52 protein-coding genes (2 of these 52 only partly in view) are annotated in these 55,927 nt (G+C 71.1%); 19 read left to right on the top strand and 33 right to left on the bottom strand.

Annotated features, from left to right (window positions below; genetic code table 11):
• From gcl to CFK38_RS15325, 7 genes are all read right to left on the bottom strand, one after another.
• Nucleotides 1-377, bottom strand: the 5' end (the start) of a protein-coding gene (gene gcl, locus CFK38_RS15355) for a glyoxylate carboligase (RefSeq protein WP_096803861.1). 1,435 nt of this gene lie to the left of the window's left edge; 377 of the gene's 1,812 nt are visible here — the first part of the coding sequence; its start codon is at nt 375-377; the stop codon falls past the left edge of the window.
• A 27-nt stretch (nt 378-404) separates the two neighbouring features.
• Nucleotides 405-1,301, bottom strand: a complete 897-nt coding sequence (locus CFK38_RS15350; RefSeq protein ID WP_096803860.1) for a 2-hydroxy-3-oxopropionate reductase — start codon at nt 1,299-1,301, stop codon at nt 405-407.
• A 51-nt stretch (nt 1,302-1,352) separates the two neighbouring features.
• Nucleotides 1,353-2,183 carry a hydroxypyruvate isomerase family protein gene (locus tag CFK38_RS15345; protein ID WP_096803859.1) on the bottom strand — a complete coding sequence of 277 codons (831 nt, stop codon included), beginning with the start codon at nt 2,181-2,183 and terminating at the stop codon, nt 1,353-1,355.
• A 207-nt stretch (nt 2,184-2,390) separates the two neighbouring features.
• Nucleotides 2,391-3,233, bottom strand: a complete 843-nt coding sequence (locus CFK38_RS15340; protein WP_096803858.1) for a bifunctional allantoicase/(S)-ureidoglycine aminohydrolase — start codon at nt 3,231-3,233, stop codon at nt 2,391-2,393.
• On the bottom strand, nt 3,230-4,615 hold the full coding sequence (locus CFK38_RS15335; protein ID WP_245851121.1) for a DUF6986 family protein: 1,386 nt from the start codon (nt 4,613-4,615) through the stop codon (nt 3,230-3,232). Before CFK38_RS15335 ends, CFK38_RS15340 begins: the two co-directional genes overlap by 4 nt.
• Nucleotides 4,612-6,243, bottom strand: a complete 1,632-nt coding sequence (gene aceB / locus CFK38_RS15330; protein WP_096803857.1) for a malate synthase A — start codon at nt 6,241-6,243, stop codon at nt 4,612-4,614. The genes CFK38_RS15335 and aceB overlap by 4 nt, the downstream gene beginning before the upstream one ends.
• Nucleotides 6,244-6,313: 70 nt before the next feature.
• A complete protein-coding gene (locus CFK38_RS15325; RefSeq protein WP_096803856.1) occupies nt 6,314-7,735 on the bottom strand; it encodes an NAD-dependent malic enzyme in 1,422 nt (473 codons plus the stop codon).
• Nucleotides 7,736-7,968: 233 nt separating this feature from the next.
• On the opposite strand from CFK38_RS15325, the gene CFK38_RS15320 reads away from it, so the two are divergent.
• Nucleotides 7,969-8,742 (top strand): IclR family transcriptional regulator, encoded by a 774-nt coding sequence (locus tag CFK38_RS15320; protein WP_096803855.1) that lies wholly within the window; start codon nt 7,969-7,971, stop codon nt 8,740-8,742.
• An 87-nt stretch (nt 8,743-8,829) separates the two neighbouring features.
• Here CFK38_RS15320 and aceE read toward each other — a convergent pair whose 3' ends face one another.
• The 14 genes from aceE to CFK38_RS15255 form a co-directional block, all read right to left on the bottom strand.
• Entirely contained in the window at nt 8,830-11,616 is a 2,787-nt protein-coding gene (gene aceE, locus CFK38_RS15315; protein WP_096803854.1) for a pyruvate dehydrogenase (acetyl-transferring), homodimeric type, read from the bottom strand.
• A gap of 93 nt (nt 11,617-11,709) precedes the next feature.
• A complete protein-coding gene (locus CFK38_RS15310) occupies nt 11,710-13,329 on the bottom strand; it encodes a nucleobase:cation symporter-2 family protein (RefSeq protein WP_096803853.1) in 1,620 nt (539 codons plus the stop codon).
• 75 nt (nt 13,330-13,404) lie between these two features.
• On the bottom strand, nt 13,405-14,331 hold the full coding sequence (gene pucL / locus CFK38_RS15305) for a factor-independent urate hydroxylase (RefSeq protein WP_096803852.1): 927 nt from the start codon (nt 14,329-14,331) through the stop codon (nt 13,405-13,407).
• 64 nt (nt 14,332-14,395) lie between these two features.
• Entirely contained in the window at nt 14,396-14,722 is a 327-nt protein-coding gene (gene uraH / locus CFK38_RS15300) for a hydroxyisourate hydrolase (RefSeq protein WP_096803851.1), read from the bottom strand.
• On the bottom strand, nt 14,719-15,216 hold the full coding sequence (uraD, locus tag CFK38_RS15295; RefSeq protein ID WP_096803850.1) for a 2-oxo-4-hydroxy-4-carboxy-5-ureidoimidazoline decarboxylase: 498 nt from the start codon (nt 15,214-15,216) through the stop codon (nt 14,719-14,721). Before uraD ends, uraH begins: the two co-directional genes overlap by 4 nt.
• Before the next feature lie 231 nt (nt 15,217-15,447).
• On the bottom strand, nt 15,448-15,915 hold the full coding sequence (locus CFK38_RS15290; RefSeq protein WP_096803849.1) for a peroxiredoxin: 468 nt from the start codon (nt 15,913-15,915) through the stop codon (nt 15,448-15,450).
• A 15-nt stretch (nt 15,916-15,930) separates the two neighbouring features.
• Nucleotides 15,931-16,101, bottom strand: a complete 171-nt coding sequence (locus tag CFK38_RS17225; protein WP_157773510.1) for a hypothetical protein — start codon at nt 16,099-16,101, stop codon at nt 15,931-15,933.
• Between the two features lie 347 nt (nt 16,102-16,448).
• Nucleotides 16,449-17,000, bottom strand: coding sequence for a hypothetical protein (locus CFK38_RS15285; protein ID WP_096803848.1), 552 nt, complete (start codon nt 16,998-17,000; stop codon nt 16,449-16,451).
• Nucleotides 17,000-18,337 (bottom strand): DUF58 domain-containing protein, encoded by a 1,338-nt coding sequence (locus CFK38_RS15280; protein WP_096803847.1) that lies wholly within the window; start codon nt 18,335-18,337, stop codon nt 17,000-17,002. The genes CFK38_RS15285 and CFK38_RS15280 overlap by 1 nt, the downstream gene beginning before the upstream one ends.
• Nucleotides 18,334-19,341 carry an AAA family ATPase gene (locus CFK38_RS15275; protein WP_096803846.1) on the bottom strand — a complete coding sequence of 336 codons (1,008 nt, stop codon included), beginning with the start codon at nt 19,339-19,341 and terminating at the stop codon, nt 18,334-18,336. Before CFK38_RS15275 ends, CFK38_RS15280 begins: the two co-directional genes overlap by 4 nt.
• Nucleotides 19,338-19,844 (bottom strand): hypothetical protein, encoded by a 507-nt coding sequence (locus CFK38_RS15270; protein ID WP_096803845.1) that lies wholly within the window; start codon nt 19,842-19,844, stop codon nt 19,338-19,340. Before CFK38_RS15270 ends, CFK38_RS15275 begins: the two co-directional genes overlap by 4 nt.
• Entirely contained in the window at nt 19,841-20,599 is a 759-nt protein-coding gene (locus tag CFK38_RS15265) for a DUF4129 domain-containing protein (RefSeq protein WP_096803844.1), read from the bottom strand. Before CFK38_RS15265 ends, CFK38_RS15270 begins: the two co-directional genes overlap by 4 nt.
• A complete protein-coding gene (locus tag CFK38_RS15260) occupies nt 20,596-21,879 on the bottom strand; it encodes a class I SAM-dependent methyltransferase (RefSeq protein WP_096803843.1) in 1,284 nt (427 codons plus the stop codon). Before CFK38_RS15260 ends, CFK38_RS15265 begins: the two co-directional genes overlap by 4 nt.
• Nucleotides 21,880-21,946: 67 nt before the next feature.
• Complete coding sequence (locus CFK38_RS15255) at nt 21,947-22,933, bottom strand: NADP-dependent oxidoreductase (RefSeq protein WP_096803842.1); 987 nt, start codon at nt 22,931-22,933, stop codon at nt 21,947-21,949.
• Nucleotides 22,934-23,075: 142 nt separating this feature from the next.
• Between CFK38_RS15255 and CFK38_RS15250 the strand changes: the two genes are divergently transcribed.
• Nucleotides 23,076-24,287, top strand: a complete 1,212-nt coding sequence (locus CFK38_RS15250) for a molybdopterin molybdotransferase MoeA (RefSeq protein ID WP_096803841.1) — start codon at nt 23,076-23,078, stop codon at nt 24,285-24,287.
• Between the two features lie 25 nt (nt 24,288-24,312).
• Nucleotides 24,313-24,960, top strand: a complete 648-nt coding sequence (locus tag CFK38_RS15245; protein ID WP_157773509.1) for a PH domain-containing protein — start codon at nt 24,313-24,315, stop codon at nt 24,958-24,960.
• A gap of 199 nt (nt 24,961-25,159) precedes the next feature.
• Here the strand turns inward: CFK38_RS15245 and CFK38_RS15240 are convergent, their stop codons facing one another.
• From CFK38_RS15240 to CFK38_RS15225, 4 genes are all read right to left on the bottom strand, one after another.
• On the bottom strand, nt 25,160-26,896 hold the full coding sequence (locus tag CFK38_RS15240) for an ABC transporter family substrate-binding protein (protein WP_096803839.1): 1,737 nt from the start codon (nt 26,894-26,896) through the stop codon (nt 25,160-25,162).
• Nucleotides 26,897-26,999: 103 nt separating this feature from the next.
• Nucleotides 27,000-29,096, bottom strand: a complete 2,097-nt coding sequence (locus CFK38_RS15235; protein ID WP_096803838.1) for an ABC transporter ATP-binding protein — start codon at nt 29,094-29,096, stop codon at nt 27,000-27,002.
• The gene (locus CFK38_RS15230) at nt 29,089-30,108 is read right to left on the bottom strand and encodes an ABC transporter permease (RefSeq protein ID WP_245851119.1); all 1,020 of its coding nucleotides are present in this window, start codon (nt 30,106-30,108) and stop codon (nt 29,089-29,091) included. Before CFK38_RS15230 ends, CFK38_RS15235 begins: the two co-directional genes overlap by 8 nt.
• Before the next feature lies 1 nt (nt 30,109).
• Nucleotides 30,110-31,099 carry an ABC transporter permease gene (locus tag CFK38_RS15225; protein WP_096803837.1) on the bottom strand — a complete coding sequence of 330 codons (990 nt, stop codon included), beginning with the start codon at nt 31,097-31,099 and terminating at the stop codon, nt 30,110-30,112.
• 321 nt (nt 31,100-31,420) lie between these two features.
• Here CFK38_RS15225 and CFK38_RS15220 point away from each other — a divergent pair, with 321 nt between their 5' ends.
• Entirely contained in the window at nt 31,421-32,713 is a 1,293-nt protein-coding gene (locus CFK38_RS15220) for a ThiF family adenylyltransferase (RefSeq protein ID WP_245851117.1), read from the top strand.
• Between the two features lie 67 nt (nt 32,714-32,780).
• On the opposite strand, the gene CFK38_RS15215 is transcribed toward CFK38_RS15220, so the two are convergent.
• Both CFK38_RS15215 and moaA read right to left on the bottom strand, forming a co-directional pair.
• Entirely contained in the window at nt 32,781-33,113 is a 333-nt protein-coding gene (locus tag CFK38_RS15215) for a MoaD/ThiS family protein (protein ID WP_096803835.1), read from the bottom strand.
• Nucleotides 33,114-33,124: 11 nt separating this feature from the next.
• Nucleotides 33,125-34,225: a GTP 3',8-cyclase MoaA gene (gene moaA / locus CFK38_RS15210; protein WP_096803834.1), complete on the bottom strand. Its 1,101-nt coding sequence runs from the start codon at nt 34,223-34,225 to the stop codon at nt 33,125-33,127.
• A gap of 180 nt (nt 34,226-34,405) precedes the next feature.
• Between moaA and CFK38_RS15205 the strand changes: the two genes are divergently transcribed.
• The 5 genes from CFK38_RS15205 to CFK38_RS15185 are packed head-to-tail and all read left to right on the top strand — an operon-like array spanning nt 34,406 to nt 38,175.
• Nucleotides 34,406-35,665, top strand: coding sequence for a molybdopterin molybdotransferase MoeA (locus CFK38_RS15205; RefSeq protein WP_096803833.1), 1,260 nt, complete (start codon nt 34,406-34,408; stop codon nt 35,663-35,665).
• Entirely contained in the window at nt 35,662-36,195 is a 534-nt protein-coding gene (moaC, locus tag CFK38_RS15200; protein ID WP_096803832.1) for a cyclic pyranopterin monophosphate synthase MoaC, read from the top strand. The genes CFK38_RS15205 and moaC overlap by 4 nt, the downstream gene beginning before the upstream one ends.
• Nucleotides 36,192-36,740, top strand: coding sequence for a MogA/MoaB family molybdenum cofactor biosynthesis protein (locus CFK38_RS15195; protein WP_096803831.1), 549 nt, complete (start codon nt 36,192-36,194; stop codon nt 36,738-36,740). Before moaC ends, CFK38_RS15195 begins: the two co-directional genes overlap by 4 nt.
• Nucleotides 36,737-37,300: a molybdenum cofactor biosynthesis protein MoaE gene (locus CFK38_RS15190; RefSeq protein ID WP_338025007.1), complete on the top strand. Its 564-nt coding sequence runs from the start codon at nt 36,737-36,739 to the stop codon at nt 37,298-37,300. The genes CFK38_RS15195 and CFK38_RS15190 overlap by 4 nt, the downstream gene beginning before the upstream one ends.
• The gene (locus tag CFK38_RS15185) at nt 37,300-38,175 is read left to right on the top strand and encodes a metallophosphoesterase family protein (protein WP_096803830.1); all 876 of its coding nucleotides are present in this window, start codon (nt 37,300-37,302) and stop codon (nt 38,173-38,175) included. The genes CFK38_RS15190 and CFK38_RS15185 overlap by 1 nt, the downstream gene beginning before the upstream one ends.
• Before the next feature lie 78 nt (nt 38,176-38,253).
• Here the strand turns inward: CFK38_RS15185 and CFK38_RS17220 are convergent, their stop codons facing one another.
• Nucleotides 38,254-38,424, bottom strand: coding sequence for a hypothetical protein (locus CFK38_RS17220; protein WP_157773508.1), 171 nt, complete (start codon nt 38,422-38,424; stop codon nt 38,254-38,256).
• A 453-nt stretch (nt 38,425-38,877) separates the two neighbouring features.
• On the opposite strand from CFK38_RS17220, the gene groES reads away from it, so the two are divergent.
• From groES to CFK38_RS15155, 5 genes are all read left to right on the top strand, one after another.
• Entirely contained in the window at nt 38,878-39,174 is a 297-nt protein-coding gene (gene groES / locus CFK38_RS15175; RefSeq protein ID WP_096803828.1) for a co-chaperone GroES, read from the top strand.
• A 14-nt stretch (nt 39,175-39,188) separates the two neighbouring features.
• Complete coding sequence (gene groL / locus CFK38_RS15170) at nt 39,189-40,775, top strand: chaperonin GroEL (RefSeq protein ID WP_096803827.1); 1,587 nt, start codon at nt 39,189-39,191, stop codon at nt 40,773-40,775.
• A gap of 230 nt (nt 40,776-41,005) precedes the next feature.
• Nucleotides 41,006-41,707, top strand: a complete 702-nt coding sequence (locus tag CFK38_RS15165; protein ID WP_245851114.1) for a hypothetical protein — start codon at nt 41,006-41,008, stop codon at nt 41,705-41,707.
• A complete protein-coding gene (locus tag CFK38_RS15160; RefSeq protein WP_245851112.1) occupies nt 41,695-42,741 on the top strand; it encodes a pseudouridine synthase in 1,047 nt (348 codons plus the stop codon). The genes CFK38_RS15165 and CFK38_RS15160 overlap by 13 nt, the downstream gene beginning before the upstream one ends.
• Nucleotides 42,738-43,520, top strand: a complete 783-nt coding sequence (locus CFK38_RS15155) for a hypothetical protein (protein WP_096803825.1) — start codon at nt 42,738-42,740, stop codon at nt 43,518-43,520. The genes CFK38_RS15160 and CFK38_RS15155 overlap by 4 nt, the downstream gene beginning before the upstream one ends.
• Before the next feature lie 70 nt (nt 43,521-43,590).
• Here the strand turns inward: CFK38_RS15155 and CFK38_RS15150 are convergent, their stop codons facing one another.
• Complete coding sequence (locus CFK38_RS15150) at nt 43,591-45,240, bottom strand: inorganic phosphate transporter (protein WP_096803824.1); 1,650 nt, start codon at nt 45,238-45,240, stop codon at nt 43,591-43,593.
• A gap of 345 nt (nt 45,241-45,585) precedes the next feature.
• Here CFK38_RS15150 and guaB point away from each other — a divergent pair, with 345 nt between their 5' ends.
• Nucleotides 45,586-47,085, top strand: a complete 1,500-nt coding sequence (gene guaB / locus CFK38_RS15145) for an IMP dehydrogenase (protein ID WP_096803823.1) — start codon at nt 45,586-45,588, stop codon at nt 47,083-47,085.
• Nucleotides 47,086-47,113: 28 nt separating this feature from the next.
• Here the strand turns inward: guaB and CFK38_RS15140 are convergent, their stop codons facing one another.
• On the bottom strand, nt 47,114-47,548 hold the full coding sequence (locus CFK38_RS15140; protein WP_096803822.1) for a VOC family protein: 435 nt from the start codon (nt 47,546-47,548) through the stop codon (nt 47,114-47,116).
• A gap of 133 nt (nt 47,549-47,681) precedes the next feature.
• Here CFK38_RS15140 and CFK38_RS15135 point away from each other — a divergent pair, with 133 nt between their 5' ends.
• Nucleotides 47,682-48,398, top strand: coding sequence for an exonuclease domain-containing protein (locus tag CFK38_RS15135; RefSeq protein WP_096803821.1), 717 nt, complete (start codon nt 47,682-47,684; stop codon nt 48,396-48,398).
• A 20-nt stretch (nt 48,399-48,418) separates the two neighbouring features.
• On the opposite strand, the gene CFK38_RS15130 is transcribed toward CFK38_RS15135, so the two are convergent.
• The gene (locus tag CFK38_RS15130) at nt 48,419-48,910 is read right to left on the bottom strand and encodes a hypothetical protein (RefSeq protein WP_096803820.1); all 492 of its coding nucleotides are present in this window, start codon (nt 48,908-48,910) and stop codon (nt 48,419-48,421) included.
• Between the two features lie 80 nt (nt 48,911-48,990).
• Between CFK38_RS15130 and CFK38_RS15125 the strand changes: the two genes are divergently transcribed.
• Entirely contained in the window at nt 48,991-50,100 is a 1,110-nt protein-coding gene (locus CFK38_RS15125) for a GuaB3 family IMP dehydrogenase-related protein (protein WP_096803819.1), read from the top strand.
• Nucleotides 50,101-50,144: 44 nt separating this feature from the next.
• Here the strand turns inward: CFK38_RS15125 and CFK38_RS15120 are convergent, their stop codons facing one another.
• Both CFK38_RS15120 and pta read right to left on the bottom strand, forming a co-directional pair.
• A complete protein-coding gene (locus CFK38_RS15120) occupies nt 50,145-51,362 on the bottom strand; it encodes an acetate kinase (RefSeq protein WP_096803818.1) in 1,218 nt (405 codons plus the stop codon).
• 36 nt (nt 51,363-51,398) lie between these two features.
• Nucleotides 51,399-53,498: a phosphate acetyltransferase gene (gene pta, locus CFK38_RS15115; protein WP_096803817.1), complete on the bottom strand. Its 2,100-nt coding sequence runs from the start codon at nt 53,496-53,498 to the stop codon at nt 51,399-51,401.
• Nucleotides 53,499-53,831: 333 nt separating this feature from the next.
• Between pta and CFK38_RS15110 the strand changes: the two genes are divergently transcribed.
• Nucleotides 53,832-55,160 carry an ABC transporter substrate-binding protein gene (locus CFK38_RS15110; RefSeq protein WP_096803816.1) on the top strand — a complete coding sequence of 443 codons (1,329 nt, stop codon included), beginning with the start codon at nt 53,832-53,834 and terminating at the stop codon, nt 55,158-55,160.
• A gap of 148 nt (nt 55,161-55,308) precedes the next feature.
• On the top strand, nt 55,309-55,927 hold the 5' portion of the coding sequence (locus tag CFK38_RS17425) for a carbohydrate ABC transporter permease (protein WP_157773506.1). It continues 374 nt past the right edge of the window; 619 of the gene's 993 nt are visible here — the first part of the coding sequence; its start codon is at nt 55,309-55,311; its stop codon lies off the right edge, out of view.

The raw sequence follows: 55,927 nt of genomic DNA, 5'->3' as shown, positions 1-55,927 counted from the left end.
GTGACGGGCTTGGCGATCGACTCGATGTCGACGGCCTGGAAGTCCTCCTTGTGCAGCACGGAGGTCGGTGCCTGGCCGGTGATGCACAGGATCGGGACGGAGTCCGCGGCGGCGGCGTACAGGCCGGTGATCATGTCGGTGCCGGCCGGGCCGGAGGTGCCGACGCAGATCCCGATGCCGCCCGTGGCGCGGGAGTAGCCGTCCGCGGCGTGCGAGGCACCCTCGACGTGGCGGTGCAGGGTGTGGCGGATCCCGCCGTGCTCGCGCATGGCCGAGTAGAAGGGGTTGATGGCGGCGCCGGGGAGACCGAAGGTCTCGGTGGCGCCCTCCTTCTCCAGGATCAGGGCGATGGCGTCCACAGTGCGCATGCGAGTCATGATGTTCTCCTTCGAAGCAACAGGGGGTCAGGCGCGGGCGTCGTCGCCCGGGCGGGTCGAGAGCGCCTCGACCAGGGTGAACAGACCGGAATGGTCCAGGCCGCCGTCGCCGCGGGCGACGGTGGCTCCGACCTGCTGGGCCACGAGGGAGCCGAGGGGGATGGTGACCCCCGCCTCACGGGCGGCCGAGGTCACGATGCCCATGTCCTTGTGGTGCAGCTCGAGACGGAAACCGGGGGCGAAGTCCCGGTCCAGGAGCTTCTGGCCCTTCTGCTCGAGCACCTTGGAGCCGGCCAGGCCGCCTCCCAGGACCTTGAGGGCGGCGGTCGTGTCCACGCCGTAGGCCTCGAGGAAGACGACTGCTTCGCTGACCGCCTGGATGTTGGCGGCGACGATGAGCTGGTTGGCCGCCTTGACGGTCTGCCCGGAGCCGGAGGGGCCCACGTGCACGATCGTCTTCCCGACGCCCTGGAGCACCTCGTCCACGGCCTCGACGTCCGCCGTCTCGCCACCGATCATGATGGACAGCGCACCGGAGATCGCGCCGGCCTCGCCGCCGGAGACCGGGGCATCCAGCGGGCGCAGCCCGGCCTCGCGGGCCTGCTCGGCGAGCGCCGCGGCGACATCGGGGCGGATCGTGGAGGCGTCGATCCACAGGGCGCCGGCGGAGGCGTTCGCGAAGACTCCCTCCTCGCCGCTGACGACGGCCTCGACGTCGGGGGAGTCCGGGAGCATCGTGATGATCACCTCGGCCTCGCGCACGGCGTCGGCGACGGAGTCAGCGCCCTTGCCGCCCGCCTCGACGAGGGCATCGATCTTCCCGCGGGAGCGGTTGAATCCGGTGACGTCGTGGCCGGCGGTGACGAGGTTCTTGGCCATGGGCAGTCCCATGATTCCGAGTCCGATGACAGCGATCTTGGTCATGTCGGGGTCCTTTCGCAGAGTGTTGCGCGTGGAGAGGGGGAGGAGCGGGGGTCAGCTGGTCGCGGCGGCGGGCTGGGAGAACCAGTCGAAGGCCGTGGCGCGGTCCTGCTTGTACTCGAGGGCGACGCCGCCCTCGTAGCCCAGGGCGCGCGAGCGCTGGATCCACTGGTCCAGGGGCAGGTCCCCGGTGCCCGGGGCACCGCGGCCGGGGGAGTCGGCGATCTGGATGTGCCCGAACTCGGCGGCGTGCGCCTCGATCACGGCGGCGACGTCCTCGCCGTTGACGGCGAGGTGGTAGAAGTCGGCGAGCAGAGCGATGTTCTCCACCCCTTCTGCGCGCACCCGGTCGATGATCGCGAGCGCTTCGGCCGCGGTCTTCAGGGGGTAGGCGTCGGCTCCGGAGACCGGCTCGAGCAGCACGGTGCCGCCGAAGGCGGCGACGGCGCGGGCCGCGAGCGCGAGGTTGGCCACGGCGGTCTCGTCCTGGGCGGCCGGGTCCTGACCCTCGATGCGCAGGCCGTACAGGGCGTTGAACGCGCGGCAGCCGAGACGTTCGCCGAGTGCGGCGACGACCTCGACGTTCGCGGCGAACTCCTCTTCGCGGCCGGGGGAGGAGACGATCCCGCGGTCGCCGCCGGGCATGTCGCCGGCGAAGAAGTTCAGCCCCACCAGCTGGACGCCGGCGGCTTCGATCGAGGCGACGAAGTCGTCGATCTCCTGCTGGGTCGGGGTGGCGCTGTCGAAGGGCCACCAGAACTCGACGCGCTCGAAGCCGGCGTCGCGGGCGGCCTGGGCCCGCTCGAGCACCGGCAGCTCGGACAGCAGCGTCGTGCAGTTGATGGTGAAGTCTCGGGGCGACGGCGTGGTGCTGGTGCTGGACATGGATTGCCCCCTCGGGTCGTCGATGGTGGATCACGGAACCGGCGGTTCTCGTACTGTGGAAGAATTATTCCTTGTGATGGAAACACTACGGGGTGGAGGTGGCGGCGTCAACCTCTTCGGGACGGCGATCGCCTGCCGTGGTGCCGACGATCCCCGGCCGCTGCAGCGCGTGACCGGGGATCGCAGGTGGGAGGGGCGGTGAGGTGATCAGCCCAGGAACGGCATGTGCCGGTGCATGTCCTTGTAGAGCAGGTAGCGGAAGCGACCGGGGCCTCCGGCGTAGCAGGCCTGCGGGCAGAAGGCGCGCAGCCACATGAAGTCGCCGGCCTCCACCTCGACCCAGTCCTGGTTCAGGCGGTACACGGCCTTGCCCTCGAGCACGTAGAGGCCGTGCTCCATGACATGGGTCTCCGCGAACGGGATGGTGCCGCCGGGCTCGAAGGAGACCACCGTGACGTGCATGTCGTGGCGGAGGTCATCGGGGTCCACGAAGCGGGTCGTGGCCCAGGCGCCGTCCGTGTCCGGCATCGGGGTGGGGGTGATGTCCTGCTCGTTCGTCACGAAGGCGGCCGGCAGCTCGATGCCCTCGACGCGCTGGTACCGCTTGCGGATCCAGTGCCAGGTGGCGGGCGCGGTGCCGGTGTTGCGCACCGTCCACGTCGTCTCCGGTGGGATGAAGGCGTAGCCGCCGGGGCCCATCGTGTGCGTGGTCCCGTCGATCACGACGGTCAGCTCGCCGTCCATGAGGAACAGGACGCTCTCCGCCTCGGGATCGGTCTCCGGGCTCTCGCTGCCGCCGCCGGGGGCGACCTCCATGAGGTACTGGGAGAAGGTCTCGGCGAAGCCGCTCAGCGGCCGTGCCAGCACCCAGAGCCGGGTCTGGTCCCAGAACGGGAGACGACTGGTGACGATGTCGCGCAGGGTCCCGTGCGGGATGACCGCGTAGGACTCGGTGAACATGGCCCGGTCCGTCAGCAGGTCGGTCTGCGGGGGCAGGCCGCCGGGCGGGATCTGGTAGGTGGGGGTGCGGGTGGATGTCGAGGGGGTCATGCGGGTGAACCTCCAGGGGCGGTGGGCGACGGCGACGGCGTGGTGCCTGCGGCGGCGCGCGGATGGGCCAGGGCGACCAGCTGCTGCGGATCCAGACCCGTCGCGCTGCGCAGCCGGTCCTCGGACACCGCACCGCACAGGAGGCCGCGGTGGACGAAGCGGGCCAGGGCGCGTGCCGTCGCCGGCTCGTCCATGACCGCGGACTCGATCTTCTCCACGTAGTTGCGCAGCCGCACGGCGGCCGCCGGGAAGCCCTCGGTGAAGAAGAAGTACGTCGCCAGGAAGCGCGTCGGCAGCTGCGCGGGATGCAGGTCCCATCCCTGGTAGTAGCCGTGCTCGAGGGAGCGCCGCACCAGACGGGCATGGTTCGCCCAGGCCGCCTGCCGGTGCGCCGGATCGCCAAGGGGCAGGATGTTGGTGGACCCGTCGGACAGGCGCACCCCCGTCCCCGCCACGGCCACCTGCATGATCGCCTTGGCATGATCGGCCGCAGGATGCTCCATGGACTGGTACTCCGCGGCGATCTGCAGGCTGTCGGAATAGTCGTAGGTGCCGTAGTGGAGCGCCTCGACCCGGCCCTCGGTGCGATGGATGACATCGCCCAGCGGCGAGCGGCCGTCGACCCCCAGGATCAGCGGCGCGGTCTCCATCTGCACCTCGAAACGCAGTCGGCCGGGCGCGAGGCCGAGCTCCTGCTCGAGGCGCTCGCAGGCGCGCACCATCACCTGCACCTGCGCGAAGGTGCTGACCTTGGGCAGGGTGAGCACCAGGCCGACGGGGAGTCCGTCGGGGCTGACCCCGGCCTCCCGCAGCCCGCCGCTGCGCACCAGGGTGCTCACGAACAGGTCCAGGGTGCGCAGTCCGCGCTCCCGGGTCGCGGCCTCGAAGCACTTGAAGCGGATGCCGATGAAGGGGGGAGCGGTCCCGGCCCGGACGGCCTCGGCGACGGCCCGCGCCGCGGCGACCGCCTGCGCGTCCTCCGCCTGGTCGCCCCGGTCCCCGAAGCCGTCCTCGAAGTCGATCCGCAGATCCTCGATGGGCTCGGTGCGGAGCTTGTGCTCCACCGCGGCGAGCACCGCGGCCAGAGCCTCCGAGGAGGTTCCCGCTGGTGCCACGGTGGTGGCCAGCTCCTGCAGACCGTCGTCCGCGACCGCGGCCAGAGCGCGCTCGCCCCAGGTGCGGGGGAGATCCGGGGTGAAGGTGTCCGCCGGCACGTAGACCGTGTGCACGGGCTGACGGGTCCCGGGATCCCCGGGGAAGCAGCGCTCCAGCAGCTCATCGGTGGCGGCGAGCTCCTGGTCCGCGCTGCGGTGGAATCCTGCTCCGAGCACGCCCTCGGCGGTGCCTGCGTGCGTCGCGTCCTGCATATCCGTCGCGCTCATCGATCCCCCAGGACCTCGTAGGCGGGCAGGGTGAGGAAGTCGAGGTACTCCGTCTCCAGCACCAGCTTGGTCACCAGCTCGATCGCCGGCTCCACGTACTGCGTGAAGACCTCGTCCCCGAACTCCTCGTGGAGCACCTCGCGCTGGGTGCCGATGGCGGCCTGCACGAGGTCGACGGTGGCCTGGTTGCCGGTGTCCTGGTAGACGATCCCGTTGTGGATCTGCTGCCAGATCTGCGAGCGGGAGATCTCGGCCGTGGCCGCATCCTCCATGAGGTTGTTGATCGCCACGGCGCCGTTGCCGGAGAGCCACACCGCGACGTAGCGGAAGGCCACGTAGAGGTTCTGGTGGAGCTCCTCCTCCGTGCGGACCGAGCCGGCGCTGGCCACGTCCAGCAGCTGGTCCGCGGTGACCTCCACGTCCTCCCGGGTGCGATCGATCTGGTTGGGGCGGTCCCCGAGCACTCCGTCGAACACCTCGCGGCAGGTGCTCACGAGGTCCGGATGGGCGACCCAGGAGCCGTCGAAGCCGTCATCGGCCTCACGGGTCTTGTCCTGTCGGACCTTGTCGAACGCCGCGGCGGTGACCTCCGGCTCGCGCCGGTTGGGGATGAACGCCGCCATGCCGCCCATCGCGACGGCGCCGCGACGGTGGCAGGTCTTGACCAGGAGGTCCGTGTACGCCCGCATGAGGGGGGCCGTCATGGTCACGGACGAGCGGTCGGCGAGGATGAAGCGCTCGCCGGCGTCGCGGAAGGTCTTGATGATGCTGAACAGGTAGTCCCAGCGCCCGGCGTTCAGCCCGGAGGCGTGATCGCGCAGCTCGTAGAGGATCTCCTCCATCTCGAAGGCCGCCGGGATGGTCTCGATCAGGACGGTGGCGCGGACGGTCCCGTGCTCGATGCCGAGATGCTGCTCGGCGACCGTGAACACCTCGTCCCACAGACGGGCCTCGAGATGGGATTCCAGCTTGGGCAGGTAGTAGTACGGGCCGTGGCCGTTCTCGAGCAGCTGCGCGGCCGTGTGGAAGAAGTGCAGGCCGAAGTCGACCAGCGAGGCGGAGGCGCTCTCGCCGCCGATGCGCACGTTGCGCTCGGGCAGGTGCAGACCACGCGGTCGGGTGACCACGACCGCGGTCGGCGCGTCCTCGCGCAGGCGGTACTCCTTGCCCTCCGGGGAGGTGAAGGCGAGAGAACCACGAGCCGCGTCGCGGAGATTGAGGATCCCGCCGATCTGATTGGCCCAGGTGGGGCTCGAGGCATCCTCGAGGTCCGCCAGCCAGATCTTCGCGCCGGAGTTCAGTGCGTTGATCGCCATCTTCGCGGGAGCCGCCGGGCCGGTCATCTCGACGCGACGATCCTGCAGGGCGGGGGGAGCGGCGGCCACGGTCCAGGAGTCGTCCTCCCGGATCGCGCGGGTCTCGGGCAGGAAGTCGAGCCGGCCGGAGGCGGAGGCCTGCTGGCGCTTCTCGGCGCGCAGCGCGAGCAGCTCGCGGCGGCGGGCGTCGAAGCGCTCGTGCAGCAGGGCGACGAAGTCGAGCGCCTCGGTGCTCAGGATCTCCTCGGCGTGCTCGAGACCCTCCGGGATGGTGGCCTCGAGGGTGGACGTGGTGCGGGTGGTGGCGGTCATGGTCTCTCCGTTCATGGGAACTGCGGAGGGCGGGGGGCGGTGGTGTCGTGCGGCCGGGCGGACCGGAGGGTCAGACGGCCACGGTCTCGACGGCAGCGGGGGCCGACGGCGCGGACGCGATGCTGCTGTGCACGGCGTCGGCCACGGCCGGGGCGACGGTGGAGTCGAAGACGCTGGGAACGATGTAGCTCGCGTTGAGCTCCCCTGCGCGCACGCAGTCGGCGATCGCGCGGGCGGCGGCGACCAGCATCTCGGTGCGGATCTCGGCGGCGTCCGCATCCAGCAGTCCGCGGAACAGGCCGGGGAAGGCCAGGACGTTGTTGATCTGGTTGGGGAAGTCGGAGCGGCCGGTCGCGACCACGGCGGCGTGGCGTGCGGCGGCCAGCGGGTCGACCTCGGGCGTCGGGTTCGCCATCGCGAACACGATCGAGTCCTCGGCCATCGCGGCGACGTCCTCCTCGTCGAGGATGTTCGGGCCGGAGACTCCGATGAAGACATCCGCGCCGACCATGGCCTCCTTCAGCGTCCCGGTGAAGTCGTCGGAGTTGGTGTTCTCGGCGATCCAGCGGCGGTGGTCGTCGGAGAGGTCACGTCCCCGGTGCACCGCCCCCTGGCGATCGCAGGCGATGATGCGCCCGGCGCCCTCGTGGTGCAGCAGCTGGATGATCGCGTGGCCCGCGGCGCCGACGCCGGAGACGACGATGCGGGTGTCCTCGATCTTCTTGTCGACCACGCGCAGCGCGTTGTACAGCGCGGCCAGGGCGACGATCGCGGTGCCGTGCTGGTCGTCGTGGAAGACGGGGATGTCCAGCTCGTCCTGCAGGCGGGCGAGGATCTCGAAGCACCGCGGCGCGGCGATGTCCTCGAGGTTGATGCCGCCGTAGACCGGGGCGATCGCCTTGACGATCCGGATGATCTCCTCGGTGTCGGTGGTGTCGAGGCAGACCGGCCAGGCGTCGACGTCCGCGAAGGACTTGAACAGGGCGGCCTTGCCCTCCATCACCGGCAGCGCGGCCGCCGGTCCGATGTCTCCCAGCCCCAGCACGGCGGTGCCGTCGGTGACGACCGCGACCGTGTTGCGCTTGATGGTCAGCCGGCGGGCATCGGCCGGGTTCTCGTGGATCGCCATGCACACGCGGGCGACCCCGGGCGTGTAGGCGCGGGAGAGATCATCGCGGTTGCGCAGGGAGACCCGAGGGGTGACCTCGATCTTCCCGCCGAGATGGATGAGGAAGGTGCGATCGGAGACCTTGCGGACCGTGACCCCGTCCTGCTCCTCGAGGGCGGCGACGACGCGGTCGCGGTGGTCGTCGTCGACCACATTGCAGCTGACGTCCACGATGAGGTGGTCCGAGGCGGACTCGACGATGTCGAGGGCGGTGACGGCGGCTCCGGCGACAGCGACACTGGAGGCGATGGTGCTGGTCGCGTCGATGCTGGCGGGGATCTGAACTCGTAGGATGAGCGAGTGTCCGGGACTGGGGGCGGCCATGTCATGTCCTCCTGGGTGACGTGCGATCTGGATGTTCCCTGCAGCGGTGCCCGGGCGGGCGCAGCTGCCAGGAGCTGACTGGAGCCAGCTATGGAAGTTTTATTCCGCATGATGGATACTATGGTTGTCGGGGGCCGAGCGCAAGGCCGTACTTCCCGGTAGGACATGATCACTACGATGGAATCCACCCGGTCGCAGGCGCGGTCGGCGTGAACGACGAGATGAGGGGCCAGATGGCGACCAAGCAGAGTGCAGGCGGAGTGCAGTCCGTGGAACGGGCCTTCCACCTGCTCGAGGTGATCGCGGCCGCCGATGGGGAGATCTCGCTCAGCGCCCTGGCGCAGTCCGTCGATCTCCCGCTGCCCACGATCCATCGCCTGCTGCGCACGCTGGTCACCCCGGGATACGTCCGCCAGCTCCCCAACCGCGCCTATGTGCTGGGCCCGCGACTGATCTGGCTCGGCGAATCCGCCACCCGCCAGCTGGGCCCCACCGGACGGCCGGTGCTGCAGCGCCTCGCGGACGAGCTGGGGGAGTCGGCCAACATGGCGGCGCTCGACGGCCAGATGATCGTCTATGTCGGCCAGGTCCAGTCCAGCCGCTCGATGCGCATGTTCACCGAGGTCGGTCGGCGTGCCTACCCGCATGCGACCGGCGTCGGCAAGGCGATCCTCGCCGGGATGCCGGACTCGGAGGTCGAGAAGATCGTCCGGGCCACCGGCATGCCGCAGCCGACGCCGAAGTCCGCGGCCACATTCGATGAGCTGCTGGAGCGGCTGGAGGTGGTGCGCGCACAGGGATACGCGATCGACGAGGAGGAGCAGGAGCTCGGGGTGCGCTGCTACTCGATGGCGGTCCCCGGGGAGCATTCGCGGATCGCGATCTCGGTCTCCGGACCGTCCTCCCGGGTGGACGCCGCGTTCGGCGAGCGTGCCGTGCCGCTGCTGCGGGCCGCCGCCGCGCAGCTCTCGCGGGAGATGCGCCTGGACCAGAACGTGAACGCCTGAACCGTCCAGCTCCGCCCGTTCACCGGGCGGGCCCACCGCCCCCGTCCTCGCCGCGGCTGTTCCGCGAGAGGGCGGGGGCGGCGGCGTTCAGGCGTCCCCGCCGGTGGCCCCGCTGGTGCCCGACGCGGGGTCGTTGAGCCGGTAGCGGTCGATCGCCTGCCGCGGTGCCTCGGCGGGCATCTCGCCCCGGGCCGCGAGCATCTGCAGGGTGCGCACCACCACGCTGTGGGTGTCGGTCCCGAAGAACCGGCGGGCGCCGGCCCGCGTATCGGAGAACCCGAACCCGTCGGTCCCCAGGGTCGCGAAATCGTTCGGGACCAGATGGCGGATCTGATCGGGGACCTCGGAGCAGAAGTCGGAGACGGCGACCACCGGCCCCTGTGCCCCGGCCAGCTTCTGCGTCACGTAGGGGATGCGGGTGGGCTGCTCCGGGTGGCGGAACGTCTGCTTCTCCGCCTCCAGGCCGTCGCGGCGCAGCTGGTTCCACGAGGTCACCGACCAGACGGTGGCCGCGACGCCCCATTCCTCGGCGAGGATCTGCTGGGCCTCGATGGTCCAGGGGACGGCGACGCCGGAGGCGAGCAGCTGGGCCTGCGGCCGGTCCTCCGCACCGGCGGGAGCGGGCGAGACCTGGTGGATGCCCCGGAGGATCCCGTCGACGTCGACGTCCTCCGGCTCGACCGGCTGCTGGATCGGCTCGTTGTACACGGTGAGGTAGTACATGACGTCGTGGTCCTCGTCCGCGGTGCCGTACATCTGCTCGATGCCGCGCCGGACGATGTGCCCGATCTCGTACCCGAAGGCGGGGTCGTAGTGGATGACCGCGGGATTGGTCGACGCCAGGACGGGGGAGTGCCCGTCCATGTGCTGCAGCCCCTCGCCGGCCAAGGTGGTGCGACCGGCGGTGGCACCGATCACGAATCCTCGCGCCAGCTGATCGGCGGCGGCCCAGAAGGAGTCCCCGGTGCGCTGGAAGCCGAACATCGAGTAGAAGACGTAGACCGGGACCATCGGTTCGCCCTGGGTGGCGTAGGAGGTGCCGGCGGCGGTGAAGGCAGAGGTCGCCCCCGCCTCGTTGATGCCGGGATGCAGGATGACCCCCTGCGAGGACTCCTTGTAGGACAGGAACAGCTCGCGGTCCACCGAGAGGTACTTCTGCCCGTCGGGGTGGTAGATCTTCGCCGTGGGGAAGAAAGCGTCCATGCCGAAGGTGCGGGACTCGTCCGGGACGATCGGCACGATCCGATGGCCGAAGGAGGGATCCTTCATGAGGTCCTTGAGCAGCCGCACGAAGGCCATGGTGGTCGCCGCGCTGTTCTTGCCGCTGCCGCGGGCGGCGGAGGCATAGGCCTTCGCCGGCGGCAGGGCGATCGGCGTTCTCGACGGCCGCCGCTCGGGCAGGGGCCCGCCCAGCTCGCGCCTGCGCTCCAGCAGGTACTCGAGCTCGGGTGATCCGGGAGCGGGCCGGTAGTACGGAGGGGCGTACGGATCGGCGTCCAGCTCCTGGTCCGAGATCGGGATGCGCAGATGATCGCGGAAGCCCTTGAGGTCCTCGATGGTCATCGTCTTCATCTGATGGGTGGCGTTGCGGCTCTCGAACCGGCTGCCCAGGCCGTGCCCCTTGACGGACTTCGCGAGGATCACGGTGGGGGCACCGGTGTGCTCGACCGCCGCGCGGTAGGCCGCATACACCTTGCGGGGATCATGCGCACCGCGCCGCAGGGCCCAGATCTCATCATCGGTGAGGGAGCTGACGAGGTCCTTGGTGACCGGGGAGCGGCCGAAGAAGTTGTCCCGGACGAAGCCGCCGGATTCTCCCTTGTAGGTCTGATAGTCCCCGTCGAGGGTCTCGTTCATGATCCGGATCAGCTCACCGGACTCGTCCTGCTCCAGCAGCGGATCCCAGCCGCTGCCCCAGACGACCTTCACCACGTTCCATCCGGCACCGCGGAAGAAGCTCTCGAGCTCCTGGATGATCTTGCCGTTCCCGCGGACCGGGCCGTCCAGCCGCTGGAGGTTGCAGTTGACCACGAAGGTGAGGTTGTCGAGCCGTTCGTTCGCCGCGTGCTGCAGCAGCCCGCGGCTCTCCGGCTCATCCATCTCCCCGTCGCCGAGGAACGCCCACACCCGCTGCTGCGAGGTGTCCTTGATCCCGCGGTCATGGAGGTAGCGGTTGAACTGCGCCTGATAGATCGCGTTCATCGGGCCGATCCCCATGGAGACGGTCGGGAACTGCCAGAAGTCCGGCAGGCCCCGCGGATGGGGGTAGGAGGGCAGCCCGTTCTCGGCAGCGGTCTTCTCCTGCCGGAAGCCGTTCAGCTGCTCCTGTGTCAGCCGTCCCTCGAGGAAGGCGCGCGCGTAGTTCCCGGGCGAGGAGTGCCCCTGCCAGAACACCTGGTCGCCGCCGCCGGGATGATCCGGGCCGCGGAAGATGTGGTTCAGGCCCACCTCGTAGAGGGTGGAGATCCCGGCGTAGGAGGAGATGTGGCCGCCGACGCCGACGCCGGGGCGCTGGGCACGGTGCACCATGACCGCGGCGTTCCAGCGGATGATCGCGCGGTACTTGCGCTCCAGCTCCTCATCGCCGGGATAGTCGGGCTCGAGGTCCGCGGGAATGGTGTTGACGTAGTCGCTCGCGCCCACGGAGGGGGTGCTCACCCCGTGCAGGCGCGCCCGCTCCACCAGGGAGGTGAGGATGCGCTGCGCATGAGCCGCTCCGCGGGAGCGGACGAGCCCGTCCAGCGATGCCGCCCATTCGCGGTCCTCCTCGCGGTCCGGTCCCTGCTCCGGGGCGTCCGCCCGGTCCGGGGCCGTCGCCGTCGCGGGAGCCGCCTCGGGGTGGAACAGGGGGTCGGCGGGGGCCGTGGAGTTCATGCGGAGTCCTTTCATGGCGCCGCGGGGCGCCGCCGGGGGAGTCGTGATGCGGGGCCCGTCGGCTGCTGCCGGCGGGCCCCGCACGGGGAGGAGTCAGTGGTTCGAGGAGCGGGTGCTGCTCGGGGGAGAGGACGGGGACGAGGCCGGAGCGTTCTCGACCGGGAGCGGCTCGAGCGGCTCCTCGGTCTCCAGGTCGACCTCGCAGATGGGGACATCGACGATCTCGCCCTCCGCGGTGATGACCGGGACCTCCTGGCCGTTGCAGTCCACGAGCTTGCCGCCGGAGACGTAGTCGCCCTCCTTGAGCTGGCGGTTCAGGTGCTCGAGCGACTCGTAGGAGACGCCGCGGATGGGAGCGCGGGCGAAGACCGATCCTTCACCGGCGGGCGGATTGCCTGCCTTCAGCTCGTTGAACAGCAGGTTCAGCAGGACCGCGACGACGGCGGCGGAGCTGATGCCGGAGTGGAAGATGGTCTGGAACCAGGACGGGAAGGCATCGTAGATGTCCGGCTTGACGACCGGGAGCATGCCGGCGCCGAGGGACGCGGCGACGATGATCATGTTCGAGGTGCCCTGGTAGTTCACCTTCCCCAGCGTGCGGATGCCCGAGACGGCCACGGTGCCGAACAGCACGATCCCGGCGCCGCCGAGGACGGGCGAGGGGATGGCGGCGACGAGCCGCCCGAGGACGGGGAGCAGACCGAGGATGACGAGGATCCCGCCACCGGCGGTGACCACGAAGCGGCTGGTGACTCCGGTGATCGCGACCAGGCCGACGTTCTGGGCGAAGGCGCTCTGGGTGAAGCTGTTGAACACGGGGGAGACGAACGAGGCGGCCATGTCCGCGCGCAGTCCGTTGGCGATGCGCTTGCTGTCCACCTCGGTGTCCACGATCTCGCCCACGGCGATGATGTCCGCGGTGGTCTCGGTGAGGATCACGAGCACGACGATCGTCATCGAGACGATGGAGGCGATCTCGAAGACGGGCGGCCCGAACGCGAACGGACGGGGCAGCTCGAAGTACGGGCCGTCCAGGATCTTGCTGAAGTCCGCCTGACCGGTGAGGGCGCCCAGTGCCGTGCCCAGCACGATGCCCAGCAGGATCGAGAGCCGGGAGATCGCGGCGTTGCCCAGCTTGGACAGCAGCAGGATGATCAGCAGCGTGGCGAACCCGAGGCCGATGTTGCCCAGGGAGGCGTACTCCGGGGCCTCGGAGTTGTTGCCCATGATCCATCCGCCCGCGACCGGGAAGAGCGACAGGCCGATGGCGGCGATCACGACACCGGTCACGACCGGCGGGAAGAACCGGACGATCCGGGAGAAGAACGGGGCGATGAGGAAGCCGATGGCGGCAGAGGCCATGACCGCGCCGAACACGGCCTGGATGCCGCCGGGGCCGCTGACGATGGCGGTCATGGTGGCGACGCTCGCGAAGGAGGTCCCCTGGACCAGGGGCAGCTGCGAGCCGAAGAAGCGGATCCCGAAGGACTGCAGGATCGTCGCCAGCCCGCCGATGAACAGGCAGCAGGCGATCAGGACGGCCTGCTGATCCGTCGACACCCCGGCAGCACCGCCGATGATCAGCGGTGGGGCGATGATCCCGCCGTACATGGTCAGGACGTGCTGCAGGCCGTAGCCGAAACTCTTCTTGATCCCGAGGTTCTCGTCCTCGGGGCGTACTGAGGACCTCGTGGCCTCTGTGGTGACGCTCATGCTCTTACTCCTTTGTAAGGGGGGAGACAGTCCGGGGCCCGCACTGCGCGGCGGGCCCCGGCTGCAGGGGAGGGTTCAGCAGAAGCCGCTGATCCCCATCCAGGCGTCCTCGGCGGTCGGCGCACCCTTGCGCTGGATGGTGGCCTCGATGAGGCCGAAGGGACGATCTGCCGCGTAGTGCGTCTCGAGGTTGTTCTCGATGCCGGCGAAGCTCAGGTCGTAGACGAAGTGGTGCTTGTTGGGGCAGGAGAACTTGATCTCGTCGATCTCCGGGTGGGCCGAGAGCACGGCCTTGCCCATGTGGTGGAGGGTCTCCTGGAGCGCACGCGAGTAGTGGTCGGTGAACTTCTCGAGCATGATCTGCTTCACGCTGCGGTAGATGGCGTCGTAGTCGACATCGGTGCTGTTGTAGCGCCACCGGGTCGCGATGTCCGTGGACATCACGCGGTCCTCGGTCTCCTTCAGGGTGGTGAAGCGATCCTTCGGGTACCCCGTGAACCCGGACTGCGTGGACTTCAGGACCGTGAGGCCGTAGAAGCCGGAGATGACGGTGCGCTTCTCGCCGTCGGTGACCAGCACCGCGGTGCGCTTCTCCTGCTTGGACTCGACGAAGCAGTGGTCATGGTCGTTGATCCGCTCCCAGGCGTGCTCCTCGGCGGCCCAGCGGCCACCGGAGATCCACTCGAACTCGGAGGTGAAGTGATCCGACAGGGCGAGCAGGAGCTGCTCGGGGGACTTGACCCCCTCGGTCTGGGCGAAGGCGAAGACCGTGTTCTTCTGGGTGTCGGTCGGGATGCAGTGGGCGTTGTCGCCCTCGGTGTGCATGGCCTCGAGGTCGCCGCGCAGCTGCGAGGAGACGGTGACGTCCCGGATCTCGTGGCGGTCGGTGTCCCGGGCGATGCGGACGACGTGGTTCTCGGCCTTGCCGTACTGGGTGGGGCCGAGGACGATCTTGGCGGTCTCGGGATCATCCGTGGTGCGATCCTGGATCGTGTCAGTCATGTGATTTCTCCTTCGATGGTGATGGTGTCTGCGGAAGAGGGAGCGGCCCCTGCGGGTGCGGGGGTCAGCTGCCCCGGTAGGTGGAGAAGGCGAAGGGGCTCAGCAGGAGCGGGACGTGGTAGTGGTCCTGGTCCGGCGCGACCGTGAAGTCGACGGTGACGCGGGGGAAGAACGTCTCCTGCCCGCGGGCGGCGAAGTACTCCCCGGTCCGGAACGTGATGCGGTACTCGCCCGGATCCAGCACCGCGGGGCCGAGCTCACGGGCGCGACCGTCGGCATCGGTGGTCGCCGAGGCGATGCGCTCGCCGGCGGCGGTGTCGAGGTGCAGGAGGATGCCGGTCGCGGGGGTGCCGGTCATCGTGTCCAGGACGTGTGCGGTCAGGTGGCTCATGCGGTGAGGAGTCCTTCGAGTCGGAGGGTGGCGATCTGGCGGAGCTGCTCGGCGACGACCTGGAGCTCGTGCTCCGGCTGGTGGCGCATCCGCTCCTCGAGCGCGTCGAGGATCTGTGCGGGGCTCCTGCCGGCTGCACGGATCAGGAAGACCCGGCCGAAGCGCTCTTCGTAGGCGATGTTCCGCTCTCGCAGCTCTCGCTGCAGCTCGGCATCGTCGGGATCGATGGCACTCTGCTCGGACCGGGAGAGCCCGGCCTCGGCGCTCGTCCCCTCGGCGCGGTCGCCGATGCGGGGATGGTGGGCGAGCGCCTGCTCGATCTCCGTCTCGGTCAGCGGTTCGGCGGCGGTGCGTGATGCCTCCAGCAGCTCCTCGACGGTCCCGAAGGGACGGGCGGCGATGATCTCGTCGCTCCATCGGGGGATGTCGAGCGCGGGGCGGAGGACGGCGGCCGCGGCCTCCGGTTCGAGTGCGTTGAACTCGTCGATGTTCATCTCCCACTTCCTCGTGGTGACGGGCCCGGTGACGGGGGCTCCGTGCGGAGTCGTCAGGGGCGGCGGGTGGAGATCAGGATCCGACGTTGGAGTGCTGATCGAACTTTCCGTTTCCGCTACGTGGAAAGTTGTTTTCGTTATGGATATTCAAGCGGAGCGCTTCCGGCCTGTCAAGCGTGCCGGCGCGGTGCGTCGCGAGGCGGCGGCCGCGGCATGCCCGGGCCGGCCGGCTCAGGAGTCGAGGGCCCCGATGAGGTTCACGACGTGGTCCGGGACCGCCACACCGTAGTCGGCGCTGAGCACCGTCCCGTCATCCTCCAGGATGATCGTGGTGCGGACCGGGCCGACGCTCGTCTCCCCGTTGATCGTCCGCTCGCCCCAGGCTCCCCAGGCCTGCGCGGCCCGGGAGCCGGGGTCCGACAGGAGCGGGAAGGCGAGGTCGTGCTCGCGCGCGAAGTCCTGGAGGGTCTCCGGGGAGTCGGCGGAGATTCCCAGGATGCGGTAGCCGCGCTCGGCGAAGCGGGTCTCGTTGTCCCGGAAGTCGCAGGCCTCGGTGGTGCAGCCGGGGGTGAAGGCCTTCGGGTAGAAGTACACGACGGAGCGCTGGCCGCGGAGGTCCGCCAGGGAGACCTGCTCCCCGCGGGCGTCGGTGAGGGTGAAGTCGGGGGCGCTGTCCCCGGGGCTGAGGCGGTGGGTCATGGGTTCTCTCCTTTGTCAGGCGTGGCGGGAGGCGGCGGCGGTGGCGCAGGCAGTCGTCACCGCGACCGCCAGCATGAGCCACATCGGGAGCCGGTACCGGCGGGGCCGGTCGGACAGGACGAAGTCCGGATCGCAGGTGATGAGCGCGCTGTGGACCGAGGTCGTGAGCGTCGGCGAGGTGGTCATGGCGTGCCTCCGGGTGTCGGTCGCGAGTGGAGCGCGAGCTGCGGTTCGGATCCATCTGGTGGAAGAAGATTTCCACTACATGAAAAGTAGCCGAGATCACTGCGGTCGTCAAGAGGTCCCGGCGGAAATGTCGCGCGGCGACGGGGGCCCGCCCCGGGCCGGACGCCTCGGGGCGGGCCCGACCTGCCGCTCGGCAAGGCAGAGGCGCGATTCCCGGCTCTGACCGGATCCTGAGCGGGGGAGGGCTCGCAGGCGCGAGGCGCCGGAGCGCACTGGGCCCGCCGGCGTCCCAGGACGCCTCCCGGTCCCGTCACCTCGGGAGCGGAAGGGCCGGCCGTGGCGCGGTCTCAGCGGGAGCGCGGCAGCAGGATCAGGGACAGGATGATGAGGGCGACGGTGCCGAGGACGAGCATCCATGGCCCCAGGACCAGCGGGGACAGCACGAGGACGAGGAGACCGCCCAGCAGGCTCAGCACCAGCACGGGCAGCAGCGCGCGCAGCGTCAGGCGCCAGGCGGAGGCGGCGAGGACCCCGTGCACGGGCAGGGTCGCCGACAGCGCGAAGGCGCAGTGCGCGCTCAGCAGCGCGATTCCGACCCCGGCGGCGCGCAGGAACGACAGCTCGTCCTGACCGAGCAGGCTCAGCAGGATCGCGCTGGGTGCCAGCAGGCCCACGTCGCTGTCGGGATTGCGGCACTGCACCAGCAGTCCCGCGGCGACGGTGGCGGTGAGCAGCGCCGCGCCGACATGTGCGAGGAGCCCGAACCCACCGAGGGCGGCCACCAGCGCGAGGAACGTGGCTCCGGCGCCGAGCCCCCGCAGCAGCCATTGCGTCCCGCTCACCGTCCGCAGCACGAGCAGGCGCTCCGCGAGCGGATCGATGAGCTGCCGCGGGCGCATCAGGACCTCCTCCTGCGCGGCGCCGAGCGGGCGGCCGAGAGCGACAGCAGCACCGGGGCGAGGGACGAGGGCCCCTCCCAGACGGTGATCGGCACCCCCGCCTCCCTCAGCTCCCGCACGGTCCGTTCGCGCAGCAGGCGCCGCATCGCCCAGGCCTCGGGCCAGAACCGGGGGGAGACCTTCCCGTCGACCGGCAGCGGCCTGCCGCGCAGCACGGACACGTCGCCGATGCTCGGCGGCAGGGTGTCCACCACGATCACATCGGCCCCATGGGCGACCAGCACCCCGATCTGGGCGATCGCATCCCGGCTGAGCAGCGGCGTGCACACCACGGCGAGGGTCCCCGGCCGCACCGAGCGCAGCCGCCGCACCGGGCGCAGGGCGCTGTCGTCCCGGCCGGCCCGTGACAGGGCGGCGGTGAGCACGCGCAGCTGGCGCGGTCCGGAGCCGGGCGGGACCGGACCGATCAGGTGACCGATGTCGAACACCGAGACCCGGTCACCGGCGGTGAGGTAGTGGCGGGCGATCGCCGCGGTGGCGCGGATGGTCATGTCCAGGCTGGTGGGGTCCCCGGCCGCCGCCCACGGCGCGGGAGCCACGTCCGCGATGGTGTCGGTGACGATCAGGACCTCCGTGTCCTGCTCGGTGAAGGTCGCGTTGGTGTGCAGCTCGCGGGTGCGGCTGGAGACGCGCCAGTTGATGCGGTGCAGGCGGTCACCGGGCCGGAAGGCGCGCACCTCCGACAGCGCGGTGCCGTCACCGCGACGCCGGGACAGGTGCGCCCCGCTCACCCCGATCGGGGTGGGCACCTCCACCGGCGCGTCCAGCACGGTCGAGGCCGGGACCACCTGCACCTCGGCGGGCGGCAGGGTCCGCTGGGCACGGCGCGCGCCGAGCGCATCGGCCACCAGCACGTGCAGCGGACCCACCCGGAGCTGTCCCCAGCGCTGGGCGCTCACCCGCAGGGCCACCTCCCCGTCCCCGGCGAGGGAGCCGTGGCGCGGAGCGAGTTCGGCATGGGGCGGCATCGGCAGGCTCGCCGTGGTGAGCACTCCGGGAGCGGTCTGCACGACGACCGCTGCGGTGCCGCCCTCCTCGATGCTGCGACGGCTGATGCGCAGCTGCGGATCCACCACTGCGAGCTCCTCCCCGCGCAGGACGCGCCGGGCCAGGGACACCAGCGCCCAGGCCAGCATCGGCATCCCGACGAGGATGAGCTCCGGTCGTCCCAGCGCGAGCGAGAGCGCGAGCGAGGCGCCGCCGATCACCGCGGCCCGCACCAGGGCCGCCGTCGGCCGGATCCGCAGCCCCGTGGGCTGCCGGGACCCGGAGGTCACGCCGTGACCCGGGCGGCCGGATCGACCGCGGCGGGCACGGCCACCTGTCCCAGGACCGTCTCGACCACGCCGGCACCGGTCGCATTCTGCAGCCACAGCTCGGGCTTGACCGTCACGCGATGGTCCAGAGCCGCGTGGGCCAGGGCCTTGATGTCCTCGGGGATCACGTAGGCGCGGCCGCGGATCACGGCGAGCGCCCGGGCGCAGGTGATCAGGGCGAGGGTGCCGCGGGGGGAGGCGCCGACCAGGGCGTGCTGGTGGCTGCGGGTCGCAGCGACCAGCTCGACCGCGTAGTGGCCCACGGAGTCCTCGACGTGGACGTCCTCGACGGCCTGCTGCACCCTGAGCAGCTCGGCGGCGTCGAGCACCTCGGTGACGGTCTGCTCCTCGCGGCGGCGGTCGATCCGGCGGGAGACCACGTCCCATTCCTGCTGGGCGGTGGGGTAGCCGAAGGACAGCCGCAGCAGGAAGCGGTCCAGCTGCGCCTCGGGAAGCGGATAGGTGCCCTCGTGCTCGATCGGGTTGGCGGTGGCGAGCACGTGGAAGGGCTCGGGCAGCTTCCGGGTGATGCCCTCGACGGAGACCTGCCGCTCCTGCATCGCCTCCAGCAGCGCGGACTGGGTCTTCGGCGGGGTGCGGTTGATCTCGTCGGCCAGCAGCAGTCCGGTGAACACCGGACCGGGCCGGAACACGAACTCGCCGGTGCGCTGGTCGAACACCTCCGCGCCGGTGAGGTCCGCCGGCAGCAGGTCCGGGGTGAACTGGGCGCGGGTGAAGGGCAGCCCGAGCGCCTGCGCGAAGGACCGTGCGGCGAGGGTCTTGCCCAGCCCCGGGAGGTCCTCGAGCAGCACGTGACCACCGGCCAGGATGCCGGTGAGCACGAGCTCGAGGGATTCGCGCTTGCCGACCACGGCGGTCTCGACGGCATCGAGCACCGCTGCGGCCGCCTCGGTGGCGGCCTGGATCGTCATCGGAGCCAGGGGGGTCCTCGGGGTGTGGGTCATCTGTCCCTCTCTTCGCGCAGGGCGAGCTCTTTCAGGCAGCGGTGCAGGGCCCGCCTGTCCAGGGGGCCGACAGGGTGCTGCTCGGCATCGGGATGTCGGGCCGTGTCGATCAGTCGGGTCAGCTCGGTGCTCAGCGGTGGGGCGTCCGGGTCGCGGCCGCGTTCATCGGCGATCTCGCCGAGAGTCCGGACGAGCCCGCGGCTGGTCATGCGGCGACTGGGCTGCGCCCCGTAGGCGAGGTTCTCGAGGCGACGCACCCGGGTGTCCTCCGCGTGGGGCAGGGCGTAGTCGACGTCGAGATCGAGCGCAGGAGCATGCAGCTGATCGGCGCGGTCGGCGCCTTCGTCGATGATCCACCAGAGGGTGCCGCAGGCCAGCCCGAGGGAGAGCAGGACGGGCGGGGGCAGGAACAGGCCGACCAGGGCGCAGACGGCATACAGGATCAGGGCGGCCAGAACACCGATCACCAGCTTCGCGAGCAGCGGCAGCCAGGGGCGGATCATCGCGGCTCCCCCCGCTCCGCGCCCTCGTCCAGGCCCGAGGTCAGCTTGTCCAGCAGGCCGAGCGCCTCCTCGCGGTCCGGTTCGGCCAGGGGCCGGGGATCGAACAGCGCCCGGCGGTACAGATGCGCGAGCCGATCCAGCGCGGCGCGGTCGAGGTCCCGCCTGCCGAGCACCGCGACCACGAACTCGAGCGTGGTCTGGGAGGGGCTGCGGCGCACCCCCGCCTCGGCGATCGCGCGTTCCAGGGCGAGCCAGGCCGCGATCACCGCGTCGTGGGCATCCACCACCGTGGAGAGCCTGGTGCGGGCATCCTGCAGCGCAGCCTGCGCCTGGTCGCTGGTGAGCTCGTCCTCATCGGCAAGAGCCGCGAGGGCGGGAGCGGGCCGGGCGAGCCTCCGCATCCGGTACGCCACCCAGACGGCGATGACGAGCAGGATCGCACCGAGGACGATCAGGGCGATGAGCAGCCCGGTGTTCGCCCCCTCCGGATCCGGGGGCCTGGTGGTCACCTCATGGGTGGACCAGTCGGGCTCCTGGTAGTCCTCCCGCTGCGGCTCCCAGAGGTAGGAGGCCTCGGTCCTGCCGGAGTAGACCGCGCTGGGGCCGCGGTCGGCGGCGGCGCCGAGCGCGACCAGTCCGATGGCGCCGAGCGAGACCACCAGCAGCAGCCCGGCCACCAGGCGGCGGTGCGCCGCGGACCCCTCCGGGGCCCCGGCCCGGGCAGCGGTGCCGGCGTCGGGCTCGGCACGGGTCATGCGGCCCCCTGCGTGGTGCCCGGCACCGGCCGTCCGGGGTGCGCAGAGGCGACGATCACGGACTGCTCCCCGGCGATGCGGGTGAGGATCAGCGTCGCGGACTCGTCGCCGAAGCGGCGGGGGCGCAGCTTGCGCCGCAGCTCGTCGGGCTCCACGGCGGTGCCGCGCTTCTTGATCTCGAGGATCCCCAGCCGGTGCTCGCGCAGGTAGGAGGTGAGACGCTTCAGCCCGAAGGGCATCACGTCGCGCACCGCGTAGCCCCGGGCGAAGGGGGTGTGCGTGTGCGTGTCGCCGGTGAGATAGGCGATGGTCGGATCGAGGGTGCGGGCACCGAGCTGCTCGGCGAGGGTGCCGATCAGGCCGGCTCGGATCACCGCGCCGTCGGGCTCGTAGACGTGGTCGCCGAGCGGTCCGGGCTCGGGATCGGCCGCGGAGCCGGCACGGCGGTCCAGCCGGTGGGCGCCGTGGCGGTCCACGAGCACGGCGGAGGAGAGCACGCCCTCCCGGGCCAGCGGCCCGAACCAGGCGGTCGCCTCGAGCACCTGGCCGTGGAAGGAGAGCCACTGCATCTCGACGTCCTCGGGCAGGGCGTCCCGTGCGATGCCGGGGCCGAGCTTCGCCCCCAGCGGGCCGGCCGCACCGTCGCGACCGAGGCGATGGGCGAGGTCGACGACGGTGGACAGCGGCGGTTCGTACTCCTCGGGATCGTGCAGGCGCCGGCTGCCGCCCCGGGCGGGGGCCCGCCGCGCCGGATCCAGCCAGATCCCCTCGGTGTCGCTCGGGTCGTGGCCCTCGGCCCGTCCCAGCCGGGCACGGGCGTTCGGGAAGGGGATGAGGTTGACGGTGGCCACGGCGACGGTCACCGGGTCGCGGTCCACGGCCTGCACAGCGATCCCGAGACCCGCCAGTGCCATCGCGTCCCCGCCGATGCCGCAGCCGAGGTCCGCGACGCTCGCCACGCCGGCGCGCTGGAAGCGCTCGGCGTGCAGGGCGGCGACCGGCAGGCGGGTGGCCTGCTCGAGGCCGTGGGGGGTGAACAGCATCGAAGAGGCGAACTCCCCGAACTTCTCCGTGGCCCGGGTGCGCAGCCGGGACTGGGTCAGCACCGCGGAGACCAGCTCGGGCGGATGTCCGGCCTCGCGCAGCCGTGCGGCCTGTCGCAGCGCGTCGTCCTCGCGGTACGGGGGCAGGGAGTTCAGCAGCGCCCAGCCGGCGGGCTGCAGCACGGGTTCGAGCGCGCGGAGCGCCGCCTCGGCATCATCGACAGGGGGCACGACCATGCCCACGAGAGTACCGGTCGGGCACCCGTCCGGAGTCACCGGCTGCCGCAGGACCTCCCGGGATCCTTCAGGCGCGGACGTCGAGCACGAGCTTCCCGCGGGTGTGGCCCTCCTCGAGCCGACGATGCGCCTGCGCGATCTCGCCCAGCGGCAGCACCTCGGAGACCTCGAGCGGGTAGCGGCCCGCGCGGATGCCCTGGGCGAGGCGGTCCAGACGGTCCCGGCCCGGGACGATCGTGGGGATCCGCGCCTCGATCCCCCGCTGCAGGGCGGGGGACAGATCCGCGAGCGAGGGGAGCGCGACGATCCTGCCGCCGCCGGCGAGCTGGTCGAGGCTGGGCAGGAACGTCGAGTGGTAGTGGGTGTCCAGCACGACGTCGACCCCGCGGCCGTCCGTGAGCCGCTGCACCTCGGCGGTCCAGTCGCGCTCGTCGTAGGAGATCGGGGTGGCACCGAGCTCGCGGATCCGCTCCGAGTTCGCAGAGCGCCCGGTGGCGAGGACCGTCTTCGCGCCGGCCTCCAGTGCCATCGGTATCAGCAGCTGGCCGACGCCGCCGGCCCCGCCGTGGATCAGCACCGTCTCGCCCTCCTCGATCCCGGCCGTGTCGCGCACGGTCGCGATGGCGGTGAGCCCCACCAGGGACAGGCCGGCCCAGCGCGGCAGGTTCTCCTCCGGGATCTCCCCGGGGATCGGGGCGAGGTCGTCCGCCGAGATCGCGATGACCTCGGCCGCCACGCCGCGCCGGTCGTCGGTGGAACGCATCCCGAACACCCGGGTGCCGACGGTGAGCCCGCGCGAGCCCAGCTCGGCCTCGTCCAGGCCGGAGCCGGCACCGATCACCACGCCGGACATCTCGCGGCCCGTGCCGGCCGGGAGCTCGAGATCCGTTGCCCGCCCGGAGGAGCCGTCGCGGATCTTGAAGTCCAGCGGGTTCAGACCCGCGAAGGCGACCTGCACCAGCACCTCGTCGGGGGCCGGTGCGGGCACCGCGGCATCGGAGTGGAGGGTCAGGACCTCGGGGCCGCCGAAGCGGTCGAAACGGATCTCTCGCATCTCCCCATGATGCACCCTGCAGCGACGCTCCGGCCATGGCGCCGTCACGGTGCCGAGGTCCCCTCGTCGAGAGCCCGGGATGAGGGATCATGGACAGTGCACGGCCGCTCGCCGTCCCGCCGCCCCGCCACCCAGGAGGATCATGTCCGACCCCCGCCCGGATCCCCAGCAGTGGCGGGACCTGCTGCTGCGCGAGATCGTCCTGCCGTCGGCCGTGGAGCCGGTGCCCACCGAGCAGGGCTGCGGCCGGCGCCTGGCCGCCGAGGTGCGCAGTCCGGAGGCGATGCCGTCCGTGCCGATCGCCGCGATGGACGGGTTCGCGGTCCGTCGCGGAGACCTCACCGTCCCCGGCCGGACCACCCTGCCGGTCAGTGCGGAGCTGCCTGCCCGGCCCGGCGCGGTCCCTGCCCTCGCCCCCGGCACCGCGGCGCGCATCATGACCGGCGCGGCCGTGCCGCTCGGCGCGGACGCGGTCGTCGAGGTCGAGGCGACGGACGCCGATCCCTTCGGACCGGTGCCGGCCGCGGTGACCCTCCACCTCCAGCAGCTTCCGCCCGCGCAGCGGCACGTGCGCGCTCCCGGCGAGGAGGTCGCTCGCGATGAGCTGCTCGCCGCCGCCGGGGACCGGGTGGGGCCGGGGCTCGTGGGCCTCGCCCGCGCGCTCGGGATGGCGACCCTGCCCACCTGCCGCCGTCACCGGGTGAGCGTGGTGGTCACCGGGGACGAGCTCACGGCCGGGGCCGAGTCGCCGGGCAGCGTGCGGGAGTCCAACGGCGCCATGCTCGCCGCCGCGCTGCGGGCCGCCGGCGCCGAGGCCCTGGCCCCGCTGCACAGCGGGGACGATCATGCCGGCCTGCGGGCCACCCTCGCCCGTGCTGCCGCGGACTCCGACCTGGTGGTGACCACGGGCGGCATCGGTCACGGGGCGTTCGACGTGGTCAAGACCCTGCTGGGGGAGCGCGGCAGCAGCACCTCACGCTTCGCGCACCTCGCCCTGCGGCCCGGTGGCCCGCAGGGATGGGGCCGGCTCGACGGCGGGGTGCCCGTGGTCCACCTGCCCGGCACCCCGGTCGGGGCGCTGGTCGGTTTCCATCTCTTCGTCCGGCCGCTGCTGGCGGGGGGCGCCGCCGCGGTGAGCACCGTGCTGCTCGGCGACACCACCGCCGACGGCGCTCGCCGGCGTCCCGGTGCGGTGCACGCGATGGCCGGCCGCCTGCGCCTCGGCGAGGACGGGCGCGAGCTCGTGGACCTGCTGCCGGGCAGGCGCCTGGCCCCCTACGGGCGGGCCGATGCGATCGTGCTGCGCGGGGCTCCCGGGACCGAGGACGGCTGGGCCCGGGTGGTGCGGCTCTGAGGCAGGGCTCGACTACCGTGGACCCATGCCTGCGCACCCCACCGTCCATGACCCCGGAGGCACCCTCCACCTGCGCCCCCACGGGGCGACCGTCCTGTGCATCGTCGTCGGCGTGCTGGGCCTCGCACTCACCCTCGATGCGGTGATCCGTGCCGGTTGGGAGGGTCTGCTGGTGCTGCCCGCGCCGCTGTTCGTGCTGGCCCTGGTGTGGATGGTGCTGTGGGCACCGCAGGTGGTGCTGCACGAGGAGGAGGTCGAGGTGCGCAACGTCCTTCTCACCCACCACCTCCCCTTCGCCGCGATCCAGGAGGTGCGCATCGGCGCGATGCTGCGCTTCGAGGTCACGACCCAGCGCGCCGCCACCTCGACGATCACCGCCTGGAACGCTCCGGCACTGAGCCGTGACGCCCCCTGGCGGCGGGAGGCGACGATGCACGAGCAGAACCTGCGCGGACGGGCCCACACCCCGCAGGAGCGGCTGGTCAACGATCAGCAGCGCAGCCGGTCCGCCGTGGTCAAGAAGCGCTGGGAGCGCTGGATGGACCGCCGGGACGCACGCGGCCGCACGCCGGTCGAGGGGACCGACGAGGTGATGACCACGACCCCCAACCTGCTGCCGATCGTCGTGGTGGCGGCCCTCGGGCTGCTCGTCCTCGCGCGCGCCCTGCTCTGAACGGACGCACCCGGCCCGAGCGCGCCGGAGCAAGACAGAGGGGCCGGACCGCCGCAGCGGTCCGGCCCCTCTGTCTCAGGAGACGGCGATCAGGCTCTGCTTCCTGCCTGATCTCCTGTCCGTGGCGCGCTCCGGAGACGGCGATCAGGCTCTGCTTCCTGCCTGATCTCCTGTCCGTGGCGCGCTCCGGATACGTCGATCAGGCGGTGATCCCGACCTGGGTCCAATCGGTGGTCTCGAACTGGGTGGCACCGGTGTTCACGACGCCCTCCTTGATGGCCACGATGTTGGGCGTGGCGTAGAAGGGGATGACCGTGAAGGTCTCGGCGATGATGTTGGACATCTCGTTGGCGAGCTCCTTGCGCTCGGCGTCGTCGAACGCGGCCAGGAGCTTCTCGTTGACCGGTCCGATGCGGTCATCGGCGTAGCCGGTGAAGTTCTGACCCGACTCGACCGGGTAGACCAGGTTCGCGGCGGAGGACTCCGGGAAGTTCGAGCCCACCCACGAGAAGGTCACCATATCGAAGGAGCCCGGCATGACGTAGTCCGGGAAGTAGCCATCGGCCGGGACTGTCTGCAGCTCGCAGTTGAAGCCCACCTCGTTGAGGTTGGTCTGCACCTGACGGGCACGGTCGGAGTTCGACTTGGTGTCCGCCGGGATGATGATCTTCAGATCCATGGACTTGCCGTCCTTGGAGCGCTTGTCGCCCTCGAGCGCCCAGCCCGCCTCGTCCAGAAGCTTGCCCGCGGCCTCCGGATCGAAGGCGAGTCCGCCCAGGGGCTCGTAGGAGTCCTGGTAGCCGTCCTGACCGGGCATGTAGACGAAGTTGTTCACCAGCACGATCGGCGCCTCGAGCGGGCCCACCACGGCGCGGCCGATGGCGTTGCGGTCGATCGCGCGGGCGATCGCCTCACGGACCTTGATGTCCTTGAGCAACCCGTCACCACCGTTGACGTTCATGGTCAGGTGGGTCCAGGTCAGACCGTTCGAGGTCTGGATGACCGCGTCCTCACGGCTCTTGGCCTGGGAGAGCACGTCGCCGGTACCCACGTCCAGCCAGTCGATCTCGCCGTTGGCGAAGGACTGCGGCTGCGTGGTCTGGTCGACGACCTGGAAGATGATGTTCTCCAGCTTCGGTGCACGACCCCACCAGTGCTCGTTGCGCTCGAGGGTGACGATGCCGCCGGAGGGATCGAGGCTCCCGACCTTGTACGGGCCCTTGCCCGGGGTGGGGGTGTCGGTGTAGCCGGTGTTGAAGGTCTCCGGGTCCGCGTACACGGAGGCCGGGGCCCCCGGGTGCACCAGGGTGATCCAGTCGATGAACGGGGTGGCGAAGACGATCTCGCCGCTGAACTCGTCATCGGTCTGCGTGATCGACTCGATCTGTTCGGAGCCGACGGTGGAGACGACCAGGAACTCCTCGTTGGTGCCGTTGGTGGCCTTCCACTCGGCGATCAGGTCATCGACGACGATCGGGTCGCCGTTGTCCCACTTGCCCTTGGGGTTGTACTTGAAGCGGATGGTCTGCGGGTCCTCGCTGACCATCTCCGCCGACTCGACGTAGTCGGGGTTGAAGGACTTCTCGTTGGTCTCCGTGTAGAGGAGCGCGGAGTTGCCCTGATCGGCCCCGCAGGGAGAGGCGATCTCGGTGGTGTCGGCGTTGTTGCCATCGACCTGCGCGCGGTTCCAGTTGGCGGGGAAGGTGAGGATCGCCTTGCGCAGAGTCCCGCCATCGGGGACCTGGTCGTACTCCATGCGCTCCCACGCGGTGGAGGGGAGCTCACCCTGCTCCTCTGCGGCCTTGTCGTTCTCCTCCGCGGCCTTCGACTGCTGCTCCTCCTCGGTGGCCTGGCCGCCGCAGGCGGCGAGCGCGGCGGCGGAACCGACCACGCCGGTTCCGGCGAGGAAAAGACGACGAGTGCTCGTGATCTTCATGGGTTTCTCTCTTCCTGGTGAGATGTGCTGCTCTGCACAGGGTCTCGGGATCTTGGGGGTGGTGGACGGGTACTGCGGTCTGTGGGTGCCGGGACGCGGGGTCTCAGCCACCGGTGGGGGACAGGGCGGAGATGGTGATGTCATCGAGACGCCCGATCTGATCGACGTGGTGGCAGGCCACCTTCGAGCCGCCGTGCGGCAGCGCCGCCGGATCATCGCCGAGGCATCTCGCCTGACGGCTCTCGTCGAGCATCCGGAACAGGGGACAGCGCGAGGCGAAGTTGCAGCCGGGGATGTCCTCGGTGGGGCTGGGGAGGTCACCGGTGAGCAGGATCCGCTGACGTTCCCGTTCGATCCGCGGATCCGGCACCGGCACCGCACTCATCAGAGCTCGGGTGTAGGGGTGACGAGGAGTCTCGTACACCTCCTGCACGGGGCCGTACTCGACGATCCGTCCCAGGTACATCACCGCGATCTTGTCCGCGATCTCCCGGATGATGGCGAGGTCGTGGGCGACGAACAGGTAGGACAGCCCCAGGCGGTCACGCAGATCCTGGAGCAGGTTCATCACGCCGGCCTGCACCGAGACGTCGAGGGCGGAGACCGGCTCGTCCAGCACCAGCACCTTCGGGTTGGTGATCAGCGAGCGGGCGATGCCGACACGCTGGCGCTGCCCGCCGGAGAACTCATGCGGATAGCGGTCGGTCATCTCCGGCGCCAGTCCCACCAGGTCGAGCATCTCGAGCACGCGACGGCTCCGCTCACCGCGGGCGACCTTGTGGACCGTCAGCGGCTCGCCGATGATGTCGCCGACGGGCATCCGCGGATCGACCGCGGCCATCGGGTCCTGGAAGACGATCTGCACGTCCTGGCGCATCTCCAGACGCTCGGCCCTCGAGAGCGTCCCGACGTCCTTGCCACCGACCTGCAGACTGCCGCGCTGCGGCGTGGCCAGCTCCATGATCTCGAGCGCGGTGGTGGACTTGCCCGAGCCGGATTCGCCCACCAGTCCGAGGGTCTCTCCGGGCAGGACCTCGAAGTCCACGCCGTCGACGGCCTTCACGGCGCCCACCACGCGGCGGAACACCGAGCCCTTGTACAGCGGGAAGTGCCGCACGAGGTCCTGGGCGCGGACCACCGGGTTGAGGGTGTCCGATTCCTTGAACTCGCGCTCCTCGTGCGGGGGGCGCGGGAAGATGTCGTTCGGCTTGAGGGTGCCGGCGGCGATCTCGTCGGCCCGATGGCAGGCGGCCTCGCGCCCGTCCTCGAGCACGGCGAGCAGCTCCGGCTCGGTGGTGAGGCAGCGCTCCTGCACGGCGGGGCAGCGATCCGCGAAGGGGCATCCCGGCGGCAGCTCGGCGAGGTTCGGCGGGCGCCCCTCGAGGGGGACCAGTCGTTCCTTGCCGGCGGTGAGCATGTTCGGCACCGAGCGCAGCAGACCCATCGTGTACGGCATCCGCGGGGCGTGGAAGACCTCGTCGACGGGGCCCTTCTCGACCAGCTTGCCCGCGTACATCACGGCCACCCGGTCCACATTGCCGGCCACCACGCCGAGGTCGTGGGTGATCAGCACGACGGCGGCCCCGGTGACCTCCTTGGCCTTCTGCAGCACCTCGAGGATCTGCGCCTGGATCGTCACGTCCAGCGCGGTGGTGGGCTCGTCGGCGATGATCAGCGTGGGATCGTTCGCGATCGCGATCGCGATCATCGCGCGCTGGCGCATGCCGCCGGAGAACTCGTGCGGGAACGCCTTGACCCTGCGCTCCGGCGCGGGGATCCCGACGATCTTCAGCAGCTCCACCGCCCGCTTCTCGGCGGTGCGGGGAGAGAGCTTCCTGTCGTGGAGGGTCAGCGCCTCCTGGATCTGCTGGCCGACGGTGTACACCGGCGTCAGCGCGGAGAGCGGATCCTGGAAGATCATCGAGATCTCCCGGCCGCGCAGCCGGGACAGCTGCGCATCGCTCATCCCCAGCAGGGAGTCGCCGCGGAAGGTGATGTCGCCGTCGATCTTCGCGGAGCTGGGCAGCAGGCCCATCACCGCGAGGGAGGAGACGGACTTTCCGGATCCGGACTCGCCGACGATCCCGAGGAACTCGCCCTCGTCCACGGAGTAGTCCACACCGCGCACGGCGCGCACGCCGCCGCTCGAGTTCGGAAAGGTGACGGTCAGATCTTTGACCTGCAGCAGAGGCTCAGGCACGGTTCACCTCACTGGTGGGGTCGATGGCATCGCGCAGGGCATCGCCCACGAGGGCGACACCGGTCAGCAGGGCGATCAGGAAGGACGCCGGGATCACGAACAGCCACGGGCGGGTGACGGCGGCGCCGGTGCCGTCCTGCAGGAGCGTGCCCAGGGAGACGTCCGGGGCCTGGATGCCCAGGCCGAAGAAGGACAGCGAGGTCTCCGCCAGGATCGCCATGGCGACGCCGAGGGCGCCGTCGATGATCAGCAGGGAGGCGACGTTGGGGATGATGTGGCGACGCAGGATGGTGGGGGTGCTGACGCCCATGAAGCGTGCGGCCTTGACGTACTCGCGCTCCTTCAGCGACTTCGTCTGGTTCTTCACGATCTGCGCCATGATCATCCAGCTGAAGAAGCCGATCGCGAGGACCAGCAGGCCCCAGGCGGGGAGGAACCCGAGCCACTGGAGGGCGGCGGGCAGGTTGCTGGGGTCGGCGATGGCGGGGGAGACGATCATCAGCACGTAGAAGACCGGCAGCACCAGCAGCAGGTTGATCATCCAGTTGGTGAACATCTCGAACACTCCGCCGAGATACCCGGCCAGGGACCCCATGATCGCTGCGATCAGCGTCGAGGTGGGAGCGGCGAGGAAGCCGATCAGCAGTGACTTGCGCAGCGCCGAGGTCATGGAGGCGTAGAGGTCCACGCCGATCGCGTCGGTGCCGAAGAAGTGCTGGGCACTCGGCGGGGAGTTGAAGTTGAACGTGTCCTGCTGACCCTGCTCGTAGATGTTGAAGAAGTCGCCGAACAGGGCGAAGGCCACGATGAGCGCCACGATCACGCCACCGATGTAGAAGTTCGGCTTGGTCTTGAGCCGGCGCCACACCAGGCGGCCGCGGGAGATCGGGCGGTGCGGATTCCGCCTCTGGTCCCCGGCCCCGGTCCGCTCGGCGAGGAGGATCGCGGTGGGCTCGATGTCCTGGGAGAGATCGCTGCTGTGGTCAGCGGGCGGCTGAGCATTCATCGACATGTCAGACCCTCACTCTCGGGTCGAGCGCGGCATAGAGCACTTCGGACAGGGTGGAGCTCATCAGCAGCAGGACCGCGGTGAAGCAGACGTTGCCCGCCAGCGCGTTGACGTCGGAGGTCTGGACCGCGACGATGCCGTACTTGCCCATGCCGTCCCACGAGAAGACGATCTCGAGGAACGCCGAACCGGCCACCAGGGTGCCGAAGCTGTAGGCGAAGTAGGTGGACATCGGGATCAGCGCGACGCGCACCCCGTGCTTGACCAGCGCACGGTTCCGGGTCGCGCCCTTGGCGCGGGCGGTGCGGATGAAGTCGCTGCCCAGCACGTCGAGCATCAGCGAACGCTGGTAGCGCGAGTACCCGGCCGCCCCGAACAGCATCAGCGCGATCGTGGGCAGCAGCAGGTGCACGAACCCGTCCCACACCTGCGGGAAGAAGCCGTCGATGCCCGGCGTGTAGGGACCGGTGAAGCGGATCGCCTGGACACCGAGCAGATCGTTGAAGTTGGTCGCCAGGATCATCAGGATCACGCCGCCGACGAAGGTCGGGGTGGAGATGAGGATGAACGAGGAGTAGGAGACGATCTGGTCCGAGGCCTTGTACTGCCGCACCGCGCCCCACACCCCGAGGGTGACGCCGAGGATCGCCGCCAGCAGGGCGCCCAGCAGGAGCAGGCGCAGGCTGAGACCGGCGCGGCTGAAGATCTCCATGACCACCCAGTCGCCGTTGAGGTCCTGGCCCAGCTTCTGGGAGAGCGGCTCGAAGAGCACCCGCTCGATCCACCACCAGGTGCGCAGCAGGACCGGATCCTTGTCGTTGACGCCGTAGGCGCTGAGGATGCCGTCGATCGACTCCTCCGGGATCGGGGGGTTGACCCCGAGGTACCGCCGACGCGGGAAGAAGAAGAGGCTCGCGGCGATGTACGCGAAGACGGTCGCCACGACCGTCAGGATCAGGTAGTTGACGAACCGCCGCAGGATGTACTTGATCATGCATCGGCTCCCGAGGTGGGATCCGGGGCGATCTCACGGGGGGCCGGGCGGGCGCTGCAGCAGCTGTGCCGGCGCGCCCCGGCGGACGAACGTGATCGCATCGTCGGGATTCCTCACATGGTCGGTGCTCGATCCGCAGCGATGCGGATCACAGAGCAGGTTTTTGAACTGTAGGGCACTCGGTGGCGCATCGTCGCGCCCACCACGGCCCCATGACCGAATTGTTATCCATCGGTAGCCTGTCGCTCCGGTGCGCGGCCGTGAGGGACACTACATCACATGGTGGAAAGACATGGAGTTTTCGGCAGGACTGTGCATGGGGTGTCTGATAGTGGGGTGCCCGGCTCCGGGGCGACCGGTCCCGACGCGTGGGCAGCGAGCGGTCAGCGGCCCGATATCCGCGCCCGTGCGGTCGAGCCGGCGCCGGCTCCGGTCCCGCAGGAGCGCTACCTCCGCCAGCTGCGGCTGCCCGAGCTGGGTGCTCTCGGCCAGCGCCGGTTGGCGGCCTCCCGGGTCGCGGTGATCGGCGCGGGTGGGCTCGGTGCGCCGGTGCTCACCTACCTGGTCGCCGCCGGCATCGGCGAGATCACCCTGCTGGATCCGGACACGGTGGACCCCACCAACCTCCACCGTCAGGTGCTCTTCACCGGCGAGGACCTGGGGCGCTCCAAGGCGGTGGCCGCCGCGGAGCACCTGCACGCGCTGAACCCCGAGGTGACGGTGCGCGCCGTGGTCGACGTGGTCACCCCCGAGAACGCCCTCGAGCAGCTCGCCGGCCACCATCTGGTGCTCGATGGCACCGACAACTTCCCCACCCGGTACCTGGCCTCCGATGCCTGCGAGCTGCTGGACATCCCCCTGGTGTGGGGCTCCATCCTCGGCTTCGCCGGGCAGGTGAGCGTGTTCTGGGGAGCCGGCGGCCGCGGCGTGACCTACCGCGACGTGCACCCGGTGCCGCCGCGCCCCGGGGAGGTGCCCAGCTGCTCCGAGGCCGGGGTGCTGGGGATGCTGTGCGGGGTGATCGGCTCGAGCATGGCCATGGAAGCGGTGAAGGTCCTGGCCGGCCTCGGGGACGTGCTGTTCGGGCGGCTCGCCCTCTACGACGCACTGCGTGCCCGCTGGGACGAGCTGCCGCTGGCGCGGGACCCGGGACGCCGCCCCGTGGAGAGGATCGAGGACGTGATGGCCACCTGCGGACTGCCCGGACCGACCGGACCGACCCTCGACGAGGTGACCGTCGCCGAGCTGCCCGCCCTGCTCGCGGAGGGCGTGCGGGTGATCGACATCCGTGAGGAGCACGAACTGGACAGCGGGATGGTCCGCGGCGCGGAGCACCTGCCGATGGGGGCGGTGCTCGCGCTGGCCGGGGCGGCCGGCGGAGGGGGACCGCGGGCCGAAGGACCGGCCGGCACGGGAGCCGCGGAGCCCGGCGACGACGCCGCGCCCGCGGGCCCCCGGCATCGCCTCGAGGGGGCCGTGCTCTACTGCGCGGCCGGCTCCCGTTCGGGTAGCGTGCAGCGCAGCCTGGCCGCCCAGGGGATCTCGGTGCGCTCGCTGCGCGGCGGCTTCGGTGCCGTGGACGGCACGGAGCTCGCGGTGGCCCCGCCGCGCTGAACGGCGCGGTGGCTCCGCCGGTGGGGCGGGGCGGCCCGGCCGGCAGCGCGGGTGGGAGCGGTGCTGCTCAGCCGCCGGCGAAGGGCGGCAGCACATCCAGGCGGTCGCCCTCGGAGAGACGCTGCTCGCGGCCCGAGCCGGCCACGGCGTTCAGTAGGAAGCTCGAGCGGCCGATCACCCGTGCCGCCGAGTCGGACGCGCCGGCCTGCAGCGCGTCGATCGCCTCCCCGAGCGTGCTCGCCTGCAGCGAGACCGCGTCGGCCCCGTACTCGGCGGCGGCGCCCGCGAACAGGCGCGCGGCGATGTGCGGTGCGGCGGGGGAGGCAGGTGCTCCTGGGCCGGCGGTGGTTCTCGCGGCCTCGGGCGTCCGCTCGAGGTCCCTCCGGTCGATGTCGGTCATCTCGTCCTCTCTCAGCCGCCGATCGCGCTCATGGGGCGCTCCGGCTGTACGAAGTCCTCACGGTCCATGCCGTGGCCGGCCTTCTTCCCCCATTGGGCGGCGCGCCAGATCTCGGCGATGGCCTCGTCGTCGGCGCCGGTGCGCAGCGCACCGCGCAGGTCCGTCTCCTCGCGGGAGAACAGACAGGTGCGCACCCGGCCCTCTGCCGTCAGGCGAGTACGGCGGCAGTCGGCGCAGAAGGGGCGGGTCACCGAGGCGATGATGCCCACCCGACCGCGCGGTCGGCCGGTGGCGCGGTCGGCGACCTCGAACAGCTCGGCGGGCGCGCCGTCGCGGGCCTCGGCCACCGGGGAGAGGGCGAAGCGGTCCGCGAGCATCGCATGGACGTCGCCGGCGGTGATCATCGAGCTGCGGTCCCAGATGTGGTCCGCATCCAGCGGCATCTGCTCGATCACGCGCAGTTGGAGCTCACGGTCCAGGCACCAGTCCAGCAGGTCCGGCAGTTCGTGATCGTTGACCCCGGGCAGCAGGACGGCGTTGATCTTGATCGGCGACAGCCCGGCCTCGCGCGCGCCGTCGATCCCGGCCAGCACCCGGTGCAGCAGCGGGCGCCGGCTGAGGCGTTCGAAGGTCTCCGAGACCACCGAGTCCAGGGAGACGTTGATCCGATCCAGGCCCGCGGCGCGCAATGGTGCGGCGCGATGGTCGAGACCGATCGCGTTCGTGGTCAGCGAGATGTCCGGGCGCCGCTCGAGAGCGGCGACCCCGGCGATGATCTCCTCGAGATCGGGCCGGGTCAGCGGCTCGCCGCCGGTGAAGCGGACCTGTTCGATGCCCAGACGCTCCACGCCGATGCGCACCAGGCGCACCACCTCCTCGACGCTCAGCAGCTGCTCCTTCTTCAGGAAGGTCATCCCCGAGGCGGGCATGCAGTAGGTGCAGCGCAGGTTGCAGAAGTCGGTGAGCGAGAGCCGCAGGTCGCTCGCCTCCCGGCCGAAGCGGTCCGCGAGCGCGGGTGTGTCGGGACGGTCGGAGGTATCGGGGAGGGACGCGGCCATCTCGTCGGTCCTGCGCGGCGTCGGCATCCCCAGCGAGATGCGGCGCGAAGCCATCTGCTCACCTTCTTCCGCTGCGGCCCGGCCGGGCCGCTGTCGGCTCCCAGCATACGGGGCAGGGCCGGCCGGGGGCGGGGACCGAGGGTCCTTGCCCGGCGCGCCATACTGGGAGGGCGCCGATGCCGTCGGCTCCCGGCGCGCAGACCAGCCCAGCCCGGCAACAGGAGTGAGCACGCGATGACCGGTGACCAGCGGATCCCCCTGGCCGATCACGTGGCGGACGCGGTCGCCCTGCTGGGGACCGTGCGCCGGAGCGAGGTGGTCCCGCTCGAAGGGAGGGCCGTCGGGCGCATCGCCGTGGCCGAGCAGCGCTCCCGCATCGACGTCCCCGGCCATGACAACTCCCAGATGGACGGCTTCGCGCTCTCCGCCGCCGCTCTCGGCGCCATCGGCGAGAGCGTGACCCTGCCGCTGGGGTCGGTGATCGCCGCCGGCGACGCCCCCGGCAGCCTGGAGCCCGGTACCGCCCGGCCGATCATGACCGGGGCCCCGATCCCTGCGGGCGCGGAGCTGGTGATCCCGGTCGAGGAGAGCGCCCCGGGCCGCTTCACGCCCTCGGCGCTGGCGGAGTCCACCGTCGCACTCGCCCCCACGGCCGTCGAACCCGGACGCTTCGTGCGTCGCCGCGGCTCGGACACCCGTCGCGGCGACACCGTGCTGCGCGAGCAGCGCCTGCTGACCCCGCCACGGATCGCGCACCTCGCCGCCTGCGGGATCCGTGAGGTGGAGGTGCTGGCACCGGTGCGGACGATCGTGCTGTCCACCGGGTCCGAGGTCCGCGCCGCCGGGGAGGGCGCCCCCGACCCCGGTGCTCTGTTCGATGCCAACGGTCCGGGACTCGCCGCCGCGCTCGCCGAGGCCGGCGCCGAGGTGGTGCACACCGGCGCCGTGCCCGACGACGCCGCGGCGCTGCTGGAGCACCTGCACGCGCAGATCCTCGCCCACGACGCCGACCTCGTCGTCACCAGCGGCGGTGTGAGCATGGGAGCGATCGAGGTGGTCCGTCACGCCGCCGAGCACGACGGCGTCGTCCTCGCCTTCCCCACGATCGCGATGCAGCCCGGCGGCCCGCAGGGCATCGGCACCCTCGAGGTCGCCGGACGCCGTGTGCCCTGGCTGGCCTTCCCCGGCAACCCCGTCTCCGCGCTGCTCAGCTGCGAGCTGATCGCCCGGCCCGCCCTCGGCGCCCCGTCCCGTCGGCGGCTGCGACTGCCGCTCCGGCTCGAGGCCGAGGAGCCCTCGCCGCCGGGACTGGACCAGTACCGTCGGGCCCGGGTGCTCCCCTCGGGGCGGGTGCGCCTGGTGGGCGGGGCCTCCTCGCACCTCCTGGGCGGATACGCCGCCGCCGACGCCCTGGTGCTGGTGCCCCGCGGCACCGCCGTGGTGCACGACGGCGACGAGCTCGAGACCCTGCTGATCCCCGGAGGAGACTCATGAACGATCTGTCCCACGTGCGGGCCGACGGCTCCGCCCATATGGTCGATGTGACCGACAAGGCCGTCACCTCCCGCGAGGCGAGCGCCCGCGCGGTGCTGCGCACCCGCCCCGACGTCGTCGACCGCATCGCCAGCGGCGACCTGCCCAAGGGGGAGGCCCTGGCCACCGCCCGGATCGCGGGCATCATGGGCGCCAAGCGCACCCCCGAGCTGATCCCGCTGTGCCATCCGCTGCCGCTGTCCGGGGTGGAGCTGGACCTGGTGCCCCGCGAGGACCGCGTGGAGATCACCGCCCGGGTGCGCACCATGGGCGTCACCGGCGTCGAGATGGAGGCGCTGACCGCCGCGACCGTCGCCGCACTGACCGTCTACGACATGATCAAGGCGGTCGACCACCTGGCCACCATCGACGGCGTGCAGGTGCTGACGAAGTCCGGCGGCCGCAGCGGGGACTGGACCCGCGCCGACGCCGAGGCGCGCGCGCCGCAGACGGCCCCTGACATCACGGCGGCAGGGGAGGAGCGAGGATGAAGCACATCCCGGCCCGACGCACCGACGCGGACTGCGCCGTGCGCGAGGACCCGGCGCAGATCCCGGCCCTGCGCGGCACCGCCCGGGTCATCATCGCCTCCACCCGCGCCGCCGACGGCAGCTACGAGGACCGCACCGGGCCGCACCTGGTGCAGTGGCTGCGGGCCCGCGGCCTCGACGCCGTCGACAAGCAGGTGGTCAGCGACGGCCCCGAGGTCGGCCGCGCCCTCGCCGCCGCCCTCGGGGACGGCATCGACATCATCGTCACCTCCGGAGGCACCGGGATCAGCCCCACCGATGTCACCCCGGAGCAGACCGCGCCCCTGATCGAGCGGGAGATGCCGGGGATCCTCGAGGAGGTGCGCCGGCGCGGAGCGCAGAAGATCGCGACCGCCCTGCTCAGCCGCGGCCTCGCCGGGATGGCCGGGCGCAGCTTCGTGGTCAACCTGCCCGGCTCCCGCGGCGGTGTGGAGGACGGCATCTCCGTGCTCGACCCGCTGCTGGACCATCTGTTGGAGCAGCGCGACGGAGGAGACCACGCATGACGGGCACCGGAACCCCTGCCGCCGGAGCGGGCAGCACCGGGCGGACGCAGCCCGACCCGACCCGCGGCGCCACCCCCTTCGGGGCCGACGGCCAGGATCTGCGCATCGCGGGGGACCCCACGATGGGCGATGCCGCCCAGCGGGCCCGCTGCGCCGAGATCAGCCAGGAGCCGCTCGCTGCGGAGCGGATGATCGCCGCGGTCACCGATCCCCGCTGCGGAGCGGTGGTCACCTTCGACGGCGTGGTGCGCGACCACGACGGCGGGCGCGGCGTGGAGCGATTGGAGTACTCCGCGCACCCCAGCGCGGGCGAGGTCATCACCGCGGTGGCCCGCGAGATCGCCGACCGCTATCCGGACACGCTGGTCGCCGTCGCCCACCGCCACGGTCCCCTGGTGATCGGGGACTCGGCCCTGGTGTGCGCCGTCGCCGCCCCGCACCGCAAGCAGGCCTTCACCGCCTGCGACGACCTGGTGGACACCGTCAAGCAGCGGGTGCCGATCTGGAAGCACCAGGTCTTCGACGACGGCGGGACCGAATGGGTGGGGGCGCTGGGCTGATGCGCATCCTCCACCTCAGCGACACCCACGTGTACGGCGACCCCGCTGCCCGCCACTACGACCGCATCGACACCGCCGCGGCTCTCCGCGGAGTGCTCTCCAGGCTCCAGGGGCTCCGCGACATCGACGCCGTGGTCCACACCGGGGACGCCTCCGAGGACGGCACGCTCGAGAGCTACCGTCGGCTGCACGAGATCCTCGATCCCTTCGCCGCCGCCTGGGGCGCGCCGCTGGCCGTGGTGATGGGCAATCACGACGTCTCCTCCGTCTACGGGGACGGCGTCGCCCCCGGGCAGCGCGTGGCCGAGCGGCAGGACCGGGTGGTCCCGCTGGCAGGAGGGGGCCGTGCGGTGCTGCTGGACACCAGCGTCCCGCGCGCGGGGTACGGGCATCTGGAGGCGGAGCAGCGCGACTGGCTCGGCACGGTGCTGGCCGAGCCCGCGCCGGCCGGGACGGTGCTCGCGCTCCACCATCCTCCGCTGGTCGCCGCGACGCCGTTGCAGCGTGCCCTGGATCTCGACGGGCTCGCAGAGCTCGGCGCGGTCCTGGCGGGCACGGACGTGCGGATCGTGCTCGCCGGGCACTACCACCATGCGATGACCGGGTCGATCGCCGGGATCCCGGTCCACGTCGCCCCGGGCGTCGCCAATGTCGTCGACCCCCTCACGGAGGGCGCCGACGAGCAGGCCCTGGCGCTGTCCGGGGTGAGCGTGATCGACCTGGGGGAGGGGCCGCCGCAGGTGCTCAGCGCAGTGCACCCGAACCGGGGGGACACGCTCGAGGAGGTGGGGCGGCCGGTGTACAGCTTCAGCCCCGACCAGGTCGCGCGGATCATCGCTGCGGCGGGGCGCGGAGCCGAGCGCCGCTCCCGCTGATCGGCGACTGCCGCCCCGGACAGGCGAAAGCCCCTGCAGACGGGGTCTGCAAGGGCGTCGACGAATGAGCTGCGGCGGTCAGCGACCCATGCCGATGGAACTGATCCCCTGGCTGGAGCGAGCCTTGCTCAGGGCGGCGTAGTCCGCGCCGAGACGGGTGCCCCCGAGGTGCTGGCGCTCGACGTCCTGGCCCTGCATGCGGTCGGACATGCGCTCGAGCGCGGCGCTGAGAGTGCGGAGGAAAGTCATGATCCAGGGTCCCTTCGGTGCGGAGTGCGGTGAGTGGCCGGGCTCCTGGTGCGCAGGAGCATCGGCGTTCTCGATGACTCCTTCTTATCCTGTGGACACGGGTGGAGTCACGAGTCCGCGGTCCACAAGTTGCCCGGTTCACAAAAAGTATGTGACCTGGTGCTCTTCGACCGTCCGGGGGGCGATGAGCGGGGGAGCGGCGATGCCTCGACCGGGAGGGAGGACGCCGGGATGCGCGGTGCCGGCAGGGGCGCCGGGGCCGCGATTTAGCACTCACCTTGCGTGAGTGCCAGCGAGGTCCTAGAGTTGCGCCGTTGGCAGTCGACGGCCGAGAGTGCCAGAGACTGCCGCAGAGGGATCTACCCCGGTCGGCACCGCGACGACGATCGGGAACGGGTCCCGCCACCCAAGAACTCACGCAGAGTCACATCTCTTCATGAAGGAGTGAGCCGCATGTCGGTCTCCATCAAGCCCCTCGAGGATCGCGTCGTCGTCAAGCCCCTCGAGGCCGAGCAGACCACCGCCTCCGGCCTGGTCATCCCGGACACCGCGAAGGAGAAGCCCCAGGAGGGCGAGGTCGTCGCCGTCGGCGCCGGCCGTTTCGACGACAAGGGCGAGCGCGTGCCCATGGACGTCAAGGTCGGCGACAAGGTCGTCTTCTCCAAGTACGGCGGCACCGAGCTCAAGTACGGCAACGACGAGTACCTCGTGCTCGGCGCCCGTGACATCCTCGCGATCATCGAGAACTGAGCGGACTGAACCTTATGCCAAAGGAGATCCTGTACAACGAGGACGCGCGTCGCGCCCTCGAGCGCGGTGTCGACAAGCTCGCGAACACCGTCAAGGTGACGCTCGGCCCCAAGGGTCGCAACGTCGTCCTGGACAAGAAGTGGGGCGCCCCCACCATCACCAACGACGGCGTGACCATCGCCCGTGAGATCGAGCTCGAGGACTCCTACGAGAACCTCGGCGCGCAGCTCACGAAGGAGGTCGCGACCAAGACCAACGACGTGGCCGGCGACGGCACCACCACCGCCACCGTCCTCGCCCAGGCCATCGTGCACGAGGGCCTGCGCAACGTCACCTCCGGGGCTGCTCCGGCAGCGCTGAAGCGCGGCATCGAGAAGGCCGTGGACGCCCTCTCCGAGAAGCTCGGCGAGATCGCCACCCCGGTCGACGGCAAGGCGCAGATCGCCTCGGTCGCCTCGGTGTCCAGCCAGGACCGCGAGATCGGCGATCTGCTCGCCGAGGCGTTCGACAAGGTCGGCAAGGACGGCGTCATCACGGTGGAGGAGTCCTCCACCACCGCGATGGAGCTGGACTTCACCGAGGGCATGCAGTTCGACAAGGGCTACATCTCCCCGCACTTCGTCACCGACGCGGACCGCCAGGAGACCGTCCTCGAGGGCGCCAACGTGCTGCTGCACCAGGGCAAGATCTCGGCCGTGGCCGACATCCTGCCGCTGCTGGAGAAGGTCGTCGAGGGCGGCAAGCCGCTGTTCATCATCGCGGAGGACGTCGACGGCGAGGCACTGTCCACGCTGGTCGTCAACAAGATCCGCGGCACCTTCAAGGGTGCTGCGGTCAAGGCACCCGCCTTCGGTGATCGCCGCAAGGCGATGCTCCAGGACATCGCGGTGCTCACCGGGGCCCAGGTCGTCACCTCCGACCTCGGTCTGGACCTCAAGACCGTCGGCACCGAGGTGCTCGGCCAGGCCGGCCGCGTCGTCATCACCAAGGACTCCACCACCATCGTGGGTGGCGCCGGTGATGCGCAGGCGGTGGACGATCGCGTCGCGCAGATCCGCGCCGAGATCGAGAACACCGATTCGGACTGGGATCGCGAGAAGCTCCAGGAGCGCCTCGCGAAGCTGGCCGGCGGCGTCTCCGTGATCAAGGTCGGAGCTCACACCGAGGTGGAGCTCAAGGAGAAGAAGATGCGCATCGAGGACGCGGTCTCCGCGACCCGCGCTGCCATCGAGGAGGGCATCGTGGCCGGTGGCGGAAGCGCCATCGTCCAGGCCTCCGCCGTCCTCGCGGACGGTCTCGGGCTCGAGGGCGACGAGGCCGTGGGCGTGCGCGCCGTGGCCCGTGCGGTCGTCGAGCCGCTGCGCTGGATCGCCGAGAACGCGGGGCTCGAGGGCTACGTCGTCGTCGAGAAGGTCAAGGAGGCTCAGACCGGCACCGGTCTGAACGCCGCGACCGGCGAGTACGTCGACCTCGTCTCCGCGGGCATCATCGACCCGGTCAAGGTCACCCGCTCCGCTCTGCGGAACGCGGCCTCGATCGCCGGAATGGTGCTGACCACCGAGACCCTCGTCATCGAGAAGCAGGACGAGGAGCAGGAGTGAGGTCGTGAGCCGTCGCTCGGCACTGCGCTGAGCCGGCTCGCATCGTCCGGGGCGGGCGGCATGGGGAGACCCCTGCCTCCCGCCCCGTCGTCATCCCGGAGGCGCGGGCATCGATACCGGACGCGCTCGGCGCGCCGCATCGTCCGCGCCCCGGCGCGTCACCTCGGGGTGCTCGCCCCTCGGCCTAGGATGGGCTGAGTCACATCACATCGACGGCGGGAGGAGCAGTGGTGATCAGCACGCCCGATGCCGCCTCCCCGGCCCAGGACGGGGATCTGCCCACTCGCACCTTCGGACCGCCCGCGTCCGTGGTGATCGGCACCCTGGTGGTGGGGGTCGTCTTCCTGGTGGTGCTCGAGTTCCTGGTGATCATCAGCTTCGTCGGTCAGAGGCTCTGGCGCGAGCCGGCGCTGATGCACGATCTGGTGTTCACCCTCCCGCTGCTCATCTGGGTGCTGATCGCGATCGCGGTGACGGTGGTGTGCCTGCGGGTGCTCACCTCCTGGCTCCACATCGATGAGGACGGCTTCGTGCTGCGGAGCCTGTTCCGCCGCACCCGCACCGCCCGATGGCAGGACGTGGGGCTGGTCATCGCCGCCCGGGACATCGACCGCGGCTCCCCCGCCGCCGAGGCGCTCGACGCTCCCGAGACCGCCTACGACGGCGTGTACGTGATGGACTCCGCGGGCCGGCGGATCCTCGCCGTCTCGAGCCGGTTCTTCGGACCGCGCGCCCAGGAGATGACGCTGCACCGGGCGCGGGAGGCCGGGGTGCGCATCGAGCACATCGACGCGATCAGCCACGTCGAGCTGCGGGAGCAGGCGCCCCAGGCGATGAGCTTCGTGGACCGCCACCCCAACCCGCTGCTGGTGGCACTGATCCTCTTCTACATCGGCCACAACCTGCTCACCTTCATCGTGTGGGGGCTGTGAACCGCCGACCCACCGGCTCCGACGGACCGCCGGAGCCGCGTCCCGGACGCGCTGCCCGGCGGCGTGCGCGACGGCGCCCGGCGCCGCTGCCGCAGCGCGAGGGCCTGGACGCCGTGCGCTGGCGGGTCCCCCAGGACACCCCGGCCGGGCGCGGGGCGCTCGAGCTGTTGCGGGAACGCTTCCCCGCCCTCGCCGACCCCGCTGCGACGCCGCTGTCGGAACGCTTCGCCGCCGGGGAGATCGTCGATGCCGAGGGGCGCTCCTGGGCCGCCGAGGACCCGGCCGTGCCGGGGGCGGAGCTGTGGTTCCATCGGGAGCTGCGCCCCGAGGAGGTCCCCGAGGTCGAACTCGCCGTTCTGCATCGGGACGAGCACCTGCTGGTGATCGACAAGCCGCACGACATCGCCACCATGCCCCGCGGTGCGCACATCCTCGCCAGCGCGCTGGTGCGACTGCGCCGCGCCACCGGGATCCAGAGCCTGGTGCCGCTGCACCGGCTGGACCGGCGCACGGCCGGAGTGCTCGCCTTCGGCATCCGTGCCGAGGAGCGTTCCGCCTACCAGCAGCTGTTCGCCCGTCGGGAGGTGGACAAGGCCTACGAGGCCGTCGTGGCCCCCGCACCGTCCTCGTCGCTGCCGCGGTGCCCGGGCCAGCGGTGCCTGCTGCGGGACCGGCTGGTCACACAGCGCGGTGCGCTGACCACGCAGGTGCTGGCCGGGGAGCCGAACGCCGAGACGGAGCTCGAGGTGCTCGCGGCGGACGCCGCCGGCATGCTGCGGATCCGCCTGCGGCCGCGCACCGGCCGCACCCATCAGCTGCGCGCCCAGCTCGCTGCCCGCGGCGCACCGATCCTGGGTGAGGACCTCTATTGGCCGCCGCAGCGAGCGCGCCCGTCCGCCGACCTCTGGCCGGAGGACCTGTCGCTCCAGCTGCTGGCGCGCCGCCTGGCCTTCGTCGACCCCCTCACCGCGGAGCGCCGGGAGTTCCGCAGCGCGCAGGAGCTGAGTGCGGCGTCTCGTACCCTGGGCCGGTGACCGACCCCCGCACCCCCGATGACGCCGCCCCGGCTCCTGCGCCGCGCCGCACCCGGAACGGTCAGGTGGTCGTGGGCCCCACCCTCCGGGCGCGCTATGTTCCCGCCGCGTTGATCGGCCTGCCCCTGGTGGCGGTGCTGCTGAGCCCCTTCGCCGGCGCGGGGATCCAGCAGTGGCGCTCCTCCCGCCTGCACGGCGGGCACGAGGACCTGCTCGTGCAGATCCTGGAACCCGCCGCGGTGCAGCTGCTGCTCGGCGCTCTCGCGCTGTGGGTGCTGTTCGCCCTGTGGGCGCTGATCCCGCTGCTGCTGACCCATCGGGTGGTGCTGCTGGACGAGCGTGCCGGGACCCTCGCGCTCCACAGGGGCCTGCGTGTCGCCGACCGGGCCACGCTGGCCCAGGTGCGGTATGCGACCGGGGACGCCGAGCGCGGCGGCCTGGCGCTGATCGGCGTGGAGGGCGGGGCAGGGACCGACGGTGAGGAGCTGGAGCGGCAGTGGGTGGTGCCCGAGAGCGGATGGGACGCCGCCGCCTTCGACGGGCTGCGCACGCTGCAGGCCGCGGCCGGGCTGCGTCCTGCCCCGTCCCGCGCCGAACTGGTGCGCGAGAACCGCCGGAGCCGTCGCGAGCGCAGCCATCGGGAGCTCGCCGCCCGCCTCGGCATGCCCTGGCGGGAGGAGTACGCGGACGACGAGGCCGCGTTCCAGGCCGAGTTCGACCGGGTGCGCCGAGTGCTCGGCGGCAGGGAGCGGCCGCGGGAGGGGGACCCCCGACCCTGAACGCGGGCCCTGAACGCGGACCCTTGGCTGCAGCGCTCTGGCCGACGACGGCGCAGGCGCCGGGGTCGGCTCAGAAGATGGCGCGCAGCACCAGGACCACCACGGCACCGATGCCGGCCGCGGCGGGGAGGGTGATGATCCAGGCCAGGAAGATCGGCCGCATCAGCTTCCAGTTGGCCGCATGGTTGACGATGCCGACGCCGAGCACGGCGCCGATCAGGATGTGCGTGGAGGAGACCGGCAGACCGAGCACGGAGGCGAGGAGCACCACCGAGGCGGCGGCCAGCTCGGCGGCGAAGCCCGAGGAGGGGTGCATCGCCGTCAGCCCCGTACCGACGGTGTGGATCACCTTGCGCCCCACGAACCACAGTCCGGAGATCAGGGCGACCCCGAACGCGATCAGCACGGCCGTCGGCACGGCGGCCTCGCTCGCGATCCTGCCGGTGCGCAGCACATCGAGGACGGCCGCGAAGGGACCGATGGCGTTGGCGATGTCGTTGGCGCCGTGGCTGAAGGCGAAGGCGCAGGCCGTGAAGACCTGCATCCAGCTGAACATGATGAAGGTCGCGCGGGAGATCGACTGCTTCTTCAGGGCGCGGGCGAACACGGTCGTGGCCATCCACACGCCCACCGCGAGCATGATCAGCAGCAGGACGCCGTTCCCGAGGGAGATGTCCAGGCCCACGTTCTTCAGCCCCTTGAACACCAGCATCCCCGCGAGCAGCACCGAAGCCCCTGCGGCGAGCGGGGGGACGCGCTTCTCGAGCGCATGGTAGGCCGCTCGGCGCTCGACCTTGCGCGCCGCCTTGCGCTCCTTCTTGGTCAGGTGCGAGGCGTGCTCGGCCAGCTCCGCCCCGGGCCCGCCGGGGGTGAGATCCAGCGCTGCGGACTCGGCGAAGGCGGACTGCTGGAGCTCGGAGACGCGCTCGTAGCCGGCCACGTGGCGGCCGGACTCGTCCTCGGAGCCGTCCTCGTCCTCCTCGTCGTCCTCATCGTCCTCGGCGTCGTCGAAACCGCGCGAGCCCAGGGCGATGGCCCGGGCGGACGGCGCCAGGATGTGGCGCTTGATCGCGCCGAACAGCAGGTATGCGGTGACACCGCCGAGCAGCGGAGAGAGGATCCAGGAGATGACGATCTGCCCGATCTCGCCCCACTGGACCATCTCGAGCCCGCCGGTGCCGGTGACCACCCCGGTGGTGACGGCTGCGCCGACGATGCCGCCGATGATCGCGTGGGTGGTCGAGACCGGCCATCCCATCCGGGTGGCGAGCAGGAGCCAGACGGCGGCGCCCAGCAGGGCGGCCATCATGATGTAGGCGAAGGACAGCGGGTCGATGTGCATGGCCCCGATGTCGACGATCCCGCTGCGCACGGTCTCGGTCACGGAGCTTCCGGCGAGGACCGCGCCGGAGACCTCGAAGACGGCAGCGACCATGAGCGCCTGCTTCATCGTCAGCGTCCCCGCCCCGACGCTGGTGCCGAAGGAGTTCGCGACATCGTTGCCGCCGATGTTGAACGCCATGAACAGCCCGAAGGCGATCGCGAGGATCAGCAGGAAGGCGTTGACATCCGTGCCGGTGTGGGTGAACGACCAGATGGCGAAGGCGACGGTGGCCGCCACCGTCATCAGTCCAGCACCGAGATGCCAGTTCCGGTCGGGGCCGAGGAAGCCCGCGGGGACGGGCGCGTCGGTGGTCGTCTGAGCGGGCGTGCCAGGCATCGTCGATTTCCCGGGGGTGAGGGGGATGAGGGCGCCCGGAGACGCGCGGGCGCTCCGGAGACCCCAGAGAGGGCCGCGGCCACTGTAGGCCGAAGAACGACGAGCGGGCGAACATCGTCCGAACTCCGCATGAGATCACAGCACCGCGATGCCGGATCCGCCCACACGGGGGAGGCCAGCGGCGGTCCGCGGCGCAGGCGCGGCGGATCCGGCGCCCGCGCCCCGGCCGCTGTGGGGGTGATCCCGCCCACCACGCCCATCGGCGCAGGTCAATGACCTCGGTGGCGAGCCGCCCTGTGGTGGGCGCGACTGCGCACGGGGCGCTCGCGCCGCTACCATCGATCCATGACGAGCGCGGATCCCTTCGGTTTCATCGGACTCACCTACGACGACGTGCTGCTGCTGCCGGGGGAGACCGACGTGATCCCCTCGGAGGCGGACACCACCAGTCGCCTCACCCGCGAGATCTCCCTGCGGATCCCGTTGGCGAGCGCGGCGATGGACACCGTCACCGAATCCCGGATGGCGATCGCGATGGCCCGCCACGGCGGCATCGGCATCCTCCACCGCAACCTCTCCATCGAGGACCAGGCCCATCAGGTCGACCTCGTCAAGCGCACCCAGACCGGGCGCATCACCAACCCCGTCACCATCGGCCCCGAGGCCACCCTCGAGGACTTCGACTCCATCTGCGGGCAGTTCCGCGTCTCCGGACTGCCGGTGGTCGATGCGGAGCTGCGCCTGCTGGGCATCTGCACCAACCGCGACCTGCGCTTCATCCCGGTCGCCGAGTGGGCGACCACGAAGGTCGGCGATGTGATGACCACCGAGCTGTTCACCGCTCCCGACGACGTCACCGCCGAGCAGGCCACCGCGATGCTGCGGAAGAACAAGCGCGAGCGCCTGCCCCTGATCGACGCCGACAACCGCCTGACCGGGCTCATCACCGTCAAGGACTTCGTGAAGTCCGAGCAGTTCCCCGACGCCTCCAAGGACGGCCAGGGCCGCCTGCTGGTCGGTGCGGGCGTGGGCTTCTTCGGCGACTCCCTGGAGCGGGCCGGCGCGCTGCGCGAGGCCGGGGTGGATGTGCTGGTGGTCGACACCGCCAACGGCCACGCCCGCCTGGCGCTGGAGATGATCCGGGCGATCAAGAACGATCCGCACTTCGCCGAGGTCCAGGTGATCGGCGGCAACGTCGCCACCCGGGCCGGCGCACAGGCGCTGGTGGACGCCGGCGCGGACGCCGTCAAGGTCGGCGTCGGGCCGGGCTCCATCTGCACCACCCGCGTGGTCGCCGGCGTCGGGGTCCCGCAGATCACCGCGATCCATGAGGCCGCCAAGGCCTGCGGCCCCGCCGGGGTGCCGCTGATCGGCGACGGCGGTCTGCAGTACTCCGGCGACATCGCCAAGGCGCTGGTCGCCGGGGCCGACACCGTCATGGTGGGGTCCCTGCTGGCCGGCACCGAGGAGTCTCCGGGCGAGGTGGTGCTGGTGGGCGGCAAGCAGTACAAGGCCTACCGCGGCATGGGCTCCCTCGGCGCGATGTCCTCCCGCGGCAAGAAGTCCTTCTCCAAGGACCGCTACTTCCAGGCGGACGTCCCCAGCGACGACAAGATCGTGCCCGAGGGCATCGAGGGCCGCGTCTCCTACAAGGGCCAGCTCGGCTCCGTGGTCCACCAGCTCACCGGTGGTCTGCACCAGTCCATGTTCTACGTGGGCGCGCACACCGTGCCCGAGCTCAAGGAGCAGGGGAAGTTCGTGCGGATCACCGCCGCCGGGCTGAAGGAGTCCCACCCCCACGACATGGCCGCGATCATGGAGGCCCCGAACTACAGCTCGCACTGAGCGGGCGACGGAGGCGGCCGCCGCGGGCTCAGCTCTCCGTGCTCGCGGCCTGCTGCGCCGTCTCGGTGCCATGCTCGTAGCCGATCAGCCACAGCACGCCGAAGCGGTCCCGGACCTGCCCGTCGGAGGCTCCCCACGGGCGTCGCTGCAGGTCTTCGACCACCTCACCGGCCTCGGCCAGGCCCGCGAACCAGGTGCGCAGCGTCGTCGGCTCCGCGGTGCCCAGCAGGGCGATCATGAGGCCGCGGGCGGAGAACGACTCGTCCTCCGCGCCGGCGTCGGCGACGCACAGGTCCACGGCCCCGCTGAGCACCCCGTGGGCGATCGCGGCCCCCGGACCGTCGGTCCGTCCGAACTGTGCGAAGCTGTGCCGCTCGACGGTGCCGCCGAACACGCCGCGGTAGAACTCGAGCGCGTCCGCAGCGGTGCCGGGCAGGTGGAGGTACAGGGATGGTGCGGGCATGGGCTCTCCTCCGGATCGTGCCGTCGCCCCGAGGACCGGGGGCGTGGAGGTGATCATTCCTCCCCGAGGGGCCTGCGTCCACATCGCCGGCTCCGCGGCGCCGTCGGTCGGTCCCCGCGTCTAGGCTGAGCGCATGAGCGCGAGCACCACGTCCTGGATCGATGCCCCCCTGCTCGGTTTCGACACCGAGACGACCGGCACGAATGTCGCCGGCGACCGGATCGTCACCGTCGCCCTGGTGCATTCGGTGGGACCGGGGCGGGAGAACGAGACCGTCGCGACCTGGCTGATCGACCCGGAGATGGACATCCCCGAGCCGGCGCAGCGGGTGCACGGGATCAGCACCGAGCACGCCCGGGCCCACGGGATGAAGGCCGCCGAGGCGCTCGACGAGGTCGCTGCTCTGATCGCCGAGTCGCTCGGGAAGGACATCCCGCTGGTCGCCTTCAACATCAGCTTCGACCTCGCGATCCTGGAGAACGAGCTGACCCGTCTGGGCCTGCCCACCCTCACCCAGCGCCTCGGTCACGACATCGCGCCGGTCATCGACGGCCTGGTGATCGATCGCGGGGTGGATCGCTACCGCAAGGGGAAGCGCACCCTCACCGACGTGCTCGCGCACTTCGGGATCGAGCAGGACGGCCGTCTCCACACCGCTGACGTCGACGTCTCCGCCACCTTGGACGTGGTGCGCGCGATCGCCGCCAAGTACCCGAAGGTCGCCGCCTCCTCGCTCGAGGTGCTGCACCGGGAGCAGACGGGCTGGCACCGCCGCTGGGCCGAGGGGATGAACGAGTGGCTGACGAAGAAGGGCAAGACGCCGGACGTCAACACGGCGTGGCCGCTCTGACCCGGCTCACGGCTCGTCGCTCACTCCGCATCCCCGGCCTCCTGCCAGCACCTGGAGGTGCACTGCCGGGCGAGGTGGGCGAGCAGGGCCACCGCCCCGCCGCAGAGCAGCAGCGGCCATCCGGGTTCGAGGCCGGACGGCCTGCCGTCGAGCAGCGACCACACCCCGAGCGCCCCCATCAGCGCGATCGATGCCCCCACCCCGATCACCCACACCGCGTGCAGGGAATGCGCATCGACCAGCTGCCGGCGCACCTCCGGCAGCGCGGCCCCGGCGCGGCGGCGCCGCCGCCGCGACTGCGCCCTCAGCAGCAGCTGCAGCACACGGGTCAGTGAGTAGCCGCCGAGGGCGAGCGCAGCGGCCAGCACCAGCTCGTTCATCGGCCGTGCCTGGTCCGCGGCGGGGACCGTCCTGGCCGCCTCCACCACGGCCAGCACCGTCAGGACCACGCCGGCGGCGGCGACCAGGGACGGCAGCAGCGGGGTGGGGCCGGCGGCATGCTCGGAGCTCATCGTTCCACGGTAGCCCGCGACGCGCCCTGCGCCGGGTGCGAGGACGGAGCAGTCCGGGCCGACGGTAGACTCCCCCTGTGATGAGCGAGATCGAGATCGGCCGCAACAAGCGGGGACGGCGCAGCTACAGCCTGGACGACGTGGCGGTGGTCCCCTCCCGGCGCACCCGGGACCCGGAGGACGTCTCCACCGCCTGGCAGGTGGACGCCTACCACTTCGACATCCCGATCTTCGCCGCCCCCATGGACTCCCTGATGTCCCCCGAGACCGCGATCGCGCTCGGTCGCCACGGCGGGCTCGGCGTGCTGGACCTCGAGGGCCTGTGGACCCGCTACGAGGACCCCACCTCCCAGTTCGACCGCATCGCCGGCGCCTCCGATGACGAGGTCGTGGGCGTGATGCGCTCGGTCTACGAGGAGCCGGTCAAGACCGAGCTGATCCGCGACCGGCTCCAGCAGCTGCGCGATGCCGGGGTCACGGCGGCCGGGGCGCTGTCCCCGCAGCGCACCCAGGAGCACTGGAAGACCGTCGTGGACGCCGGCGTGGACCTGTTCTTCATCCGCGGCACCACCGTCTCCGCCGAGCACGTCTCCACCACTCGTGAGCCGCTGAACCTCAAGCGGTTCATCTACGAGCTGGACGTCCCGGTGATCGTGGGCGGCTGCGCCACCTACACCGCCGCCCTGCATCTGATGCGCACCGGTGCGGCCGGGGTGCTGGTCGGCTTCGGCGGCGGCGCCTCGCAGACCACCGAGGAGACCCTGGGCATCTCCGTGCCGCTGGCCGGTGCGGTGGCCGACGTCGCCGCCGCCCGCCGCGACTACATGGACGAGTCCGGTGGCCGCTATGTGCACGTCATCGCCGACGGCGGCCTGGGCCGCTCCGGCGACCTGGTCAAGGCCATCGCCTGCGGCGCGGACGGGCTGATGGTCGGCGCGGCTCTCGCCCGCGCCGAGGAGGCCCCGGGGCAGGGGCACCACTGGGGCAGCGAGGCCCATCATCCGACGCTCACCCGCGGTCACCGGGTCAGCGTGGGCACGGCGGCACCGCTCGAGCAGATCCTCTTCGGGCCCTCGATCGCGGCCGACGGCACCACCAACCTCATCGGGGCGCTGCGCCACGCGATGGCCACCACCGGGTATCTCGACCTCAAGGAGTTCCAGCGGGTCGACGTCATCGCCCAGCCATGAGCTGCGCGGAGGGGCTCCGCGCCTGAGGGCGCGGCCGGATGACCTCAGGCGCTGCGCGCCACCTCCGAGGCCTGCTGGGCGATCGAGAGCTCCTCGTTCGTCGGCACGATCATCACCGTCACCCGCGACTGCGGCGTGGAGATCACCCGCGCCTCCTTGCTGCGTGCGGAGTTCGCCTCGAGATCCAGTTCGATGCCGAGCTCCTCGAGACCGGTCAGCAGCCGTTCGCGCACCATCGGCACGTTCTCGCCGATGCCCGCGGTGAAGGACAGCACGTCCAGGCCGCCGAGCACGAAGGTGTAGGAGCCGAGGTACTTGCGCAGCCGGTGCACGTAGATCTCGGTGGCGAGGGTCGCGGCCTCATCGCCCGCCTCGACGGCCCTGGTGATGTCCCGGAAGTCGCTCATCCCGCACATGCCCAGCATCCCCGAGCGCTTGTTGAGGATGTCGTCGATCTCGGCGGGGCCGAACCCGGCGCGGCGATGCAGGTGCAGGTAGATCGTGGGGTCGATGTCCCCGGTGCGGGTGCCCATCACGAGCCCCTCCAGCGGGGTCAGGCCCATGGAGGTCTCCACCGCCCGGTCGCCGAGCACGGCGGAGGCCGAGGCCCCGTTGCCCAGGTGCATGACGATCTGCCGCAGACCGGTCACGTCCTGACCCTGCGCGGCGAGATGCTCCGACACCGCGCGGGAGACGTACTGGTGGCTGGTGCCGTGGGCGCCGTAGCGGCGCACCTTGTACTCCGCCGCGATCTCGCGGTTCAGGGCGTAGTGCGCCGCCGCCTCCGGCAGAGCGGTGAAGAAGGCGGTGTCGAACACGGCCACATGCGGCACCGCGGGCAGCAGCGCCATGGCGCCGTCGATCCCGTCCACCGCCGCATAGTTGTGCAGCGGGGCGAGCTTGCCCAGATCGTGGATGTCCCACCGCACCTGGTCGTCGATGAGGACGGGCTCCGAGTAACGGGCGCCGCCCTGGACGACGCGGTGGCCGACGGCGCGGATCCGGTCGTCGCTCAGCGACAGGCCCACGTCCTCGAAGAGGGAGTGCACGATCGTCATCGCCGCCCTGTGGTCCGCCACCGGGCCCGCGAAGCTCGACTCCCGCGCACCGGCGGAGATCGTGGCGCTGCCGCTGTCCTGCCCCACCCGCTCGACGATGCCGGAGGCATCCACGGCGCCGTCGGCCGGATCCAGCAGCTGGAACTTCAGCGAGGAGGAGCCGGAGTTGATGACGAGGATGCGGGGGGCCGTGGGATCTGGCATGGGGTGAGCTCCTGAGCGCTGGGGGAGGGAGGGCCGTCAGCGGGCGACGGACGACGCGGACTCGGCCTGCGCCTGGATCGCGGTGATGACCACGGTGTTGATGATGTCGTCCACCAGGGCACCGCGGGAGAGGTCGTTGACCGGTCTGTTCAGGCCCTGCAGGACGGGGCCGATGGCGATGGCACCGGCGGAGCGCTGGACGGCCTTGTAGGTGTTGTTGCCGGTGTTGAGGTCCGGGAAGATGAAGACCGTGGCCCGCCCGGCGACCGAGGAGTCCGGCAGCTTCGTCTTCGCGACCGAGGCGTCCACGGCCGCGTCGTACTGGATGGGGCCCTCGACGTCGAGCTGCGGCTCGCCCGCGCGCACCAGTGCGGTGGCCTCGCGCACCTTGTCCACGTCCGCCCCGGTGCCGGAGGTGCCGGTGGAGTAGGAGAGCATCGCGATGCGCGGATCCACCCCGAACTGCGCGGCGGTCGCGGCGGACTGCACGGCGATGTCGGCGAGCTGCTCGGCGGTCGGATCGGGGTTGACCGCGCAGTCGCCGTAGACCAGCACCCGGTCCTCGAGCGCCATCAGGAACACCGAGGAGACGATCTTCGCGCCCGGCTTGGTCTTGATGATCTCGAAGGAGGGACGGATGGTGTGGGCGGTGGAGTGGGCCGCGCCGGAGACCATCCCGTCGGCCTCGCCCAGCTGCACCATCATGGTGCCGAAGTAGGAGACGTCCTGGACCCTCGACCGGGCCTGCTCGAGGGTGATGCCCTTCTTCGCCCGCAGCCGCGCGTACTCGACCGCATAGCGTTCGACGTGCTCCGCGTCGTGCGGGGAGACGATCCGGGCCTCGGAGATGTCGTGCCCCAGCTGGGCGGCCTTCGCCCGGATGGTGTTCTCGTCCCCCAGCAGGATCAGTTCGGCGACCCCCCGGGCGAGGATCGCCTCGGCGGCCGCGATGATCCGCGGCTCGTCACCCTCGGGCAGCACGATCCGCTTCTTCTCGCCGCGGGCGCGGGCCAGCAGCTCGAACTCGAACATCATCGGCGTGACGACCTCGCTGCGGCTCACCTCGAGGGAGGCCAGCAGGTCCGGGATCGGCAGGTGCTCGGCGACGGCCCGCCGGGCGGCGTCCACCTTCTGGGAGCTGGCCACGTCCAACCGGCCGCGAGAGCGCGCGACCCTCACGGCGGTGTCGAAGGTGGACAGGTCGGTGGTGATGATCGGCAGGTCCTGCTGCACGCCGGAGATCAGGCGACCCACCTCGTCCGGGACGTCGTAGCCGCCGGTCAGCACGATCGAGGAGAGGGCGGGGAAGGTGCCCGACTGCTGCGCCATCACCAGTCCCGGCAGCAGGTCGTACCGGTCGCCGGGGGCGATCACGGTGCAGTTCTCGGTGAGGCGGCTGAGCACGTTGGGCAGGCTCATCGCCGCGATGACGGTGCCGACCGCGACACGGTCCAGCCATTCCGGATTGCCCTGCAGCAGGGTGCCGTCGACGGCGTCCTTGAGCTCCTGCACGGTGGGGGCCAGGATCATCGGGTTCTCGGGGATCGCGGCGACCAGCGCCCCGGGCACCCTCGTGGCGACCGCATCGCGGATCGGGCCCAGCGAGTCGGGGTCGGCACGGTTGACCACCATGGCGATCGGCAGGGCGTGGTGCCCGCCGAACTCGCTGACGGACACCGCTGCGAGGGCGGCGATCTGGTCGGGGCTGCGGTCCAGGCCGGACAGGACGATCACCACGGGAGCGCCCATGTTCGCCGCCACCTCGGCGTTGAACGCGAGCTCGGTGGGGTTGGCCAGGTCGTTGTAGTCCGAGCCGAGGATCACCAGCACCGCGAAGCGCTCGGCGAGCTCGCGATGGTGGGCGAGGATCCGTTCATGCGCGGTCTCGGGGTCCGAGAGCACCAGCTGGTGGTCCACCCCGATCGCGTCCTCGTACGTCTGCTCCACGGCCGGATGGCTGGTGAGGAGTTCGACGGCATAGTCGCGCGCGCGACCTGACTGGACGACGGGGCGGAACACCCCGACGCGGTCGGACCGCGAGGCGAGGGCTTCGAGGAGGCCGAAAGCCACCATCGACTTGCCGGTCATCCCCTCCGGGCTGGCGATATAGACACTCTTGGACACGCTCCCCAGCATAAGCGCGGCATCCGCACCGGGGACGGGACCGTCGGGACCACGACGACGGCCGCGCTCGGGAGCGCGGCCCCGGCCGGACCGCGCCTCGGCGAGCGTCCCGACCAGCGGGGTGGTCGACCTCGTCGCCGGGCCGCGGGTGGTGGGGACCGGCGCCACGGGTCCCTTGGTGACGACAGCTCAGAGTGTTAAGGTTCCTTACGGTCCGGAGAGTTGTTCCGCAATCCGTCCTCAGGCTCGCCGCAGGCCCTGCCGACACCCCTGGGGGCGGCGTCTGCAGCTCCGTCCATCAGCACTCGATGCCGCAACGAACGGCAGGAATCTCAAGGGAGAGAAATGGTTCACAGTGTCAAGAAGGGTAACAAGGCGCTCTTCGGCGCCCTGGTCGCCTCCGTCCTGGTGATCAGCGGTTGCGGCGGCACAGCCGACACTGCGGAGGAAGGGGCCACCGGCGGCACCGCCGAGGACCCGGTGGTCATCCAGTACCTCCATCGCCTCCCCGACGGGGAGGGCATGACTCTGGTCAAGGAGTCGTTCGAGCGCTTCAACGCCGAGCACCCCGGCATCCGGGTCGAGGCGACGAAGTTCGACGGCCAGGCCGATGAGTCCTACGCGAAGATCCACCAGAGCGTGGTCGCCGGGGACGGGCTGTGCCTGGCGCAGGTCAGCTACGACGCGATCGGCTCCTCGTTCATCGCCGGGGACCTCATGGATGTCACCGACTACGCCGACCAGTACACCGGCAACTACGCCGAGGGCCCGATGACGCAGATGACCGTGGGCGGCGCCGTCGTGGGCCTTCCCCAGGACACCGGCCCGCTGATCTACATGTACGACACAGCCGCGTTCGACGAGCTCGGCATCGAGGTCCCCACCACCTGGGACGAGTTCTACGAGGCCGCCAAGATCGCCCGTGAGGACGGCAAGTACATCGGCACCTTCCAGACCGACGAGGTCAAGGCGCTCATGTCCGGCCAGGCCGCCGCGGCGGGATCCACCTGGTTCGAGGGCACCGAGGACGGCTGGGAGGTGAGCCTGGACGACGAGGCCACCGCCCAGGTCGCCGAGGTCTACCAGAAGCTCATCGACGAGGACCTGATCAAGATCGTCGGCCGCTGGGACACGGCCTTCACCGATGCCCTGGTCGGTGGCGAGATCATCGGCACCGTCGGCGCGGGCTGGGAGCCGGCCTTCTTCCTCGGCGACTTCGAGCAGGAGGAGACCTCTTGGGAGGTCGCCCACCTGCCCGCCTTCGATCCGGCCAACCCCTCCACCGGGCCCGACGGCGGCTCCGGAGTCGCCGTGGTCAAGGGCTGCGAGCACCCCGAAGAGGCGATGCTGGTGGCGGACTGGTACAACACCCAGGTCCCGGACCTGGTCTCGCAGGGCCTCGTCGTCGCCGCGACGACGGAGGAGCCGGAGACCCCGGAGAACATCAAGCAGCTGTGGAACGGCCAGGACGTCTACAGCGTCCTCGCCGAGGCGAACGACCGCATGAACCCCGACTTCGCCTTCGGCCCCACCTGGCCGGCGGTCGGCGCGGTCCTCAACGAGACCGGTGCGACCGTCTCGAAGGACGGCACGACGATGGCCGAGCTGTTCGAGGCCGGTCAGGACGCTGCCGTCTCGTCCCTCGAGGACGCCGGACTGCCGGTCGTCGAGTGACCCCGAGGGCTCCCGAGGAGCCCGGCTGACCCGGCCGCCGCCGGAGCATCCCGGTGCATGACCGCCGACGGGCGGGGTGCGGACCGCAGCGTCCCGCCCCGCCCGTCGTGCGGGCACCACTGACACCCAGCAAGGAGAGCAGGACCAGGTGAGCATTCAGAGCGCCACCGCACCCCCCACGGTGCGGCAGCCACGACGGAGACCGGCACAGCGCCGCGAGGGGATGGTCGGTTGGGCCTTCATGGCCCCCTTCGCCCTGCTGTTCCTGCTGGTCTTCATCGTCCCCATCCTCGCCTCCGTGAAGGAGTCGTTCTTCCGCCAGGTGGCGGCCATCGACGAGGGGTGCGCCAATCCGCTCTACGGCTGCACCACCGGCGCCGCCGATGAGGTGGTCACCAGCAGCTTCGTGGGACTGGACAACTTCGTCTACGTGCTGACCAGCGAGATGTTCTGGTCCGGTGTGGGCCGCGTGATGCTGTTCGGCGCCGTCCAGGTGCCGGTGATGATCCTCGCCGCCCTGTTCCTGGCGATCCTCATCGACTCCACCGTCATCAAGCGGGTGACGGTGTTCCGGCTGGGCTACTTCCTGCCCTTCGCGATCCCCGGCGTGATCGCCGGCCTGGTGTGTACCTACCTCTACACCCCGGAGCTCTCGCCGCTCTCCGAGGCGCTGGGCTGGTTCGGCCTCGAGGTGGACTTCTTCTCCACGGACCTCATGCTGTGGTCGATGGCCAACATCACCACCTGGACCTTCACCGGCTACAACA

Source organism: Brachybacterium vulturis, from assembly GCF_002407185.1.
Taxonomy (GTDB): Bacteria; Actinomycetota; Actinomycetes; order Actinomycetales; family Dermabacteraceae; genus Brachybacterium; species Brachybacterium vulturis.
The sequence above is the reverse complement of the archived record's forward strand: the minus strand, read 5'-3'. Positions and strand labels throughout refer to the sequence as shown.

Excerpts from the sequence above, each read along its gene's own strand:
- CFK38_RS15350 (WP_096803860.1), bottom strand. The coding sequence starts at position 1,301 with ATGACCAAGATCGCTGTCATCGGACTCGGAATCATGGGACTGCCCATG.
- CFK38_RS15345 (WP_096803859.1), bottom strand. The coding sequence starts at position 2,183 with ATGTCCAGCACCAGCACCACGCCGTCGCCCCGAGACTTCACCATCAAC.
- CFK38_RS15340 (WP_096803858.1), bottom strand. The coding sequence starts at position 3,233 with ATGACCCCCTCGACATCCACCCGCACCCCCACCTACCAGATCCCGCCC.
- CFK38_RS15335 (WP_245851121.1), bottom strand. The coding sequence starts at position 4,615 with ATGAGCGCGACGGATATGCAGGACGCGACGCACGCAGGCACCGCCGAG.
- aceB (WP_096803857.1), bottom strand. The coding sequence starts at position 6,243 with ATGACCGCCACCACCCGCACCACGTCCACCCTCGAGGCCACCATCCCG.
- CFK38_RS15325 (WP_096803856.1), bottom strand. The coding sequence starts at position 7,735 with ATGGCCGCCCCCAGTCCCGGACACTCGCTCATCCTACGAGTTCAGATC.
- CFK38_RS15320 (WP_096803855.1), top strand. The coding sequence starts at position 7,969 with ATGGCGACCAAGCAGAGTGCAGGCGGAGTGCAGTCCGTGGAACGGGCC.
- aceE (WP_096803854.1), bottom strand. The coding sequence starts at position 11,616 with ATGAACTCCACGGCCCCCGCCGACCCCCTGTTCCACCCCGAGGCGGCT.
- CFK38_RS15310 (WP_096803853.1), bottom strand. The coding sequence starts at position 13,329 with ATGAGCGTCACCACAGAGGCCACGAGGTCCTCAGTACGCCCCGAGGAC.
- pucL (WP_096803852.1), bottom strand. The coding sequence starts at position 14,331 with ATGACTGACACGATCCAGGATCGCACCACGGATGATCCCGAGACCGCC.
- uraH (WP_096803851.1), bottom strand. The coding sequence starts at position 14,722 with ATGAGCCACCTGACCGCACACGTCCTGGACACGATGACCGGCACCCCC.
- uraD (WP_096803850.1), bottom strand. The coding sequence starts at position 15,216 with ATGAACATCGACGAGTTCAACGCACTCGAACCGGAGGCCGCGGCCGCC.
- CFK38_RS15290 (WP_096803849.1), bottom strand. The coding sequence starts at position 15,915 with ATGACCCACCGCCTCAGCCCCGGGGACAGCGCCCCCGACTTCACCCTC.
- CFK38_RS17225 (WP_157773510.1), bottom strand. The coding sequence starts at position 16,101 with ATGACCACCTCGCCGACGCTCACGACCTCGGTCCACAGCGCGCTCATC.
- CFK38_RS15285 (WP_096803848.1), bottom strand. The coding sequence starts at position 17,000 with ATGCGCCCGCGGCAGCTCATCGATCCGCTCGCGGAGCGCCTGCTCGTG.
- CFK38_RS15275 (WP_096803846.1), bottom strand. The coding sequence starts at position 19,341 with ATGACCCACACCCCGAGGACCCCCCTGGCTCCGATGACGATCCAGGCC.
- CFK38_RS15270 (WP_096803845.1), bottom strand. The coding sequence starts at position 19,844 with ATGATCCGCCCCTGGCTGCCGCTGCTCGCGAAGCTGGTGATCGGTGTT.
- CFK38_RS15265 (WP_096803844.1), bottom strand. The coding sequence starts at position 20,599 with ATGACCCGTGCCGAGCCCGACGCCGGCACCGCTGCCCGGGCCGGGGCC.
- CFK38_RS15260 (WP_096803843.1), bottom strand. The coding sequence starts at position 21,879 with ATGGTCGTGCCCCCTGTCGATGATGCCGAGGCGGCGCTCCGCGCGCTC.
- CFK38_RS15255 (WP_096803842.1), bottom strand. The coding sequence starts at position 22,933 with ATGCGAGAGATCCGTTTCGACCGCTTCGGCGGCCCCGAGGTCCTGACC.
- CFK38_RS15250 (WP_096803841.1), top strand. The coding sequence starts at position 23,076 with ATGTCCGACCCCCGCCCGGATCCCCAGCAGTGGCGGGACCTGCTGCTG.
- CFK38_RS15245 (WP_157773509.1), top strand. The coding sequence starts at position 24,313 with ATGCCTGCGCACCCCACCGTCCATGACCCCGGAGGCACCCTCCACCTG.
- CFK38_RS15240 (WP_096803839.1), bottom strand. The coding sequence starts at position 26,896 with ATGAAGATCACGAGCACTCGTCGTCTTTTCCTCGCCGGAACCGGCGTG.
- CFK38_RS15230 (WP_245851119.1), bottom strand. The coding sequence starts at position 30,108 with ATGTCGATGAATGCTCAGCCGCCCGCTGACCACAGCAGCGATCTCTCC.
- CFK38_RS15225 (WP_096803837.1), bottom strand. The coding sequence starts at position 31,099 with ATGATCAAGTACATCCTGCGGCGGTTCGTCAACTACCTGATCCTGACG.
- CFK38_RS15215 (WP_096803835.1), bottom strand. The coding sequence starts at position 33,113 with ATGACCGACATCGACCGGAGGGACCTCGAGCGGACGCCCGAGGCCGCG.
- moaA (WP_096803834.1), bottom strand. The coding sequence starts at position 34,225 with ATGGCTTCGCGCCGCATCTCGCTGGGGATGCCGACGCCGCGCAGGACC.
- CFK38_RS15205 (WP_096803833.1), top strand. The coding sequence starts at position 34,406 with ATGACCGGTGACCAGCGGATCCCCCTGGCCGATCACGTGGCGGACGCG.
- moaC (WP_096803832.1), top strand. The coding sequence starts at position 35,662 with ATGAACGATCTGTCCCACGTGCGGGCCGACGGCTCCGCCCATATGGTC.
- CFK38_RS15195 (WP_096803831.1), top strand. The coding sequence starts at position 36,192 with ATGAAGCACATCCCGGCCCGACGCACCGACGCGGACTGCGCCGTGCGC.
- CFK38_RS15190 (WP_338025007.1), top strand. The coding sequence starts at position 36,737 with ATGACGGGCACCGGAACCCCTGCCGCCGGAGCGGGCAGCACCGGGCGG.
- CFK38_RS15185 (WP_096803830.1), top strand. The coding sequence starts at position 37,300 with ATGCGCATCCTCCACCTCAGCGACACCCACGTGTACGGCGACCCCGCT.
- CFK38_RS17220 (WP_157773508.1), bottom strand. The coding sequence starts at position 38,424 with ATGACTTTCCTCCGCACTCTCAGCGCCGCGCTCGAGCGCATGTCCGAC.
- groES (WP_096803828.1), top strand. The coding sequence starts at position 38,878 with ATGTCGGTCTCCATCAAGCCCCTCGAGGATCGCGTCGTCGTCAAGCCC.
- groL (WP_096803827.1), top strand. The coding sequence starts at position 39,189 with ATGCCAAAGGAGATCCTGTACAACGAGGACGCGCGTCGCGCCCTCGAG.
- CFK38_RS15150 (WP_096803824.1), bottom strand. The coding sequence starts at position 45,240 with ATGCCTGGCACGCCCGCTCAGACGACCACCGACGCGCCCGTCCCCGCG.
- guaB (WP_096803823.1), top strand. The coding sequence starts at position 45,586 with ATGACGAGCGCGGATCCCTTCGGTTTCATCGGACTCACCTACGACGAC.
- CFK38_RS15140 (WP_096803822.1), bottom strand. The coding sequence starts at position 47,548 with ATGCCCGCACCATCCCTGTACCTCCACCTGCCCGGCACCGCTGCGGAC.
- CFK38_RS15135 (WP_096803821.1), top strand. The coding sequence starts at position 47,682 with ATGAGCGCGAGCACCACGTCCTGGATCGATGCCCCCCTGCTCGGTTTC.
- CFK38_RS15130 (WP_096803820.1), bottom strand. The coding sequence starts at position 48,910 with ATGAGCTCCGAGCATGCCGCCGGCCCCACCCCGCTGCTGCCGTCCCTG.
- CFK38_RS15125 (WP_096803819.1), top strand. The coding sequence starts at position 48,991 with ATGAGCGAGATCGAGATCGGCCGCAACAAGCGGGGACGGCGCAGCTAC.
- CFK38_RS15120 (WP_096803818.1), bottom strand. The coding sequence starts at position 51,362 with ATGCCAGATCCCACGGCCCCCCGCATCCTCGTCATCAACTCCGGCTCC.
- pta (WP_096803817.1), bottom strand. The coding sequence starts at position 53,498 with ATGCTGGGGAGCGTGTCCAAGAGTGTCTATATCGCCAGCCCGGAGGGG.
- CFK38_RS15110 (WP_096803816.1), top strand. The coding sequence starts at position 53,832 with ATGGTTCACAGTGTCAAGAAGGGTAACAAGGCGCTCTTCGGCGCCCTG.